This is a genomic window from Aquaticitalea lipolytica (assembly GCF_014641635.1).
In the GTDB taxonomy this organism is placed as follows: domain Bacteria; phylum Bacteroidota; class Bacteroidia; order Flavobacteriales; family Flavobacteriaceae; genus Aquaticitalea; species Aquaticitalea lipolytica.
In genome coordinates this window covers 173,014-230,684 of sequence record NZ_BMIC01000003.1, presented here as the reverse complement: position 1 = coordinate 230,684, position 57,671 = coordinate 173,014, and the positions used below count along the sequence as shown (strand labels likewise).

The 57,671-nt window shown below is 31.5% G+C and carries 62 protein-coding genes and 1 tRNA gene (2 of these 63 only partly in view); 41 read left to right on the top strand and 22 right to left on the bottom strand.

Going from position 1 to position 57,671, the window contains the following annotated elements; genetic code table 11:
- Positions 1–14: the start of a quinone-dependent dihydroorotate dehydrogenase gene (locus tag IEW41_RS10010; protein ID WP_188606216.1), read on the bottom strand. 1,009 nt of this gene lie to the left of the window's left edge; only the first 14 of its 1,023 coding nucleotides appear in the window; it begins with the start codon at positions 12–14; its stop codon lies beyond the left edge, outside the window.
- Positions 15–102: 88 nt separating this feature from the next.
- Positions 103–2,748 (bottom strand): TonB-dependent receptor, encoded by a 2,646-nt coding sequence (locus IEW41_RS10005; protein ID WP_188606215.1) that lies wholly within the window; start codon positions 2,746–2,748, stop codon positions 103–105.
- 100 nt (positions 2,749–2,848) lie between these two features.
- Here IEW41_RS10005 and pepT point away from each other — a divergent pair, with 100 nt between their 5' ends.
- Entirely contained in the window at positions 2,849–4,078 is a 1,230-nt protein-coding gene (gene pepT / locus IEW41_RS10000; RefSeq protein ID WP_373282957.1) for a peptidase T, read from the top strand.
- A 25-nt stretch (positions 4,079–4,103) separates the two neighbouring features.
- On the top strand, positions 4,104–4,700 hold the full coding sequence (locus tag IEW41_RS09995) for a YdeI/OmpD-associated family protein (protein ID WP_188606214.1): 597 nt from the start codon (positions 4,104–4,106) through the stop codon (positions 4,698–4,700).
- Between the two features lie 50 nt (positions 4,701–4,750).
- On the opposite strand, the gene yajC is transcribed toward IEW41_RS09995, so the two are convergent.
- From yajC to IEW41_RS09975, 4 genes are all read right to left on the bottom strand, one after another.
- Positions 4,751–5,038, bottom strand: a complete 288-nt coding sequence (yajC, locus tag IEW41_RS09990; RefSeq protein ID WP_188606213.1) for a preprotein translocase subunit YajC — start codon at positions 5,036–5,038, stop codon at positions 4,751–4,753.
- Between the two features lie 5 nt (positions 5,039–5,043).
- A complete protein-coding gene (locus IEW41_RS09985) occupies positions 5,044–5,625 on the bottom strand; it encodes a DUF1573 domain-containing protein (protein ID WP_188606212.1) in 582 nt (193 codons plus the stop codon).
- Positions 5,626–5,685: 60 nt separating this feature from the next.
- A complete protein-coding gene (gene nusB / locus IEW41_RS09980) occupies positions 5,686–6,630 on the bottom strand; it encodes a transcription antitermination factor NusB (protein ID WP_229660209.1) in 945 nt (314 codons plus the stop codon).
- Between the two features lie 109 nt (positions 6,631–6,739).
- Positions 6,740–7,837 carry a Glu/Leu/Phe/Val family dehydrogenase gene (locus tag IEW41_RS09975; RefSeq protein ID WP_188606211.1) on the bottom strand — a complete coding sequence of 366 codons (1,098 nt, stop codon included), beginning with the start codon at positions 7,835–7,837 and terminating at the stop codon, positions 6,740–6,742.
- A 135-nt stretch (positions 7,838–7,972) separates the two neighbouring features.
- Here IEW41_RS09975 and IEW41_RS09970 point away from each other — a divergent pair, with 135 nt between their 5' ends.
- The 3 genes from IEW41_RS09970 (at position 7,973) to IEW41_RS09960 (ending at position 12,862) form a co-directional block, all read left to right on the top strand.
- A complete protein-coding gene (locus IEW41_RS09970) occupies positions 7,973–9,736 on the top strand; it encodes an ABC transporter ATP-binding protein (protein ID WP_188606210.1) in 1,764 nt (587 codons plus the stop codon).
- 149 nt (positions 9,737–9,885) lie between these two features.
- The gene (locus tag IEW41_RS09965; RefSeq protein WP_188606209.1) at positions 9,886–10,275 is read left to right on the top strand and encodes a PUR family DNA/RNA-binding protein; all 390 of its coding nucleotides are present in this window, start codon (positions 9,886–9,888) and stop codon (positions 10,273–10,275) included.
- A gap of 79 nt (positions 10,276–10,354) precedes the next feature.
- The gene (locus IEW41_RS09960; protein ID WP_188606208.1) at positions 10,355–12,862 is read left to right on the top strand and encodes a M14 family metallopeptidase; all 2,508 of its coding nucleotides are present in this window, start codon (positions 10,355–10,357) and stop codon (positions 12,860–12,862) included.
- Here IEW41_RS09960 and IEW41_RS09955 read toward each other — a convergent pair.
- Genes IEW41_RS09955 through IEW41_RS09945 form a run of 3 tightly spaced genes read right to left on the bottom strand, consistent with a single transcriptional unit; the run spans position 12,857 to position 15,121 of the window.
- Positions 12,857–13,873, bottom strand: coding sequence for a lysophospholipid acyltransferase family protein (locus IEW41_RS09955; protein WP_229660208.1), 1,017 nt, complete (start codon positions 13,871–13,873; stop codon positions 12,857–12,859). The genes IEW41_RS09960 and IEW41_RS09955 overlap by 6 nt on opposite strands.
- A complete protein-coding gene (locus IEW41_RS09950) occupies positions 13,870–14,781 on the bottom strand; it encodes a bile acid:sodium symporter family protein (protein WP_188606207.1) in 912 nt (303 codons plus the stop codon). Before IEW41_RS09950 ends, IEW41_RS09955 begins: the two co-directional genes overlap by 4 nt.
- A gap of 4 nt (positions 14,782–14,785) precedes the next feature.
- Positions 14,786–15,121, bottom strand: coding sequence for a tRNA-binding protein (locus IEW41_RS09945; RefSeq protein ID WP_188606206.1), 336 nt, complete (start codon positions 15,119–15,121; stop codon positions 14,786–14,788).
- Positions 15,122–15,159: 38 nt separating this feature from the next.
- On the opposite strand from IEW41_RS09945, the gene IEW41_RS09940 reads away from it, so the two are divergent.
- From IEW41_RS09940 to IEW41_RS09905, 8 genes are all read left to right on the top strand, one after another.
- Positions 15,160–15,714 (top strand): thioredoxin family protein, encoded by a 555-nt coding sequence (locus tag IEW41_RS09940; protein WP_188606205.1) that lies wholly within the window; start codon positions 15,160–15,162, stop codon positions 15,712–15,714.
- A gap of 156 nt (positions 15,715–15,870) precedes the next feature.
- On the top strand, positions 15,871–16,218 hold the full coding sequence (locus tag IEW41_RS09935) for a hypothetical protein (protein WP_188606204.1): 348 nt from the start codon (positions 15,871–15,873) through the stop codon (positions 16,216–16,218).
- A gap of 113 nt (positions 16,219–16,331) precedes the next feature.
- The gene (locus IEW41_RS09930) at positions 16,332–17,381 is read left to right on the top strand and encodes a ligand-binding sensor domain-containing protein (protein WP_188606203.1); all 1,050 of its coding nucleotides are present in this window, start codon (positions 16,332–16,334) and stop codon (positions 17,379–17,381) included.
- A 122-nt stretch (positions 17,382–17,503) separates the two neighbouring features.
- Entirely contained in the window at positions 17,504–18,565 is a 1,062-nt protein-coding gene (locus IEW41_RS09925; protein ID WP_188606202.1) for a metallophosphoesterase, read from the top strand.
- Positions 18,566–18,608: 43 nt separating this feature from the next.
- Entirely contained in the window at positions 18,609–19,076 is a 468-nt protein-coding gene (locus tag IEW41_RS09920) for an SRPBCC domain-containing protein (RefSeq protein WP_188606201.1), read from the top strand.
- A gap of 149 nt (positions 19,077–19,225) precedes the next feature.
- Positions 19,226–20,221, top strand: coding sequence for a UDP-3-O-(3-hydroxymyristoyl)glucosamine N-acyltransferase (lpxD, locus tag IEW41_RS09915; RefSeq protein WP_188606200.1), 996 nt, complete (start codon positions 19,226–19,228; stop codon positions 20,219–20,221).
- A 43-nt stretch (positions 20,222–20,264) separates the two neighbouring features.
- On the top strand, positions 20,265–20,657 hold the full coding sequence (locus tag IEW41_RS09910) for a DUF1801 domain-containing protein (RefSeq protein ID WP_188606199.1): 393 nt from the start codon (positions 20,265–20,267) through the stop codon (positions 20,655–20,657).
- Positions 20,658–20,687: 30 nt separating this feature from the next.
- Positions 20,688–21,050 carry a DUF2200 domain-containing protein gene (locus tag IEW41_RS09905; protein WP_188606198.1) on the top strand — a complete coding sequence of 121 codons (363 nt, stop codon included), beginning with the start codon at positions 20,688–20,690 and terminating at the stop codon, positions 21,048–21,050.
- 7 nt (positions 21,051–21,057) lie between these two features.
- Here IEW41_RS09905 and IEW41_RS09900 read toward each other — a convergent pair whose 3' ends face one another.
- Positions 21,058–21,807, bottom strand: a complete 750-nt coding sequence (locus IEW41_RS09900) for an energy transducer TonB (protein ID WP_188606197.1) — start codon at positions 21,805–21,807, stop codon at positions 21,058–21,060.
- A 161-nt stretch (positions 21,808–21,968) separates the two neighbouring features.
- On the opposite strand from IEW41_RS09900, the gene IEW41_RS09895 reads away from it, so the two are divergent.
- Positions 21,969–23,033, top strand: coding sequence for a T9SS type A sorting domain-containing protein (locus tag IEW41_RS09895; protein ID WP_188606196.1), 1,065 nt, complete (start codon positions 21,969–21,971; stop codon positions 23,031–23,033).
- A gap of 6 nt (positions 23,034–23,039) precedes the next feature.
- On the opposite strand, the gene IEW41_RS09890 is transcribed toward IEW41_RS09895, so the two are convergent.
- Entirely contained in the window at positions 23,040–25,193 is a 2,154-nt protein-coding gene (locus IEW41_RS09890; RefSeq protein ID WP_188606195.1) for a TonB-dependent receptor, read from the bottom strand.
- Positions 25,194–25,358: 165 nt separating this feature from the next.
- Here IEW41_RS09890 and IEW41_RS09885 point away from each other — a divergent pair, with 165 nt between their 5' ends.
- The 3 genes from IEW41_RS09885 (at position 25,359) to IEW41_RS09875 (ending at position 27,332) form a co-directional block, all read left to right on the top strand.
- The gene (locus IEW41_RS09885) at positions 25,359–26,027 is read left to right on the top strand and encodes a lysoplasmalogenase (RefSeq protein ID WP_188606194.1); all 669 of its coding nucleotides are present in this window, start codon (positions 25,359–25,361) and stop codon (positions 26,025–26,027) included.
- A 161-nt stretch (positions 26,028–26,188) separates the two neighbouring features.
- On the top strand, positions 26,189–26,683 hold the full coding sequence (locus IEW41_RS09880; RefSeq protein ID WP_188606193.1) for an RNA polymerase sigma factor: 495 nt from the start codon (positions 26,189–26,191) through the stop codon (positions 26,681–26,683).
- 4 nt (positions 26,684–26,687) lie between these two features.
- Positions 26,688–27,332, top strand: a complete 645-nt coding sequence (locus IEW41_RS09875; RefSeq protein ID WP_188606192.1) for a DUF8845 family protein — start codon at positions 26,688–26,690, stop codon at positions 27,330–27,332.
- A 4-nt stretch (positions 27,333–27,336) separates the two neighbouring features.
- Here IEW41_RS09875 and IEW41_RS09870 read toward each other — a convergent pair whose 3' ends face one another.
- Complete coding sequence (locus IEW41_RS09870; protein ID WP_188606191.1) at positions 27,337–28,161, bottom strand: lysophospholipid acyltransferase family protein; 825 nt, start codon at positions 28,159–28,161, stop codon at positions 27,337–27,339.
- A 41-nt stretch (positions 28,162–28,202) separates the two neighbouring features.
- On the bottom strand, positions 28,203–28,844 hold the full coding sequence (locus tag IEW41_RS09865) for an NUDIX hydrolase (RefSeq protein ID WP_188606190.1): 642 nt from the start codon (positions 28,842–28,844) through the stop codon (positions 28,203–28,205).
- Between the two features lie 6 nt (positions 28,845–28,850).
- On the opposite strand from IEW41_RS09865, the gene IEW41_RS09860 reads away from it, so the two are divergent.
- Together IEW41_RS09860 and IEW41_RS09855 are read left to right on the top strand one after the other, a co-directional pair.
- Complete coding sequence (locus IEW41_RS09860) at positions 28,851–29,561, top strand: peptidylprolyl isomerase (protein ID WP_188606189.1); 711 nt, start codon at positions 28,851–28,853, stop codon at positions 29,559–29,561.
- Between the two features lie 60 nt (positions 29,562–29,621).
- Positions 29,622–31,766 carry a M3 family metallopeptidase gene (locus tag IEW41_RS09855; RefSeq protein ID WP_188606188.1) on the top strand — a complete coding sequence of 715 codons (2,145 nt, stop codon included), beginning with the start codon at positions 29,622–29,624 and terminating at the stop codon, positions 31,764–31,766.
- A 54-nt stretch (positions 31,767–31,820) separates the two neighbouring features.
- Here the strand turns inward: IEW41_RS09855 and IEW41_RS09850 are convergent, their stop codons facing one another.
- Both IEW41_RS09850 and IEW41_RS09845 read right to left on the bottom strand, forming a co-directional pair.
- On the bottom strand, positions 31,821–32,426 hold the full coding sequence (locus tag IEW41_RS09850) for a trimeric intracellular cation channel family protein (RefSeq protein WP_188606187.1): 606 nt from the start codon (positions 32,424–32,426) through the stop codon (positions 31,821–31,823).
- Positions 32,427–32,454: 28 nt separating this feature from the next.
- Positions 32,455–33,171 carry an RDD family protein gene (locus tag IEW41_RS09845; RefSeq protein ID WP_188606186.1) on the bottom strand — a complete coding sequence of 239 codons (717 nt, stop codon included), beginning with the start codon at positions 33,169–33,171 and terminating at the stop codon, positions 32,455–32,457.
- 24 nt (positions 33,172–33,195) lie between these two features.
- Between IEW41_RS09845 and IEW41_RS09840 the strand changes: the two genes are divergently transcribed.
- The 7 genes from IEW41_RS09840 to IEW41_RS09810 all read left to right on the top strand — a co-directional run bounded on the left by IEW41_RS09840 (position 33,196) and on the right by IEW41_RS09810 (position 39,470).
- Positions 33,196–34,188: a stage II sporulation protein M gene (locus tag IEW41_RS09840; RefSeq protein ID WP_188606185.1), complete on the top strand. Its 993-nt coding sequence runs from the start codon at positions 33,196–33,198 to the stop codon at positions 34,186–34,188.
- Positions 34,185–34,913 (top strand): hypothetical protein, encoded by a 729-nt coding sequence (locus tag IEW41_RS09835; protein WP_188606184.1) that lies wholly within the window; start codon positions 34,185–34,187, stop codon positions 34,911–34,913. The genes IEW41_RS09840 and IEW41_RS09835 overlap by 4 nt, the downstream gene beginning before the upstream one ends.
- The gene (locus IEW41_RS09830; RefSeq protein WP_188606183.1) at positions 34,913–36,136 is read left to right on the top strand and encodes a DUF4350 domain-containing protein; all 1,224 of its coding nucleotides are present in this window, start codon (positions 34,913–34,915) and stop codon (positions 36,134–36,136) included. The genes IEW41_RS09835 and IEW41_RS09830 overlap by 1 nt, the downstream gene beginning before the upstream one ends.
- A gap of 2 nt (positions 36,137–36,138) precedes the next feature.
- Positions 36,139–37,194, top strand: a complete 1,056-nt coding sequence (locus tag IEW41_RS09825) for an AAA family ATPase (RefSeq protein WP_188606182.1) — start codon at positions 36,139–36,141, stop codon at positions 37,192–37,194.
- 23 nt (positions 37,195–37,217) lie between these two features.
- Positions 37,218–37,577, top strand: a complete 360-nt coding sequence (locus tag IEW41_RS09820) for a DUF805 domain-containing protein (protein ID WP_188606181.1) — start codon at positions 37,218–37,220, stop codon at positions 37,575–37,577.
- 5 nt (positions 37,578–37,582) lie between these two features.
- Entirely contained in the window at positions 37,583–38,914 is a 1,332-nt protein-coding gene (locus IEW41_RS09815) for a DUF58 domain-containing protein (RefSeq protein WP_188606180.1), read from the top strand.
- Between the two features lie 133 nt (positions 38,915–39,047).
- Complete coding sequence (locus IEW41_RS09810; protein WP_188606179.1) at positions 39,048–39,470, top strand: DUF2141 domain-containing protein; 423 nt, start codon at positions 39,048–39,050, stop codon at positions 39,468–39,470.
- Between the two features lie 79 nt (positions 39,471–39,549).
- Here the strand turns inward: IEW41_RS09810 and IEW41_RS09805 are convergent, their stop codons facing one another.
- Positions 39,550–40,029 carry a Dps family protein gene (locus IEW41_RS09805; RefSeq protein WP_188606178.1) on the bottom strand — a complete coding sequence of 160 codons (480 nt, stop codon included), beginning with the start codon at positions 40,027–40,029 and terminating at the stop codon, positions 39,550–39,552.
- Between the two features lie 106 nt (positions 40,030–40,135).
- Between IEW41_RS09805 and IEW41_RS09800 the strand changes: the two genes are divergently transcribed.
- The gene (locus IEW41_RS09800; RefSeq protein ID WP_188606177.1) at positions 40,136–41,074 is read left to right on the top strand and encodes a LysR substrate-binding domain-containing protein; all 939 of its coding nucleotides are present in this window, start codon (positions 40,136–40,138) and stop codon (positions 41,072–41,074) included.
- Positions 41,075–41,123: 49 nt separating this feature from the next.
- Here IEW41_RS09800 and IEW41_RS09795 read toward each other — a convergent pair whose 3' ends face one another.
- The 3 genes from IEW41_RS09795 to IEW41_RS09785 form a co-directional block, all read right to left on the bottom strand.
- Complete coding sequence (locus IEW41_RS09795) at positions 41,124–41,321, bottom strand: hypothetical protein (protein WP_188606176.1); 198 nt, start codon at positions 41,319–41,321, stop codon at positions 41,124–41,126.
- A 146-nt stretch (positions 41,322–41,467) separates the two neighbouring features.
- Positions 41,468–42,268, bottom strand: coding sequence for a TIGR00266 family protein (locus tag IEW41_RS09790; RefSeq protein WP_188606175.1), 801 nt, complete (start codon positions 42,266–42,268; stop codon positions 41,468–41,470).
- Positions 42,269–42,334: 66 nt separating this feature from the next.
- Positions 42,335–42,790 (bottom strand): DUF4442 domain-containing protein, encoded by a 456-nt coding sequence (locus IEW41_RS09785; RefSeq protein WP_188606174.1) that lies wholly within the window; start codon positions 42,788–42,790, stop codon positions 42,335–42,337.
- A 144-nt stretch (positions 42,791–42,934) separates the two neighbouring features.
- On the opposite strand from IEW41_RS09785, the gene IEW41_RS09780 reads away from it, so the two are divergent.
- From IEW41_RS09780 to IEW41_RS09750, 7 genes are all read left to right on the top strand, one after another.
- Complete coding sequence (locus IEW41_RS09780; RefSeq protein ID WP_188606173.1) at positions 42,935–43,381, top strand: DUF4870 domain-containing protein; 447 nt, start codon at positions 42,935–42,937, stop codon at positions 43,379–43,381.
- A 55-nt stretch (positions 43,382–43,436) separates the two neighbouring features.
- Positions 43,437–43,781: a PadR family transcriptional regulator gene (locus IEW41_RS09775; protein WP_188606172.1), complete on the top strand. Its 345-nt coding sequence runs from the start codon at positions 43,437–43,439 to the stop codon at positions 43,779–43,781.
- Complete coding sequence (locus IEW41_RS09770; protein ID WP_188606171.1) at positions 43,774–45,546, top strand: PspC domain-containing protein; 1,773 nt, start codon at positions 43,774–43,776, stop codon at positions 45,544–45,546. Before IEW41_RS09775 ends, IEW41_RS09770 begins: the two co-directional genes overlap by 8 nt.
- An 88-nt stretch (positions 45,547–45,634) precedes the next feature.
- Positions 45,635–46,135 carry a DUF4440 domain-containing protein gene (locus IEW41_RS09765; RefSeq protein WP_229660207.1) on the top strand — a complete coding sequence of 167 codons (501 nt, stop codon included), beginning with the start codon at positions 45,635–45,637 and terminating at the stop codon, positions 46,133–46,135.
- 28 nt (positions 46,136–46,163) lie between these two features.
- Positions 46,164–46,886 (top strand): head GIN domain-containing protein, encoded by a 723-nt coding sequence (locus IEW41_RS09760; protein WP_188606170.1) that lies wholly within the window; start codon positions 46,164–46,166, stop codon positions 46,884–46,886.
- Between the two features lie 113 nt (positions 46,887–46,999).
- Positions 47,000–47,836 (top strand): GIN domain-containing protein, encoded by an 837-nt coding sequence (locus IEW41_RS09755; protein WP_188606169.1) that lies wholly within the window; start codon positions 47,000–47,002, stop codon positions 47,834–47,836.
- Positions 47,837–47,860: 24 nt separating this feature from the next.
- The gene (locus IEW41_RS09750) at positions 47,861–49,678 is read left to right on the top strand and encodes a M2 family metallopeptidase (RefSeq protein ID WP_188606168.1); all 1,818 of its coding nucleotides are present in this window, start codon (positions 47,861–47,863) and stop codon (positions 49,676–49,678) included.
- A gap of 76 nt (positions 49,679–49,754) precedes the next feature.
- Here the strand turns inward: IEW41_RS09750 and trxB are convergent, their stop codons facing one another.
- Entirely contained in the window at positions 49,755–50,735 is a 981-nt protein-coding gene (gene trxB, locus IEW41_RS09745) for a thioredoxin-disulfide reductase (RefSeq protein ID WP_188606167.1), read from the bottom strand.
- Positions 50,736–50,900: 165 nt separating this feature from the next.
- Here trxB and IEW41_RS09740 point away from each other — a divergent pair, with 165 nt between their 5' ends.
- Positions 50,901–51,362, top strand: coding sequence for a hypothetical protein (locus IEW41_RS09740; RefSeq protein WP_188606166.1), 462 nt, complete (start codon positions 50,901–50,903; stop codon positions 51,360–51,362).
- Positions 51,363–51,412: 50 nt separating this feature from the next.
- Here IEW41_RS09740 and IEW41_RS09735 read toward each other — a convergent pair whose 3' ends face one another.
- Complete coding sequence (locus IEW41_RS09735; protein WP_188606165.1) at positions 51,413–51,841, bottom strand: FKBP-type peptidyl-prolyl cis-trans isomerase; 429 nt, start codon at positions 51,839–51,841, stop codon at positions 51,413–51,415.
- A 151-nt stretch (positions 51,842–51,992) separates the two neighbouring features.
- A tRNA-Pro gene (locus IEW41_RS09730) sits at positions 51,993–52,067 on the bottom strand.
- 109 nt (positions 52,068–52,176) lie between these two features.
- On the opposite strand from IEW41_RS09730, the gene IEW41_RS09725 reads away from it, so the two are divergent.
- The 6 genes in view from IEW41_RS09725 to scpA are tightly spaced (at most 48 nt apart) and all read left to right on the top strand, a layout consistent with a single transcriptional unit that may run on beyond the window.
- Positions 52,177–53,283, top strand: coding sequence for a PQQ-dependent sugar dehydrogenase (locus tag IEW41_RS09725; RefSeq protein WP_188606164.1), 1,107 nt, complete (start codon positions 52,177–52,179; stop codon positions 53,281–53,283).
- Positions 53,283–53,696, top strand: coding sequence for a c-type cytochrome (locus IEW41_RS09720; protein ID WP_188606163.1), 414 nt, complete (start codon positions 53,283–53,285; stop codon positions 53,694–53,696). The genes IEW41_RS09725 and IEW41_RS09720 overlap by 1 nt, the downstream gene beginning before the upstream one ends.
- Positions 53,697–53,744: 48 nt before the next feature.
- Positions 53,745–54,353: a uridine kinase gene (gene udk, locus IEW41_RS09715; RefSeq protein WP_188606162.1), complete on the top strand. Its 609-nt coding sequence runs from the start codon at positions 53,745–53,747 to the stop codon at positions 54,351–54,353.
- Positions 54,354–54,677: an FtsB family cell division protein gene (locus tag IEW41_RS09710; protein WP_188606161.1), complete on the top strand. Its 324-nt coding sequence runs from the start codon at positions 54,354–54,356 to the stop codon at positions 54,675–54,677.
- On the top strand, positions 54,670–56,028 hold the full coding sequence (locus tag IEW41_RS09705) for a methylmalonyl-CoA mutase subunit beta (protein ID WP_188606160.1): 1,359 nt from the start codon (positions 54,670–54,672) through the stop codon (positions 56,026–56,028). The genes IEW41_RS09710 and IEW41_RS09705 overlap by 8 nt, the downstream gene beginning before the upstream one ends.
- A protein-coding gene (scpA, locus tag IEW41_RS09700; RefSeq protein ID WP_188606159.1) for a methylmalonyl-CoA mutase crosses the window boundary here: on the top strand, positions 56,021–57,671 show its 5' portion. The gene runs 473 nt beyond the window's last position; only the first 1,651 of its 2,124 coding nucleotides appear in the window; its start codon is at positions 56,021–56,023; its stop codon lies off the right edge, out of view. The genes IEW41_RS09705 and scpA overlap by 8 nt, the downstream gene beginning before the upstream one ends.

The window sequence follows — 57,671 nt, the reverse complement described above, 5'->3', positions numbered from 1 at the left end:
ATTAATTTATACATTAGTGATAATTAGATGTGAGCAAAATTAAGCATAATAAAAAAAGGCTACCAAAAAGGTAGCCTTAATTTTAAATAAATTTATTCAGAATTAAAATCTGTAGTTTAATCCAATACTATAATTAGTACCTAACTGACCTAATTGTTGTACTTCTGAAGAGTAAACAAAACGAGAACCAGCTTGTGCTGTATTAGTAGATGCTTTTGTAACATCAGGATAAACATCAAATAAGTTATTTACTATAGCTGTTAAGCTTAACTTGTCAGTAAACTTATAAGAGAAACTTAAATCTGTAGCTAATTTAGAAGACAGCTCTTGGTCAACACCATTAGCAGTTTCTACACCATTAACTGTTCCACCTGAAGGCGCAGTAATAGTTACTTTTCCAAATAAAGTATTGTATAGACCTATATTGAATTTTTCAGCTTCATAATCTAAAGCTAAAATAAACTTAGATTTTGGTCTAGAGTTAGTAATTAACCCTTTTTCTTCACGTGTAAAGATATTATACCCATTTGCTGCTAATGCATCTGGAGTTGTAATTGCATCAATTTTAGTAGTATTAAAGTTAGCAGCTAAACTAGTATGTAATCTAGAATCAGCTCCAATTTCAATATTTCTATAGTTTAACACAAAATCTGCTCCTGTTGTTTTAGTGTCTCCAGCGTTAATAAAGAATTGTACTGCAACAACGTTATTATCTTCAAGTATTTGCTCAACTTGATTTGTTGTTGTATCATCTCCATCTGAACCAATTTGAGATGAGAATAAAACTCGATCATCAACTTTAATTTGATAAAAGTCTAATGATGCAGAGAAGTTTGTATCAAACTTATATGTTAAACCAGCTGAAAAGTTTTTAGATGTTTCAGCAAATAAGTTAGGAACACCTAGTGCTTGTACAGCAGGATTATTATTTGCTAACGTACCTTGTAACAATGGTTCTGATGAACCTGCAACAATAATATACTGGCTATTTGTTAAGTGACGTTGGTGTAATGTAGGCGCTCTAAATCCTGTACTATAAGAAGCTCTAATTGCTCCATCTTCTCCTAACTTATAACGTCCGTTAATTTTCCAAGAAAAGTTATCTCCAAAATCAGAGAAATCTTCATAACGTCCAGCCACACCAATTAATAAATCTTCAGTGATATCAAAATCTAAACCAGCATAAGCAGCAAAGTTATTTCTATCCCACTCGCCAGCTTCAGCAGGCTTGATACCTGCAAATGAATCTGAACCAGAACCATAATATGATAATGGGTCACCTTCTATAGCTTTGAAAGTCTCTTTTTTGTACTCAAGACCAAAAGAACCACTAATCATGTCTGAGAATACTTTAGATACATCTAAGTTTCCTATAACATTATTAAGACTATATCCTCCAGGTTTAAATGTTCTTGGAGATGTTCCATGATCTGCTAAATAGTTTCTATTTACCGAGTTATTTACTGTATAAGAAACACTATTACTACCATAAGTTAAACTTGTATCAAAATTCCATCCATCACCTACTTCAAATTTAATTCCACCTACATTTAAATGATCTTTAATTCTTGCTTCGAAAGTTGGTTGGTATCCTTGAAAATCTTCAGAACGAGTTATAAAATCTGCATCTGCAACATCACGTCTCCAATAAGGAGCTCTGTAATATGCAAAGCTTCGTCCTGTACGTAATGTATATCCATGAAAAGAATAAAACTCAGCGTTTTCTCCCATTGGATGAGATAAATTAACAAATAAATCACCTTTTTCTAAATCAGGCTGACCAACTTTCATTCCTAAATCTGGATTATTTTGTGCCCAAGCAATTTCGTTAGGTCTAGCATCTGAAGGTAAATCTGCAATCCCTGGTGTACCAGCTCTATTTGTAAATTCTTGATTGTAATACCCAAGAGTAAGGTTAATATATCCACCATCTCCAAAAGTTAATCCTGTATTAAAATCTGTAGCGAAATTAAATCCATCGCCTTCTGATGTAATACCTGCTTTTGTACTAAAAACAGAATAATCTACATCTTTTTTAAGTACCATATTTATAACTCCTGCAATAGCATCAGAACCATATTGCGCAGAAGCTCCATCACGTAAAATTTCTACTCTCTCAACAGCAGCTGTAGGAATACTTTTTAAATCGATTCCAACCTCACCTTTACCAGGTGTTCTGTTTAAATATACTTGAGCACTTTGATTTTTACGTTTTCCATTAACCAAAACTAAAGTTCTACTAGGGCCTAATCCTCTCAAATCTGCTGGGTCATAATGTGCAGTTGCATCTGAGATTGCTTGTGGCTGAGCATTAAATGATGGCACTTTAAATGTAAGCATCGCCTCTAATGTAGGCTGACCACCACTTGTTAACTCATTAATACCAATATTGTCAATTGGCACAGGAGAGTCTAAAATAGTTCTCGGTTTTGCTCTGTTACCAATCAAAACCACCTCATCTAAGGCAACTCCAGCTTGCATTGAAACATCCAAAACACTACCATTTACGGTAAGTTCTTGTGAATTGTATCCAACGTAAGAAAATACTAATACATCACCTTGATTGGCATTAATGGAATATTTACCATCAAAATCTGATGTTGTTCCTGTTGATGTTCCTTTAACAACAATAGAAACTCCAGGTAAAGGTTGGCTGTTTTCATCTACAACTGTACCAGAAACCTGAGCATTTACAAATGCTATAGAGCAAAAGTAAATCATTACAATAGTTAAATAATTTTTAATCATTAGTTAATATTTTTTGGTTATCCAATCAATATAATGAAATAATAATTAGTATTTTTGAAAAATTATAAATTTTTGTTAAAAAAAATTGCAAATATCTGATATGCAGAATATTATAGATAGATTCATAAGCTATATTATCATCGACACTGAGTCTGATCCAAAATCAAGCACAACTCCTAGTACTTTAAAACAATGGGATTTAGCAAACAAGTTAGTTGAAGAACTTAAAACAATTGGGATGCAAGACGTCACAATTGATGAAAATGCTTACATTATGGCTACTTTACCTAGTAATGTTAATCATGATGTACCAACTATAGGTTTTATATCTCATTTTGATACAACTCCAGATTTTACTGGAGCAAATGTTAATCCGCAGATAATAAAAAACTATAACGGAAAAGACATCATTCTTAATGAAGAAGAAGGTATAATCCTATCTCCAGATTTATTTGATGATTTGTTACAGTACAAAGGTCAAACATTAATTACAACAGATGGCACGACTCTTTTAGGCGCTGATGATAAAGCTGGAATAACTGAAATTATTACAGCCATGGAGTATCTAATTAATCATCCAGAAATTAAGCATGGTAAAATACGTGTCGGTTTTACACCAGATGAAGAAATTGGCAGAGGAGCTCATAAATTTGATGTTGAAAAATTTGGTGCAGATTGGGCTTATACAATGGATGGAAGCCAAATTGGAGAATTAGAATACGAAAACTTTAATGCTGCAGGAGCAGTTATTAAAGTAAAAGGAAAGATTGTTCACCCTGGTTACGCAAAAGGTAAAATGATTAACTCTATGTACATTGCAACAGAGTTCATTAACTCATTGCCAGAGCTAGAAACACCTGAACATACTGAAAACTATCAAGGCTTTTTTCATTTAAGTAGTATAGAAGGAAAGGTCGAAGAAACTATATTACAGTATATAATTCGTGATCACGATAAGAAGCATTTTGAAGCTCGAAAAGAGATGATACAAAATCTTGCTGACGAAATTAATTCGCAATACGAAAGAGAAGTTATAGTTGTTGAAATAAAAGACCAATATTATAACATGAAAGAAAAAGTTGAGCCTGTAATGCACATTGTTGATATTGCTGAAGAAGCAATGAAGCAATTAGGTATAAAACCCTTAATAAAACCAATTAGAGGTGGCACAGATGGCTCACAATTAAGTTATATGGGTTTACCTTGTCCAAATATTTTTGCAGGAGGACATAACTTCCATGGACGATATGAATATGTTCCAGTAGAAAGTATGGTGAAAGCAACTCAAGTAATTTGTAAGATAGCCGAATTAACTGCTTTAAAGAATTAATTTTTTTAGTAATTTTAAGATTATTATGAAAAAAGTCTATTCAGTTGAAGAGTATATTGAGGTAAATTCACATTTTGGTGAAGAGTTAACACTTTTACGATCTATAATAAATTCTACCGAACTTTCTGAGACATTAAAATGGAGTGCTCCTGTTTATGCCCTAGAAGGTAAAAATGTTGTTGGACTTGGTGCTTTTAAAAATCATTTTGGAATTTGGTTTTTTAATGGTGTCTTTTTAAAAGACGAAAAAAACTTATTAGAGCAAGCTCAAGAAAAAACCAAAGCGTTACGTCAAATGCGATTTACAGGTATGGCAGATATAGATAAAGCTGCAGTACTAGCTTATGTAAAAGAAGCCATACAAAATCAGAAATTAGGCAAAGAGATTAAACCTGAAAGAAAAGGCAAAAAAGTAGATATGCCAGCAGAATTAAAATCTGCTCTAAATAAAAATTCTGTTTTAAACGATGCTTTTAAAATGCTAACTCCTGGTAAGCAAAGAGAGTATGCAGAATACATTCAAACAGCAAAACAAGATGCTACAAAGCAAACTCGTTTAGAAAAAATTACACCTATGATTCTTAAAGGTGTAGGATTAAATGATAAGTATAAAAACTGCTAATAAAAAAGCCACTTATTTTAAGTGGCTTTAATTTTTTTATGTTTTTGCGATTAAGACGCAGTGTCAGAGTTAACTTTTTTACTCATTTCCATTGAAATAGCTGAACGTTCAAATTTAATTTTTCCAGCTAAAGTTTCAATTACACAACTACTATCTTTATCATTAAGTTCGATAACCTTACCATGCATACCGCTTTTAGTAATTACTTTATCTCCCTTTTTTAATTCGCTTGCAAACTTTTTTTCTTGTTTAGCTCGTTTCATCTGTGGTGCTATCATAAAAAAATACACTACAGCAAACATTGCTATAAAAGGTAAAAAACTACTTAATTGCTCCATCTATATTAGTTATGATTGTGACCTTCGTGACCTGGTTGAGTACTCGTTTTAGTTGCCGTATTTTGCATTAATGGCGTTGGTGAGTTTGAAGACCCAACAGGATTAATAGTTGCACTTCCAGCTTTTTGTTTTGGTGCATTAGGATCAACTTCTACAAATGCTTTAATTTCTACTGTTTCAGTACCTTTTTCAGTATTTGTTGTTAATGTAATTGTTTTAGAAACTTGGTTTCCATTACCTTTACCATTAAACTCTACTTTAAACTCACCTGTTTCACCTGGAGCAACTTCTTTTGTCCAATCTGATGGTACAGTACATCCGCAAGTACTTTTAATATTACTTACTACTAAAGGAGATTTACCAACGTTTTTATATGTAAATACTGTAGATACTGGTATTCCGTTAGGAATTGAGCCAAAATCGTGAACTGTTTCATTAAACTCAATTGTTGGGAAATTTCCAGAATTAGCGTCTCTTTGCGCAGCTTCAGCTACATTTTCAGATTTAATTTTACTCTCTGCATTGTCTTTACAAGATGTAAAAGCCACTAAACAAAGTGCACTTAAACCTAATATTACTTTTTTCATGATTTCAATTTTTAAATTATTATTTCAATTTGAGAGGTTAAAAGTAGTAAATATTTCTTATTACATCAATCCTCTACCTATTTTATTTAGTTTTCCTTGCTCAGTATATTCTTTAACAATTTTATCTAAAATACCATTAATAAAGAAACTACTTTTTGGAGTTGAGTATTCTTTTGCTAATTCTAAATACTCATTAATGGTTACTTTTACTGGTATTGAAGGGAATTTTTGAAACTCACAAATAGCCATTTGAAGCATTATTGCGTCTAAATTTGCAATTCTATCAGAATCCCAATTTGTTGTTTTTTGAGCTATTTCTTCGTTAAACTTTGATCGATTTAAAATGGTTTTTTTAAATAATACCACAGCATAGTCCTTATCTTCATCGTCTTTAAAAAGTTCTGGTGTAAAATAAGTATCTAATGAGTCTTTCTTAACTTTTCTTAATAACTTAAGAATACTTGTGTTAATTACAGGTAAATCATCTACCCAAGTTAACTTCTTGTCTTCGATGTATTCATAAAGCTTTTCGTTTGGAGCAATAATTTCTGAAAACACATCAACTAAGAAGTCTTTATCTTCTTTAAATGAAGACTCTTCTGTTTTCATATAATCTGCATAAATATCACTTTCTAAAATAGCTTTATAAATAATATCTACGTATTCAAAATCTAAATACCAGTAATCAATTTTACGCTTTTCTAATTCGTTTTTAACAACTTCGTTATTCTTCAAAAATTGCAGAATACTGTTATTAATAAATTTTTTGTTGGGATTTTTTTCTTCTTTAGTTGCTAAATGCTTTTTTTGAACTTTCTCCAATTGGTCTTCAGCTCTTTTTTGAACTTCAATAAACAAAGACATCATTAACAGATGTAGGTCGTACATATTCTCAAGACTTTGAATAAGAAATCTTTCATCCTTTTTTAAATCGTCACTTTCTGAACCATCAAACGCATATAAGGTTTGCATTACTTTTATACGAATATGTCTTCTATTTAGCATATGTAAAGAACTTTTATAAATTAAAGAGGCGAATAGTTTTTAAACTTTTTCGCCTCGCAAAAATAATATTATTTTGTGATATCAGAACATTATTCTGATAATGTATTTTTTAAGAATTTTCTTTTTTTCGAGCTTCAATTCTTTCTTTAGCCATATTAAGTGCTGCAGTATTAGTAGTTACTCCGTTAGCTTTAGCACGTTCTAAGATTTCAATAGTCGTATTGTAGATATTTTCTGTTTTACGAATAATTTCTTGTCTTCCGTAGTTTTCTAACTCAGCATAAACATTAATAATACCTCCAGCATTAATTAAAAAATCTGGTGCGTAAACAATACCTCTATCTTGAAGCATTTTACCATGTTTATCTTCTGCTAACTGATTGTTTGCAGCTCCTGCTATAATTTTAGCCTTAATTTTATTAATTGTAGCATCATTAATAGTAGCTCCAAGAGCACAAGGCGCATAAATATCCATCTCTTCACTATAGACGTCATTTCCACCATAAATAGTTACGTTGTATTTAGAGCGAACTGTCTCTAATCTTTCTTGGCTAATATCAGAGATAGTTACCTTTGCTCCTTCGTTAACCAAATGCTCAACTAGAGCCTCACCAACGTGACCAATACCTTGCACATGAATGTTTTTATCTTCTAAAACATCAGAGCCAAACTTAAATTTAGCTGCTGCTTTCATTCCCATAAACACACCATAAGCAGTAATTGGAGAAGGGTTACCTGCTCCACCTTTACTTTCAGAAATACCAGTTACATAAGGTGTAACTTCTCTTACTGTATCCATGTCGTCGGTAGTCATACCAACATCTTCAGCAGTAATATATTTTCCACTTAATGAATGAACAAACTCACCAAACTTTCTCATAAGTTCTGGTGTTTTTTGAGTTTTAGCATCACCAATTATCACTGCTTTACCTCCACCAAGATTTAATCCTGTGATAGCAGACTTAAACGTCATACCTCTTGAAAGCCTTAAAGCATCATTTAATGCTTCCCACTCATTATTATATTGCCACATTCTTGTACCTCCAAGAGCTGGTCCTAAAACTGTATTGTGAATACCAATTATTGCTTTTAAACCAGTATCTTTGTCGTTGCAAAACACAATTTGCTCATGATCATCAAAAGACAATTGCCCAAAAACTGGGTCTAACTTTGGAAGGTCTTTAGCATTGATAACGTCTGATATCATATATTAAAATTTGATTTAATGTTTATAGATTCTCTAAAAACAGCGTGCAAAAATAAATCAATATTAGAGTATTAACAAAAATATGGATGTTAAAATGATATATTGTTAAAAACTTAAAAAGCCTCAATACTTTAAATGAAAGAATTACAGCATATTAACAAATATTTTTACAAGTATAGATACAAACTGCTTTCAGGTATAATCATAACCATTATTGCTAGAATTTTTTTACTATTTACGCCAGAATTAATTGGTGAAATAGTTGATACTATTACAAAAAAAATAAATGGTGAAATTACTTTAGAAGTTTATAAAAAAGAATTAACCATAAACTTGCTATACCTGGTTGGAGCAGCTATAGTTGGTGGTATTTTTACTTTTTTAATGAGACAAACATTGATTAATGTTTCTAGATATGTTGAGTACGATTTAAAAAACGAAGTATATCAACAATACCAAAGACTATCGTTAGGCTTTTATAAATCTAATAGAACAGGAGATTTAATGAGTCGAATAAGTGAGGATGTTGGTAAAGTTAGAGAGTATGTTGGTCCAGCTCTTATGTACAGCATTAATACGTTAACCCTTTTTATTATTGCACTATTTTTAATGTTTAGAGAAGCTCCAATGCTTACACTGTACACAATAATTCCTTTACCAATACTCTCGTTTTTCATTTATGTATTAAGTAAAAAAATTCATAAAAAAAGTACGATTGTTCAGGTGTGGCTAGCAAAACTATCAACCTTTACTCAAGAATCGTTTAGTGGTGTAAGTGTTATAAAATCATATAGTATTGAAGACCAAATAAATCGTGACTTTGATATCTTATCAGCTGAGAGTAGACAAAAAAATATCGATTTAGTAAAAGTGCAAGCACTATTTTTTCCTTTAATGATTTTCTTAATAGGATTGAGTAACGTTATTGTTATTTACATAGGTGGTTTACAGTATATCAATGGCGAAATAGATAGTATAGGTGTTATTGCCAAGTTTATTATCTACGTTAACTTACTAACATGGCCTGTTGCCACTGTTGGCTGGGTAACATCTGTTGTACAACAAGCAGAAGCATCTCAAAAACGTATTAATGAGTTTTTAAAGCAAGATCCTGAAATTAAAAACAAAACCATTGAGCCTTCAAAAATTGATGGTGCTATTGAGTTTAAAAACGTATCATTTATATATCCAGACACAAATATTCAAGCATTAAAAGATGTTAGCTTTACAATTGATAAAGGACAAACATTAGCTATATTAGGAAATACAGGTTCAGGAAAATCTACAATTTTAGACTTAATTGGTCGACTTTATGATATTAACAGTGGTCAAATAACTATTGATGGTATTGAAATAGACAAACTAAACCTAAAAAGTCTAAGAAATAGTATTGGCTACGTACCTCAAGATGCATTTTTGTTTTCAGACTCTATAAAAAACAATATTATGTTTGGAAAAGAAGATGCAACAGAAGAGGAAGTAATTAATGCTGCTAAAAATGCAGATGTACACAAAAATATTAAAGGATTTACCAATGGTTACAATACTATACTTGGTGAACGTGGTATTACACTTTCTGGTGGACAAAAGCAGCGTGTTTCTATTGCTAGAGCAATAATTAAAGAACCAAAAATTTTATTATTTGACGATTGCCTATCTGCAGTAGATACAGAAACAGAAGAAAAAATACTTAAAAATTTAAGCAAGCTAATTGTAGGCAAAACAACAATAATAGTAAGTCATAGAGTTTCATCAGCTAAAAATGCTGATAAAATAATTGTTTTAGATGATGGGAGAATCATTCAAACTGGATCTCATGAAAGCTTGATAGATGTAGATGGATATTACAAAAAACTGTACTTAAACCAACTCACAGAAAACAATTCAAACAACTTATAATCAGAATTTTGTATTGCTTTTTAAAACAAAAACCAGAGTATCACTAATCAATTATTATACTATCAACTAAAAGAAATAACATAATTTGTTGGTTACTATTCTTTTTTTTTAGATTTTTGAGACACAAACCGAATTAATTTAAAAAAATTATGAGTGATAATGAAATGATGGAGAAAGAGGAAATTTTCTCTAAAGTATTAAGAGCAGGAAGAAGAACCTATTTTTTTGATGTGAGAGCTACTAAAGCTGGAGATTATTATCTTACTATCACTGAAAGTAAAAAGTTTACTAATGACGATGGTTCTTTTCATTACAAAAAGCATAAAATCTATTTATACAAAGAAGATTTTGCTGAATTTAGTGAGATTTTAAACGAAATGACATCTTATATAGTTGACGAAAAAGGTGATGAAGTTATTAGCGAACGTCATCAAAAAGACTTTAAAAAAGATGATTTTGATACAACAGAAGCTACTGTTGAAGATGAAACTCCAAAATCGACTGGAAGTTTTACTGATATCAATTTTGAAGACATTTAATTTATTCAATGTTAAAATACACACAAACCGTTACTTTAAAGTAGCGGTTTTTTTATATTTATATCCTAACTTATACTATATGAAAAATCTGTTCTTACTTGTTTTTTTAGCTTCCTTTACCCTTTTATCGCAATCGCAAACGCAGCTCGATTACTATTTACCTCAAAACACCAGCTATAATTCTAACATACCAACACCACAATCGGTAATTGGTCATGAGGTTGGAAAATGGCATGTTACTCATGATAAACTAGCACAATACATGTATGCATTAGATGCAGCATCTGATAGAATTACTATTGAAAACAGAGGAACAACATTTGAAGACAGACCTTTACTGTTGCTTACCATAACATCGCCTAAGAATCATCAAAACCTTGAAAGCATTCGTAAAGCACATGTAGATGCTACAAATAACAACAATGCTGTAAATATTTCTGAAATGCCTATTGTAGTATATCAAGGATTTTCAATTCATGGAAATGAACCTAGTGGCTCAAACGCAGCGTTATTAGTTGCTTATTATCTCGCTGCTGCTGAAAGTGATGATGTTAAAAATTTACTTGACAACACTGTTATTTTATTTGACCCTTCATTTAATCCTGATGGCTTACAACGCTTTGCGTATTGGGCAAATACTAATAAAAGTAATAATCTAAATCCAGATCCAAACGACAGAGAATATAACGAGGTTTGGCCTGGTGGACGTACAAATCACTATTGGTTTGATATGAATAGAGATTGGTTACCTGTACAATTACCTGAATCTAGAGTAAGAATACAAACGTTTCATAAATGGTTACCAAATATTTTAACAGACCATCATGAAATGGGAACAAATTCTACTTTCTTTTTTCAACCAGGAATACCAAGTAGAACTCACCCATTAACACCAAAACTAAATCAAGAACTTACAAGACGCATTGGCGATTTTCATGCTAATGCTTTAAATAAAATTGGTTCATTGTACTACACAGAAGAAGATTACGACGATTTCTATTATGGCAAAGGCTCAACGTTTCCTGATATTAATGGAAGTATAGGTATTTTGTTTGAGCAAGCCAGTTCTCGTGGCCATATACAAGAAAGTGATAATGGTATTCTAACATTCCCATTTACGATTAGAAATCAATTTACTGCTGCATTATCTACATTAGAAGCAGCAAAAACAATGCGAGAAGATATTTTAAAATATCAACATGATTTTTACAAAAATGCAAGAGCTGAAGCTTTAAAAGACAACGGAAAAGCAATAGTTTTTGGTAATGAAAAAGATGCTGCTTCAACCTATCATTTGGCAGAAATTCTTAAGCGCCATCAAATAACCATAAATGAAGTAAAGTCTGATTTTACATCAAATGGAAAAAAATTCAAAAAAGGATATAGTTTTATTATTCCTAAAAATCAGAAGAATGCACGTTTAATTCAAGCGATGTTCGAAAAACGCACGTCGTTTCAAGATAGTTTGTTTTATGATATTTCGGCATGGACGTTCCCACTAGCTTTTAATTTAGATTACGATGAAAATGTATCAACAGCAAACATAGGTAACGAAGTGACCGATTTGCAGTTAAAAACAGGAACTGTAACATCAAAAAGCAACTATGGTTATGTAATGCAGTGGCATGAATATTATTCACCAAAAGCATTAAACACCATTTTAAATGCCAATATAAGAGCAAAAGTTGCTATGAGTACATTTAAGCTAAATGGAACTACTTATGATTATGGAACCATTTTAATTCCTGTTCAAAATCAATCAAAATCTGCTGAAGAGTTATATGCGTTCTTAACAGAAGTTGCTAAAGAAAGTCATTTACAAATTGATGCTGTATCAACAGGTTTGACTGATGGTATCGATTTAGGAAGCAGACAGTTTAGAGCACTTACGGCACCAAAAGTAGCTATGATTGTTGGTGAAGGTGTTAGTCCTTACGATGCTGGTGAAGTCTGGCATTTATTTGATCAGCGCTATAATATGACACTCACAAAACTAGACACAGAGTCACTTACACGAACAGATTTAAGCAGGTACAACACTATTATTTTACCTAGTGCAAATTTAAGTGGTTCTGCTGCTGAAAAGCTTAAGGCTTGGGTTGGAGATGGAGGCACTCTAATTGGGTTTGAAAACACTGTACGCTGGTTAAGTAGCAATGAGTTTATGAAGCTAGATATTAAAAAACTAGAGCTAAAAGCAAAGCATATTTCTTTTGAACAAAAAGACGATTTTAGTGGTGCGCAATTAATATCTGGAGCTATTTTTGAAACCAAGCTCGACAGATCGCATCCTATTGCATTTGGTTATAAAAACGAAACATTACCATTATTTAGAGGCAATTCAATTTTTATAAATGCCGATAAACAAAGTTATAACAACCCAATACAGTATACTAAAAACCCATTATTAAGTGGCTATATTTCAAAACGTAATTTAGATAGTTTGGCTAATACTGTACCTTTTCAAGTACAGCGTTTAAAACGCGGAAAAGTAGTAGCGTTTACTGATAACACTAACTTTAGAGCCTTTTGGTATGGCACAAATAAGTTAATGATGAATGCTATATTTTTTAGAGACGAATTATAGTTTAACAGCCAATAGTGTTAACACTAAAACATTTAGCAAATACATAATTGCAAACTTAACACCAATAGTTAAACTTAATAAAACCATTATTAGAACCAAAAATATTGGAACAACAGAAATAGCTATAGCAAACCTAAATGTAGATGTGAATTCTATTTCGTTTATGTTAGGCTGAAAAACTTTTTTCCAAAGTAGATAAGGAAGAAACAAATTAATGATAAGCAACACTTTAAATAGTTTTTTAAATGTGTTGCTTTCTTTTTTTACTGCCTTACACGTTTTAAAATTACTGGCAATACATGTATTTACTGCATCAGGATTTAAAAAATCTATATTAAGATGTTCTAACTTTTTAAGTGTCTCATCGTAATCATCACTATTAATATGTATTGTAAGTTGACATAATTCTTTAAAAATCGTTTCTTTTAATTCGCTAGCACTTTTTGTTGAATTTGCATCAACCACTATTGCGTTACCAAAATTAAGCAATGTACTATCAGCAAAACGCTCGGCATGAACAAAATTAACTCCAACAGGTACAAGCGTTATTTTTGTATCAGGAAAATCGTCTAACGTTTCAAAAATAATACGAGCAAACCCTTTACTTAAAGGTCTAACAGTTCGTTTTAGATTATGACTTCCTTCAGGAAAAATAACAATAGCTTTTTGTTTAGATAACAACTTCGCAGTTGATGAAAATACAGAGTTATTCTTAGTCAGATTTCCCCATCCATCTCTAATTCTATACACAGGAATCATTAATAAACTCCTTAAAATCTTACTTATAAGTTTATTATTAAATACACTAGCTCTAGTAAGAAAATATGAAAATCGGCCACTATTAGTTGCAATTAACAAAGCATCTAGTAAAGCATTTTGATGATTAGACAAAAGCAAAACTGCGCCATCTTTTGGTACTTTGTCTGCATTAACAACTGTTATCTTTTTGAAGTAAAAAAAGAGTCCAATTTTTAAATATAATCTTACGCTATGTAACCACAATTGTTTCAATCTAAAACTATTTTTGAAGATTTACGAGACCAAAACAATGCTAAAAGCAATCCAGAAACTATATGCCAAATGCCCCAAAATGCAGCTAAAATTGCCATACCTCCTAACCCATTAAAAAATGTAAAAATAAGCAGTAGTCCTAATCCAGAATTCTGAATTCCTGTTTCAATAGCTATCGTTTTTCTGTTTACAAACGACAATCCAAATACTGTAGCCAAACCAAATCCTAATGCAATGGCAATAATATTGTGCGTAATGCCAATCCATAAAACGTGCTTAACATAACTATTAAATACCTCAATATTATTTGCTAGTGCGATAATAACAAGTGCTACAAAAAACACAATAGAAAAAGGTTTTAAATACTTAGCTATAGTTAATGCTTGCTCTGGGAATTTCCAACGTACTAACATACCCAAAACTAAAGGAATGCCTAAAATTAGCAACACTACTTTCACCAATTCAAAAGCATCTAATTCAACGGTTCTTAATATCTGAGCCGTTGGCTCGTATAAATTGCCATAAAATTCAAAATTAAAAGGTGTCATTATAATTGCTATAAATGTTGCGAAGGCAGTTAGGCTTACAGACAAAGCTGTATTCCCTTTAGCCAAATGCGTCATAAAATTTGAGATATTTCCACCAGGACAAGCAGCAACCATCATCATACCAAGAGCTATACTAGGTTGTGGTTTTATAATTAGTACCAAAGCATATGTAGCCAAAGGCAAAACCACAAACTGAGACAAAATGCCAACTAATACTAATTTAGGTTGCTTAAGTAAACTTTTAAAATCGTTAGTTGTAATATTTAGCGCAACGCCAAACATAACAATTGCTAAAGCTATATTTAAAACCCAAAGACTTTCGTTATTAAAATTTATAGTGACTTTATCTAGCTGTTGCATAGGCTTAAGCTACCGTAGAGCCGTTTTTAACTTTTTGTTCAGGGTTTAGTAAAATTACATCTTTACCATTTACAGCACCTAACACCAAACATTCGCTCATAAATTTTGCGATTTGCTTTTTTGGGAAATTAACCACAGCAACAATTTGACGATGCAACAATTCATCTTTAGTATATAGAGTTGTAATTTGAGCTGACGATTTTTTAATTCCTAACTCACCAAAATTGATAGTTAATTGATACGCAGGATTTCTTGCTTCAGGAAAGTCATTAACTTCAATAATGGTTCCTACACGTAAATCGACTTTTGTAAAGTCATCAAATGTTATTATATTATCCATGAGATAAAAATACATTATAAAACTAAATAGACAAATAAATGGCTCAAACTCCATCAAATATGTTGCCTTTAGGCACCACAGCACCAGATTTTAAATTATTAGATACTGTAAGCGACACAATGCTCGCCTTACAAGAAGTTAAGGGTTTAAAAGCTACCGTTATTATGTTTATATGCAATCATTGCCCATTTGTAAAGCATGTAAATAAACAGTTAGCACAATTAGCAAAAGACTACAAATCTAAAGGTGTAAATTTTGTAGCTATTTCTAGTAATGATGTAGAAAATTATCCTCAAGATGCTCCTCACTTAATGAAACAAAATGCTATAGAACAAGGTTTTATTTTTCCGTATTTATACGATCAAACTCAAGAAGTTGCTGAGGCTTATGATGCTGCTTGCACACCAGATTTTTATGTGTTTAATGAGGATTTAGCATTGGTGTATAGAGGACAGTTAGACGATTCTAGACCAGGAAATGGATTGCCAGTAACAGGACAAGATATACGTAATACTCTAGAAGCTTTATTGAGCAATAAACCCATAACTGAAATGCAAAAACCTAGTATTGGTTGTAACATAAAGTGGAAGTAACAAGACAATGAAAATGTTTTCTTATCCCGAAATTAAAACCGATAAAACCATATATTTGTTGGTATATAATTAGTTCTACTCAATATGAACAAAACGCTATTCATAATTGGAACAGTCTTTTTTTTAATGCTAATTTTTAGTAGTATTAAAAATAAAATGAACGAGAAAAAGTTGCAGAAACTAAATGAAAGTCGACCAAATCTCACTCGTTCTGAATATATAAACCGACTTAGTAAAAAAGGATTTGATAAAATACACGTCGAAGTTGTTTATGACAAAATTCAAGAATTTATACAAATGGACGACTTCTCAATTTACCCTGAAGATGATTTACATAAAATATATGGAATTGAGGATTTAGATTATATTGATATTATAGATGGAATTTGTGAAAAACTGAATTTAAGAAAAGTTGAACAAAAAGATATTAACGAATTGAATAAAAAAATAAAAACGTTTAATGCGGAATATATTCTGACTCTGATAAATAATATAGTGAAATAAATTCTTACTAGAGCGCTGTTTATAACTAATTGCTTCATTTTATTTACTAAATTAGTTAACCATACAAAACACGCTAACTGTTACTCCATGACAACAGTACAAACTTCAAACAGATGACTATAAAATTGAGCATATTTACATTTTTCAACGCATTGGTTTTATTAACATCTTGTAATGGACAAACCACTAAACAACACGTTAAAACAGACAACATTGTAAAAGGCGATACTGTAACAGAACTTGGAAATAATATTATGGTTATTCATCAAGACAAGAATAATATGTACTGGTTTGGAAGTTGGGATAATGGCGTGTATAAATATGACGGAAAATCATTCACAAATTTTACGACTGAACACGGTTTACCAAGCAACAGAATTGACGAAATTAAAGAAGATAAATTGGGCAACATATATTTTAATAGCTGTTATCCCAATTCAACAATTGTTAAGTTTGATGGACATAATTTTACTACATTAACCGCAATTCCGAGTATTGAATGGCAACTTCAATCAGATGATTTATGGTTTAGACATTCTTATGAATTTGAGAACAAAGTGTATCGTTATGATGGCATTACTTTACATGAATTACAGTTGCCTAAACCACCCAACCTCTCCAATCCTTTTGGAATCTATAGCATTTATAAAGACAAAAAAGGAAACATTTGGTTTGGTACAAATCCATCTGGTGTCTGTCGTTATGACGGAAAATCATTTGAATGGATTACAGAAGAAGATGTAACAGAATTTCGCAACGAAGGTGCAAACGGAGTGCGTTCAATTACTGAAGACAAAAATGGCGACTTTTGGTTCAATACTGAATATCGTTATAGTGTTTACGATAGCACAACATTAAAAAACAAGACACTTTACACAAGACACGAAAGCATAGGTGGTTTAGATGGGAAAAAGGACAGCGATTTGGATGAGTATCTATCAACAGTAACAGACAATAATAACAATTTATGGTTTGTAACCTATCGTAATGGCGTTTGGAAATATGACGGAACAAAAATTACGCATTATCCAGTTCAAAATAATTCAAAAGACATTACTTTATTTAGTATTTACAAAGATAACAATGGCGAACTTTGGCTTGGAACACACGAAAATGGAGTGTTTAAATTCAATGGAACAGCTTTTGTGAAATTTGAAAAATGACAAATAAAAAAAGAGCTACTACTAATAATGGTTATAAGTAATTGCTTGTGTCTCGTAGATTTTATTTACTAAATTAGTACTCAACCATAAATAAATACGTAATAATCAAAAGCAAAAGACAAATGATTAAAAGCTCTTTATATCTAATAATTTTAATCATCTCAACTTCATCAGCCTTTAGCCAAGAAGTTGAAAACAAAAAAGATAGCATTAAAAATGAACAATCGGAGTTTTCTAAATTTTCCGATGGTCCATATATTTTTATTGAAAAAGACAAACTAGTTGAAAAAACAATAATAAATGGTAAAGTTTTCTCAAGGCTTTTAAAAATCAATTCATTCGACACAATATACTCTCCTGAAAAATCCATTTTTAATGACGTACAAAATATCGCTGCATTAAGTGATATTCATGGACAATATGACTTAGCAATTGAGATATTAAAAATCAATAAAGTAATTGACAAGAATCTAAATTGGAATTTTGGAAAAGGTCATTTGGTAATTACTGGAGATATTTTTGACAGAGGCGATAAAGTTAATGAAATGCTTTGGCTGGTTTATAAACTCGAAGCTCAAGCAAAAAGCAAAGGAGGTCATGTACATTTTCTTCTTGGAAATCATGAATATATGATTCTTCATAAAGACCTAAGATACTTAAGTAAAAAATACGAATTAACTTCTAAATTACTGAATTTGGAGTATAATGAATTGTACAGTACAAAAACTATTCTTGGAAGATGGCTACGCTCAAAATCAACAATTATTAAAATAAATGAATATGTTTTTGTTCATGGTGGCATTTCCGAAGATTTTATAGCTGATACTGATTTTAATTTTGAAAAAGTAAACGATATAATGAGAAAATCTATTGATCGAACTAAACAAGAAATGAAGTCGACCAATTTTTATGACACTTATTATGGTAGCAAAAGTTTGATATGGTATCGAGGTTATTTTTATGATAGTTTATTAGATTCAGATATTTCAAAAATATTGAAACTGTTAGATTCAAAACATATTATTGTTGGGCATTGTTCAAATGATGAGATTGTTCAATTATATAATAATAAAATTTTTGGTGTAGATTCTAGTATTAAAAAAGGCGAATACGGAGAGATTCTATTTATTGAAAACAATCAATTCTTTAGAGGTACATTAAGTGGAAATAAAATACAATTATAAAAGCTAGTAATCCCAAAAACGTGTATAATTAAAATCTAAACACATGAAAAAAATAGAATTTAAAGAACAGATAAAAGCCTCACCAAAAATAGTATATGAAACTATGCTTGGATTAAATGATATTACTACTTATGAGCAATGGACTGCTAAATTTAACCCTACTTCTACTTATGAAGGCAGTTGGAAAAAAGGAGAAAAAATGTATTTTACAGGAACAGATGAAAATGGCAAGCGTGGTGGAATGATTTCTGAAATTGCTGAAAACAAACCATATGAATTTGTATCTATAAGACACTACGGAATTCTTGATGGAGACAATGAAATAACCTCTGGAGAGCAAGTTGATAATTGGGCAGGAAGTTTAGAAAACTATTCATTTCAAGAAAGTAATGGTATAACAACCGTAAAAGTTGAAATGGATACAATGGATGACTACATTGACTATTTTAAAGAATCATGGCCTAAAGCATTAAACATACTTAAAAAAATCGCAGAAAATAAAAGCAGCTAAATACCAATACTGTTTGAATAAAAAAAACACTTAGTTATACCATATTTACTCGATTGCGCAAAGTTTTAGTTAAGTAATTAAACAATCTACATAGATTTCCCTTTTTTCACCTTAGATTTACAATTAACTAACTAATACCTAAACTACAAATGGCATCTTACTCAATAAGTGAAATCAACAACATTATAAAAGGCGAATTAATAGGCAATACAACCTTAAGTATTGAAAGTCCTGAAGAAATACAAAAAGCAAATAGTAATCAAATTACATTTATAGGAAGTAATAAATATGTGAAATTTTGGGCTGAATCAAAGGCTTGTGCTGCATTTATAGATTACAATGTAACTATCAGTCCTGGTGATAATCGCGCTTTTATTAAAGTAAAAAATGTTGATTTAGCAATGGCTAAAGTGCTAGATCTTTTTAATTTACCATCACCTGTTTTTGACACCAATATACATCCAACTGCAGTTATACATGAAACTGCAAAAATTGGCACAGACTGCAAAATTGGTGCAAATTGCTATATAGGTAAAGATGTAGAGTTAGGAAATGGAGTTGTTTTATACCCAAATGTTTGTGTGTTTGACGAAACCATAATTGGCAACAATACCATTGTTTGGTCTGGTACTATTATTCGTGAACGTTGTATTATAGGTAGCCATTGTATTTTTCATACTAATGTGAGTATTGGAGCAGATGGGTTTGGTTATAGACCAAGTGAAGATGGTAGGCAACTCGTTAAAATACCACAGATTGGAAATGTAATAATTGGTAACTATGTTGAAATTGGCGCTAACTCTTGTGTTGACAGAGCCAAATTTAGCTCTACAATTATTGGTGATGGTTGTAAGATTGACAATTTAGTACAAATAGCACATAATAGCATTATGGGACGCTCTTGCATAATGGCTGGACATAGCGGACTTGCAGGCTCTGTTACATTAGGTGATGGTGTTATTATTGGAGGAAGCGCATCTATTAAAGACCATACCACAATACATTCTGGCGCAACAGTTGGAGCTGGTTCTGGAGTTATGAATGATGTAGAAGCAGGAAAAACTGTTTTAGGTTATCCTGCACAAGACGCTAGAGATATGCTAAAAGAATGGGTAGCTGTAAGACGATTGGTAAAAAATCAATAAATTTATAATCTAAAACCATATTATAATTAGCTTTTACATTAAAATGAATACTGATATAAAAGCATATAATAACAATTTAGAGTCTTCAGATAAAGACATTTGCAATTTACTAGCTGCTGCTATTGATAATATATTAACTGAAGCTGATAGTAAAATTTGGCATGCTCATCCTGTTTGGTTTTTAAACGATAATCCAACTGTTGGTTACAGCAAGCAAAAAAAGGGTTTACGACTTATGTTTTGGAGTGGAGCTGATTTTGGAGAGACTGATTTAAATGTTAGAGGTGAAAAATTTAAAGATGCATCAATTTTCTTTAAATCTGCCTCAGAAATAGATGTCGAAAAATTGCAACAATGGCTCGAAAAATCGAAAACTATACAATGGGACTATAAAAATATTGTAAAACGAAAAGGTAAATTAGAAAGGCTAAAATAGCTAATGATAATTTTATTAAAATAGCAATTAATGAATACAACACCAGAACACGATGCACGCATTGCAAATATGACTTTTGCTTCAGTATATCCTCATTATGTTACAAAAGTTGAAAAAAAAGGCAGAACAATTGAAGAACTACATCAAGTAATTGAATGGTTAACAGGTTTTAATGAAAAAAAACTAAAAACTCTTATTGAAGAAAAAGCAACCTTCGAAACTTTTTTTAAGCAAGCAAAATTAAACCCTAATGCACAACTTATTAAAGGTGTTATTTGTGGTTATCGTATTGAAGATATTGAAACTCCTTTAACAAAACAGGCACGCTATTTAGATAAGTTAATTGATGAATTAGCCAAAGGTCGTAAGATGGAAAAGATTTTACGAGCTTAATACAAATTTATCGTTCAACATATTTAAAGTTAATAGGCAAACTATAAGTCACTTTTACAGCTTTACCTCTTTGCATTCCAGGAGTCATTTTTGGTAATAAGCTAATAATTCGTACGGCTTCTTTTTCTAAAATTTTATCAGGACCACGAGTTTTAATATTAGTTACAACTCCATTTTTATCTATCGCAAACAAAACATAAACTTTGCCGTGAATACCTAAATCTTGAGCTAATTCAGGGTATATAAAATTGCTTATAACGTGTTCTTTAATTTTATTTTGAAAACATTCTTTAATTTCTTCTTTTGTCCCTTTTTCACAGCCAGGAAAAATTGGAGCACTTTCAATAACAGCAAAAGGAATCTCTATATCTTCCTCTACTTCAACAACTTTTATATCTTCAATTTTAGAAATTGGTCCAGTTGTATTGGTAACCTTACCAATAACATCTAATTGACTGGTTTCACTACTTTCAATAAAAGTCTCATTAACATCTGCTATATTTTCGGCTATTTTAATAGCTCCAGCTTTTATAGCTATTTGAGGTGCTGATGTTGCAGGTGTTTTTATTGATTTAATAGGAATTTCTTCTTCAAAAGAATCCTCAAAAGATATGATCTCAATTGGTTTAACTTTCACTTTATAACTCTTGTATTCTAGCATTTGCCATGAAAATAATAAAGTGAGACAAAGACCAATTGCAAAATAGAGTTTACTATTTCTCTCGACTGCTACTTCTGGATTTTTCTTAACTTCCATAATAACAATATTTTATATTTATGAAGTTAGCGCATTGAAGTGATATTTTCTATGACAATTATCAGAAATATTGAATTGCAAGCCTTTGTAATCAATTTTATCATTTAAAAATATATTTTTCATATATTTGGTAAACCAAACTGGTTAACCAATTTATAATAATGAAAAAAATTATCATTTTAATTTGTGTCTTACAATTTAATATAAGCTACACTCAAGTAACACTCAACGCTGATGGACCAGGAAATACATACGAGTTAATTACTTCAGTTCTTGCGCCTGGATATAATCCAGTAGAAGTTCCAGATTGTAATCATACTAGTTTTGGTCGACATATTGACGAAGTTTATGACAATGAATTAAACACAAATGTGTTTCGCTTTTATATTCATACTTCGCCTGATAATGACAGATGTATAAATGTTGACAGACAGCGAAATGAAATAAAAACTTATGACCAATCGCCTGAAAATTTATTAGGAAGACAAAACGAAATTGTAGTGTATAAATGGAAGTTTAAACTGGAAGCAGGTTTTAAAACCTCATCAAATTTCACACATTTACATCAGTTAAAATCTGTAGGTGGAGCACTTGAAGATATGCCAATGTATACTTTAACGGCAAGAAAATCAAATCCAGATCGATTGGAACTACGTTACGCAGAAACCGATACTCAAGTTACACTGTTACAAACAAGCTTAGCGCCATTTATTGGCACTTGGTTAGATGTTACAGAGACTATTACTTATGGTACATCAGGTACTTATGCCATTGAAATAAAAAGAGTTGATAATGACAATATATTATTAAACTACTCTAATAATTCTATTATAAACTGGAGAACTGGAGCTTCTTTTGTTAGACCTAAATGGGGAATTTACAGAAGTTTGCTAAATGCACAAGATTTGAGAGATGAAACCATTTTATTTGCCAATTTTAGTATTGAAGAATTACCAACTTTATCAATAAATGAAGCTGATGTTGATAATACTACTTTTAGTATCGTTCCTAATCCATCAAGTAACATAATACATCTAAAAAATGTGAACACAAATGCTAGCTTAATACAACTTTACAGTTTAGACGGAAGAAAAGTCTTGGAAAAAGATTCAAATTTTGAAACTAATGTAGATATAGATATTTCTTCAATTTCTAATGGTAGCTATATTATTATTGTTAAAGGCAAACAACTGTATCAATCTAAATTACTTATTATATCTCATTAAATCATTTTACAATTTATCCAACTGATTATCTGTTCCTTTCTCACTAATAGTCCAAAAGAAGCCTACAAAAAAGAACTGATCTGCTGCTGGTTGTAATGAGCGACGTGCAAAATTACCATTCATATCTGGTGTATTACTATACTGATATCCATTTATATTTTTAAAACCTAGCACATTATTTACCGATACATATAAAATTTTTTGCTGCGAAACTAAGTAAGCCCAATTAAGACTTATGCTATTATATGATTTCGTTTTAGCATTTAAAAATCCTTCTTGGTTAGGGTTTGTATATGTGCGTCCAGACGCAAATCCGTAACTCATACCAACTTGACTTTTCCAGTCTTCAATCCAATATTTACCAACTACTGAAATATTATGGGTATTTGCAAAGCTTGGTCTTGCAGAGTTAAGGTAGTTTTTATAATCACGCTCTGTATCTAAATAAGAGTAGCTTAACCAATAGTCTAAATTCTTAAAGGTTTTATTATCTCTCCAAAACAAATCTAATCCTCTTGCAAAACCATCACCTGAATTGTTATAATTACTATCAAAACTCGCAAAATCAGTATCATATTTTATTAGGCTATTATAGTTTTTGTAGTAAGCTTCAGCTCTAAATATCTTACCATCTACATTGTATTGGTAGTTAAGTATATAATGTGAGGTGTTTTGTGCTTTTAAATCTTGCTCAAATTTTAAAATGTCATTACTAGGGTTTTGGTAAAATTGACCATAAGCTAATGATAACTGACTTTTATCTGAAGTTTTATAAGCTAACGACAATCTTGGTGATACTGTTGCATCTTTAAACAAAGCACTATACTCTGCTCTCACTCCAAGTTTCATTGCTACATTTTTAGAGAAAAACACATCAGCTTCAGCAAAGGCTGCTGCAATATTATTATTAAAACCATAATTAACTTGAGGTGTCGCATCATCTTCATAACGCTCATTAAAATCTGTTGCAAAATAATCGGCTCCAAAATAAAGTTTTAGTCTATTACTAAAATGACGTTTAAATTTTAGCTTGGCATGTATAGAGTTTTCTATGTCTTTAATATCACTATCTACAACACCAATTTTTGTGTTTCCATAAGTATAACTCATTCCTCCAGACACTGACCAAACATCATTTAATAAACCTTGATACGATCCGTTAAAGTAAAGGTTTTTGTTATTCAGTTTAAAATGAACTCCTTCAGTTCTATTTATATCTTCCTGTGTAAGCTCAAAATTTGAAGCATCAAAAGCTGTATACAATTTAAGTAAACCTTTATCAAATTTTTGTCTAAAAACAGCTTCGCCTGAAGCGCTTTCAAAAGGCTTTTCCCAATCATTTCTATCGGGAAACAAAGCAATATAAGGCGCTAAGTTAATGTAAGAAGTATTAACACTTAAGGAGCTTCTTTCCCATTTTTTGGTATGACCTACGCCTCCACCTACAGTCATAATAGCAATATCTGTTTTATTCTGATCTGGCTCGTCAATTGTATTTAAAAGCAGTACGCTAGATAAGGCTTGACCATATTCAGCCGAATAACCTCCTGTTGAAAAGGTAATACCATCAAACAAAAAAGGCGAATAGCGTCCTCGTGTTGGCGTGTTATTAGTTGTTGGGCTATAAGGTGTAAACACACGAATACCATCGATAAAAATTTGTGTTTCATCTGCGTCTCCACCACGAACAAACAAACGACCATCTTCGGCTACTGTTGTAGTACCTGGAAGTGTTTGCAATGCACCTACAAAATCACCTAAAGCACTAGCTGTAGTGACAACATCTAAAGCATTTAAAACTGACACTTTACTATTATCTCCTGCAGAAAATGTTCCTGCTGAAATAACTACTGCGTCTAAAGTATTTACATCTTCGCGAAGTTTAATTTGCAATGCCTTCATGTATTTTATATCTCCAGCCATTGTAAACGTTTCATAAGATAAATATGAAACGATTAAGGTTTGTGTTCCTGTTTCGTTAGTTGTAAATGAAAACGCTCCATTTTCATTAGTTGTACCTCCATCATATGTTCCTTCTAAATACACATTAGCACCAATAATAGGTAATCCGTTAGTATCTTTAACCTTACCATCTATTGTACTTTGAGAGAATGTTAGCATTGTGATTAGCAAGCTTAAAATTGTAATTGTTTGTTTCATGATTGAATACTTTTTACTGTTCGTTTTTTTTGATGAAGCAAAGTTGCACTAGTAAACTGGTGATTAAAATTCTATATAACCGAATTGTTGAATAACTAGGATGAATTGAATTTGAGAATTGACAAATCATATAAAAGAGTATATTTAGGCACTAAAAGATTAAATATGCTCAATTCTTCCGAACAAAAGTTCAGTCTTATTTTTAGCCTAATATTAATATCTGAGCTGGTTTGTGGTAGTTTAGAAAGTCTTTCATTTTTACATTACTTTACAAAATCTGCCATAGTTATTGTTCTAATGATTTATTTTTTCAGAAGAAGCAATCATTTAACAAACACACTAAAACAACTAGCACTTTTTGCTTTACTGTTTTCATTAATTGGAGATGTACTACTTATGTTTGTTGATAGAGCTCCAATATATTTTATGTTAGGTTTAGTGTCTTTTTTAATAGCACATATCCTTTATGTTTTTGCTTTTTTGAAACATAGAAATACAAACAAAAACCCAATAGCTTTTATCATCATTTTAGTGACTTATGCTCTAGGATTATTTTATCTGCTAAAAGATGGATTAGGTGATTTATTGCTTCCAGTAATTATTTATATGTTGGCAATTTTGGCTATGGCAACATCGGCATTTTTAAGACAAAATAAAACATCAAAAGCGAGTTATAACTTTGTGTTTTTAGGAGCAATTTTATTTATGATTTCTGATAGCATTTTAGCACTAAATAAATTTTATCAACCAATACCACTATCTAACATAAGTATTATGCTAACCTATGCTCTAGCTCAATTTTTGATTGTAATTGGACTCATAAAACAACGATAGACAAAACCTATAGCTAAATGTTATTAAATTAATATTCAGATAATTAAAATACTATTATTAAATAATTAATTTAATATATATTTTATATTTTAAAATAATTTGAAATTAGTGTAACATAAATGAAAAACAAGCTACTAATTGATTAACTAACCAACTTTGATTTGAACAAAGAACTTGAACATAGTTTTGTAGAATTACTTGAAGAGCATCAAAACATTGTGCATAAAGTATGTCGATTATATACTAATAATCAAGATGCGCATAATGATTTGTTTCAAGAAATTACCATACAATTATGGAAGGCATATCCTAAGTTTAGAGGTGACTCAAAATTTAGCACTTGGATGTACAGAGTTGGCTTAAACACAGCTATTACTTTATACCGAAAATCCAAACGTATAATTAATACGTATGATATAGAGTCGTTTCAGTTTAAGATAAAAGCTGAAGAGTATGACGACACAGAAGAGCAGCAGTTAAAACTATTATATCAAGCAGTACATCAATTGAATGATATTGAAAAAGCATTAGTGTTTTTATATTTAGAGGATAAAGATTATAGAGAAATAAGTGAAACCCTAGGTATTAGCGAAGTAAATGCGAGAGTAAAAATGAACAGGGTAAAAACAAAATTAAAAACAATACTAAATCCGTAAGATTATGGATGAATTAGAGCTATTAAAAAAGGACTGGAAGAAAGACGATACTCTTAAGTATCCTAAACTGTCCTATAACGAAATATATACAATGATTTTGAGGAAATCTTCTTCAATAGTCAAGTGGATATTCATTATCAGTATTCTAGAATTTGTATTCTGGACATTTATTGCCTTTGCTTTTAAAGGTAGTAAAAGCCTTAAAGAGTTTGAAAAATTTGATTCAGACTTCGTAATTATTCCACTAACTATAGCTGGTTACATTGTACTAGCTTATTTCTTCTATTTGTTTTACAGAAACTATAGAAATATTTCTGTAACTGACAATGCAAAGGTGTTAATGGAAAACATCTTAAAAACTCGCCGAACTGTTAGGCAATACGTAGCATTTAACCTGGTATACCTAGTTATTGCAACATTTGCTGGTATATATATTCAATTTGACCAAAACCCAGCGGTAATTAACAGGGCCGAAATGGCTTCTGCAAATGGTGAAGCATTTATGTTTTATGCTAAACTGTTTTTAATGACCTCAGCCGTATTACTAATAATCATCGGAATATTATTACTGTTTTACTGGCTTATTTATGGTATTTTATTAAAGCGTTTAAACAGAAATTACAAAGAATTAAGAAAGTTAGAAGTCTAAACTTTTACACCAAAGGCTTTTTATTATCTGCCTTCCATTTGCGTAATTTATTAAGTTCTTCTTGAGCCATAAGTTCATCTTGCGGAATAACTTTTAAAAAAGAAGGATGCTGCTCTATTGCATATTCTATTTTTTCAACTATTTGAGCAATGCTATCATTTTCGTAATCTATCTCTAAAGGAGCTTTAATCTCCATAGACTGCAGAATATTTTTCTTTTTAACACGTAGTCCTTTTTTATCAAAAGAGCGTCTGAAACCGTCAATTACGATTGGTACAACAATTGGTTTGTATTTCTTAATAATATGAGCTGTTCCTTTTCTAATAGGCTTAAAAGGTGTTGTAGTACCTTGAGGAAAGGTAATTACCCAACCATCATCAAGCGCCTTACCAATCATACTAATATCGCTCATTTTTACTTGCCTGTTCACATCCTTACCTTCTGCTCTCCAAGTACGTTCAATACTAATAGAGCCAACATAAGCTAATATTTTAGGTAACAAGCCTGCCTTCATCGTTTCTTTTGCAGCAACGTAATAGATATTTAATTTCGGATTCCATAAATACCCTACATTTTTAATAGAGTCGTCACGATTACTCAAACTAGCATTAAACACATGAAACATAGCTACTACATCAGCAAAATAAGTTTGATGATTAGATATAAACAACACGTTAGTGTCTGGCAAGCTTCTTATAATTTCAGAACCATCAATTTGCAATTCGTTAAAACCTCTAAATCGCCTGTGAGTTAGGGTTCCTAAAATTCTGATTAACCATTTTTTTATAAAAAGTATATGCCCAAAAGGGTTTCTTTTAAATAATCCCATTATATTTTTCTCTGAAGTACAAAATTACAAAAAATCAAAACTTACAATACAGTTTTTAGCAAGTCTTTTACTTCGTTAAGCATCATTGCTGTAGCTCCCCAAACAATATGTCCATTAAAATGAAAAGCTGGCACCTCAACTTCTTTTTGTAACGATGTCATTATCAACTGTGAAGTCATTAAATTATCATCGATAAAATCTTTAATAGTAACCTCAATCAAATCTTCAACTTCATCTTCTTGTTTTACAAATTTTGGTGTTTTCGTAGTTATTCCCATAAAAGGATGCACTGTAAAGTTGCTTGGCGGAATATAAACCTCAGTCATTGCCTTTATAACTTTAATATCTTTTAGAGGCACTCCTACTTCTTCTTGTGTCTCTCTAACAGCAGTATACTCCAACGATTCGTCTTGCGGCTCAAGTTTTCCTCCAGGAAACCCTACTTGAGCAGAATGAACACCTTTGTAGGTTTTTCTTAAAATTAAAATTAGATTTGTGTTTTGTAAAGTATCTGGGTAAAACAATGCCAAAACTCCTGCTCTCTTTGAGCTTTTCATAGCCTCTGCTTGTTTTTCAATCAAATCCATACGATATGGAGGCGACATTTTAAACTGAGACGCTTGCCCTGGAAGTGGAGCTTGTTCTATCTTAGATATAGAATTTAAAAACAAATCAAAATTCATCTAGTTATGAGAATTTTAGTATTAATATGCTTGTGTTTACTTTTAACGAACTGTGAAGATAAACAATCTCGCCAAAAAAAAAATAACAGTTCTACAATAGATTCAACAAAAACCGAAAAGGAAATTACAAAAAAAGATTCTGTAACTACAGAGACTAATGAAATACCTTTATTAGATGATAAAAATGCTATTCCGTTTTTTCAACAATATGAAAAGGAGAATAAAGAAAACAAAGTAAGGATTTACACAGATTTTGGTAATATAGATATTCTACTTTTTGAAGAAACAAAATACCATAGAGCAAATTTTATATTTTTAACCAAGCAAAACTATTTTAGTTACACGCAGTTTTATAGAGTTATAAATAATTTTGTAATTCAAGGTGGTAATAGTGATGACTACGATATTGCAAGAAAACGAAACGCTATAGGCAAATACCTTCTCCCTACAGACTCTAAAAAGGGTTTTGTACACGACAGAGGTGTTGTTAGTATGCCAAGTGGAGAAATTGAAAACCCATACAAACTCGCCTCTCCTTTTGAATTTTTTATTGTTCAACAAAAAGGTGGTGCGCACCATTTAAATGGCGACTATACCATTTTTGGGAAAGTAATTGCGGGAATGGATGTTGTAGATACTATAGCAGCACAATCTACAGATGAAGGCGATTGGCCTTTAAAAAACATATACATAACCAAAGTAGAAATTATAAAATAATTAAGATAATTCTATACGAAAAAGTAATACCTTGAAACCTTAAAATTTAAAACTAAACCAATGACTAAACAAAACAAGTTAAAACACATAAAAGCCTTTAGTTTATGTGTGATAGTAGCATTTTCCAGCTATGCCCAAAACCCTGATAATATGACTAATAACACATTACTGCAAGAATGGACAGGATCTTATCAAGGCGTGCCAGCTTTTGATAAAATGAAAGTAGAAGATGTAAGCGCTGCAGTTGAAAAAGGAATGGAATTAAGTCTTGCAGACATTGAAAAAATTGCAAATAATCCTGCGGCTCCAACTTTTGAAAACACTATTGTTGCAATGGAAAGCTCTGGCAAAGAATTAGACAGAGTTTTTACATACTACGGAATTTTAAGTAGTAATATGTCGTCTCCAGAATTTAGAGAGATTTCATCTAAACTTGCACCAAAGCTATCAGAATACCAATCTAAAATATCTCAAAACGAAAAACTTTTTCAACGTATAAAAGCAGTTTATGATGCTTCTCAAAAAAAGCCTTTAGCTGCAGACCAACAACGTGTTGTAGATTTAACATATAAAAGTTTTGAAATGAATGGCGCTAATTTAGATGCTGCCAAAAAAGAACGTTATGCAGCCATAAACAAAGAGCTATCATCTATATACAATTCGTTTTCTAATAACGTACTTCATGATGAAGAAAATTATGTTACTTACTTAAACAAAGATCAATTAGGAGGACTATCTGAAGGGTTTATAAAATCAGCAGCTAAAATTGCAAAAGATAAAGGTCGTGATGGCGAGTATGCAATTACTAACACACGCTCTTCGATGGATCCATTTCTTACATATTCAACTGAACGCGAATTACGCAAGCAAGTTTGGACCAACTATTACTCTCGTGGTGATAATGGTGATGAATTTGATAACAACAAATTAATTGCAGAAATTTTAAAACTTCGTAAAGAACGTGTTGCTCTATTAGGTTATGATAATTATGCACAATGGAGATTACAAGATCGTATGGCAAAAACTCCAGAAAATGCAATGGCACTTATGAATGCTGTTTGGCCAGCAGCTATTGCAAGGGTTAGCGAAGAAGTTGCTGATATGCAAACAGTTGCTAATGAAAATGGTGATAATATTACTATCGAACCTTGGGATTACAGATATTATGCTGAAAAAGTGCGTCAGAAAAAATATGATTTAGATAGCGATGAAGTAAAACAATACTTGCAGTTAGATAAATTAACCGAAGCTTTATTTTTTACAGCAGGAGAATTATTTAATTACAAATTTACTCCAGTAGCCGAAGGCTCTGTTCCTGTATTTCATGAAGATGTAAAAGTTTGGGAAGTAACAGATAAAGACACAGGTAAACATATTGGTTTATGGTATTTAGATCCGTTTGCACGTGCTGGAAAACGCTCAGGTGCTTGGGCAACTACCTATAGAAGTTACACCTCTTTTGAAGGCGAAAAGAATGTATTAGCTTCAAACAACTCTAACTTTGTAAAACCAGCGCCAGGCGAAGCTGTATTAGTGTCTTGGGATGATGCAAATACATTTTTTCATGAGTTTGGACACGCATTGCATTTCTTTTCTTCAAATGTAAAATACCCAACTTTAAATGGAGGTGTTAGAGATTATACAGAGTTTCAATCACAATTATTAGAGCGTTGGTTATCTACAGACGAAGTTATCAATAAGTTTTTGGTACATTATAAAACAGGACAACCAATTCCTGCTGAATTAGTTGCGAAAATAAAAAAAGCATCAACTTTTAATCAAGGGTTTTCAACTACTGAGTATTTAGCATCAGCTATTATGGATATGAAATTCCATCTTGCAGACCCAACAAATATTGATATTGATAAATTTGAGCGTGAGACTTTAGCTGAGTTAAAAATGCCAAAAGAATTAGTAATGCGTCATAGAACACCTCACTTTGGTCACGTGTTTTCTGGAGAAGGTTACGCAACAGCTTACTATGGTTATATGTGGGCAGATGTACTAACTAGTGATGCTTCTGAAGCATTTAAAGAGTCTGAAGGTGGATTTTATGATAAAGACGTTGCTGCTAAATTGGTAAAGTTTTTATTCGCACCAAGAAACTCTATGGATCCAGCTGAAGCTTATCGTTTATTTAGAGGTCGTGATGCAAAAATTGAAGCATTAATGAGAGATAGAGGTTTCCCTGTTCCTAAAGAATAAATTCAAAATTATATATAATAAAAAGGCATTAGATAACTAATGCCTTTTTTTGTTTTAATCTTTATATAAACTTGGTAAGCTAATTTTAAATTTTACTGCAATTAATCTAATAGTTATAACAACAGCTCCAGCTATTATAAATACAATATTATTGTCTATTGGTAATTGTCTTAACACAAAATAACTAATACCTCCTGCGATACATGCTGTGGCATAAATTTCTTTTCTGAAAATAACAGGTATTTCATTACATAAAATATCTCTAATAACACCTCCAAAGCAGGCTGTCATTGTTCCTAATGCTATACAAATAATAGGATGTAATCCAATATTTAATCCTTTTTCTACACCTACTACAGTATACAAACCAATTCCGATAGTATCAAAAAGGAATAATGAAATTCTTAAATAATTAATACGCTTTCTAAAAGCAATTGTAAATACTGTAGCTCCAAAAATAACATACACATAGGTCATATTTGTCATCCACGATACAGGAGTTTGCCCAATAAGAATATCTCTAAGTGTTCCTCCTCCTACTGAAGTTACAAATGCTATGATGAGCAGCCCAAAGGCATCCATTTTTTTATTCATAGCAACAGAAACTCCTGAAATAGCAAAAGCGATTGTTCCTAGTATGTCGATAACTTGAAAAAACATATTTTTTTAATTATTCCGTATAAACTATTTACATATTTTGTGTGTAATAGTTGTAATCTTTTAAAATAGTATCTATAAACTGCATATCGTTACCATCTTTGTTTTTCACACCAATAACTTCAACAATTTTAGTTCTTAATTTTATAAGTGTTTGGTAATCGTTTGCCGCTTTGGCATTAGCAAAAGTTTCTTTTATAATTCTGGCATCATTGTCAGACAGCTTTATAACTGTTGGATAAGTTGGCTGATAATCGTCTCTTAAATTTTCTAAAATAGTATGACTGATATTCACTTTGTCTTTAAGCAAAATTACAGCTGTGCCAGCAGCCATATCACCTAATCGCTGAGAGCGCTTATTAAAAAGAATAACAAAAAACCCGAGTCCGAAAATGTATATATCTACAATTCTAAAAAACCATCGCACAACATAATCAGATAATGATGCCTGGTAACCATCAATCTTTACCACTTTAATTTTTAAGGCTTTTTTTCCTAAGGTCTGCCCTTCTAAAATTGATTCTAACACTAGCGTATAAAACACAACAGGCAAACTTAATAATGTATTTAGGCCAATTTGCGACCACTGATCCATATCTTCAAAAGCACCAAAACCATAACTTAAGACTATTAAGTAGCCTATCTTAATAGCGCCATCAATAATAAAAGCTAATAAACGCTCACCCACACCAGCAGCAGTAAAATTTATTTTTACATTTTGGGTGGTGTTAATTTGTAACTCTGACATTTTCTTTTTTAATTTATCAACTATATGAGAGAAGTCGCATTTATTAAGCAAAATAAAGAAAAATGGCTAAGTTTTGAAACTGCTATTTTCAACAACGATTTTAAAGATCCTGATGAATTGGCATCTCAATATATCCATTTAATTAACGACTTATCTTACGCGCAAACTTACTACCCCAAAAGTAAAGTAATTACTTATTTAAATCAATTAGCTGCAAAAGCTTTTCAAAAAATTTATAAAACCAAGCGAGAAGACACTAACAGAATTGTAGAATTCTGGAAAACAGAAGTCCCTCTTATTGTTTACGAGTACCGAAAATATATTTATTTAGCGTTTGCAATTTTTACTTTGTTTACTGCAATTGGAGCTATTTCAGCAGCTAACGATGGTGAGTTTGTTCGTTCTATTTTAGGTGACCAATATGTTGATATGACTTTAGAAAATATTGAGAACGGAAATCCTGTTGCAGTTTATAAAAGCGGAAGCAATTGGGGAAGTTTTATTGGTATTACCATAAATAATCTTCGCGTTGGTATAATTTCGTTTGTTTTAGGAGTTTTTGGCGGACTTGGTACTGTTTGGGTTTTGTTTAAAAACTGCATTATGCTGGGCTCTTTTCAGTATTTCTTTTACGAAAAAGAAGTGTTTTGGGAAAGCGTAAGAGGTATTTGGATACATGGCTCTATGGAAATATTTGCTATTGTGATAGAAGCTGGAGCAGGTTTAATTTTAGGCGCAAGTATATTGTTTCCTGGTACACATTCTAGGTTTACTTCGTTTAAACAAGGTGCAAAAACAGGAGTTAAAATTTTAATTAGCACCTTCCCTTTTACGTTTTTTGCGGGTTTTTTAGAAGGCTTTATTACAAGATACTCACAAGAAATGCCTAAATTCCTTTCTGTCGGAATTATATTAATTACATTAGGAGCAATTAGTTACTATTATCTAATTTATCCTTTTTTGGTTCGTAAAAGAATTCAGAATCAGATGTTAACATTTAGCCCTGTTTTAGCTTGAGACATATTCTACTCTCTTTTTTATTAGTGTTTATTGTTGAGACAAATTACAATAGGTCTTTTGCTACATCTATTGCTCAAGAACCTCAAACAGAACGAGCATTTGATAAAGATTTTAAAGACAAATATTCTGGAAGCAAGTATAACTACGAAGGCAAAAAAGTAGTGAATTCTTCTGGAGAAGGTAATGGCTCTGCTTCTGGATCTGAATATAAAGAAGACTCTCCTTATATTAAAGAAGATAACAACTCAAGCAATATATCAGTTGGATTTAATCCTATAAACACTTTGTTTATAATCATTCTTATATTGGCTGTAGTTTATTTGGCATATACTTTATTAAATGATGGCAGCAGTGGATTATTTAACTCTAGAAGTCATAAAAAACTAAACAAATATGGAGAAATCACTGCCGAGAATATTGAAAATGCTGATATAGCGTCATTAATTAATGATGCTGAAAACCAAAACGATTACAGACTAGCGATTAGATACTATTATTTATTAGTACTAAAAACATTAGCAGTTAAAAACTATATAAAATTTGAAGATGACAAAACAAATGCCGATTATTTAAATGAAATAGAATCGCAAAAATTCAGCAAAGGATTTGCTTACACTTCATACTTGTATAATTACATATGGTATGGTGAGTTTCCTTTAAATACTGAGCAATACAGTACTGCAAAGAGCAATTTTCAGAACTTTTTAAATCAGGTTAAGTAATGAAAAAAGGACTCATAATCATATTTGTTATTATAGCAGCCATAATTGGTTTGTCGTATGTTATTGGTATAAGGACTACTAAAATTGTAGATTGGGAAGAGTCGTACAACGAAAAAAGCAATAAGCCTTATGGTGTTAGCGTGCTTTATAAAGAGTTACCAAAGCTTTTTAAAGACCAAAAATTTAAAACCGTTTATCATACACCTTCAAATTATTTATATGCTAATTCTGAAGATAGTTATGGTGATCATATTGCAGAAGGTGTTTATATGATTATCGGAAATTCTGATTATTTAGAAGATGATGATATTGATGAGTTATTATTATTTGTAGAACGAGGTAACACACTATTTCTTTCAGATTATTATCCGCCTAATAAGTTATTAGACACACTTAATATTGAGGTTGATTATGTTGAATACGAGAAGCAGACAAGTAAAGACAGTATTTCTAAACTATCTTTTAAAGCTAGAAAACTTCAAGATAAAAACAGTGAAATTGATAAGAATATAGAAGACTACTACTTTTCAAAATTTGAAGGCGAAAATTACACATCACTCGGTTATGCAAAAAATGATACTAGCCTAATCAATTTTATTGAAATTCCTTATGAGAGTGGCACAATTTATCTTCATTTACAACCTCGTATATTCACAAATTACAACATATTAAAAGGCGATAGATTTAAATATGTTGAAGGCGTCTTATCATATTTACCAAACAAAACATTGTATTTTGATTCATACACTAAATATTATGACACCTACTATGGCGATGTTGAAGAAAAATCTGATTTAAGTTGGTTTATGCAACAAGTATCATTTAAATGGGCTTGGTATTTGGCTTTAATACTAACCTTATTATTTATAATTTTTAATGCCAAACGTAAACAGCGTATTATAGAAATAATAAAACCTTTAGAGAATACAACTGTTGCGTTTGTTAAAACCATTTCAAATCTATACTTTGAAACCCAAGACCATCGTAATCTTATAGAGAAGAAAATTACTTACTTTTTAGAAAAGATAAGAAGAGATTATAATATAGATACATCTGTTTTAAATGATGAATTTATTGATCGTCTTTCATCAAAATCAGGAAAGAAAAAAGAGACTATAAAAAAGCTAATTAATTATATTAACTGGCTAAGAACCAAAAACGAGTTTTTTGAAGACAATCTTTTAAAACTCAATAAACATATTGAAGAATTTTATTCTAAATAATTATGGAAGAACATAACAACGACTCATCACAGCAAAACACACCTCAACCAGAGTCAAAACCTGCGATTGAGCAATCTGAAACTAACGATTTGCAGTTTACAAATCGCTTAGATTTATCAGAGCTACAACATAATGTACATAACATTAAGCGCGAAATAGGCAAAGTAATTGTAGGTCAAAAAGACATGGTCGATATGCTAATTGCCTCTCTTCTAGCAAAAGGACACTCGTTAATTGAAGGCGTTCCTGGAGTTGCAAAAACCATTACAGCAAAACTATTGGCAAAATCGTTAAGCGTTGGGTTTAGTAGAATACAGTTTACACCAGATTTAATGCCTAGTGATATTTTGGGTACTTCTGTATTTAATTTAAAGTCAACCGAATTCGAATTTAAAAAAGGACCTATTTTCTCTAATATGATTCTTATTGATGAGATTAACAGAGCTCCTGCAAAAACTCAAGCAGCTTTATTTGAAGTAATGGAAGAGCAACAAATAACAATAGATGGTCATCGATATAAATTAGATACGCCTTTTATGGTATTGGCAACGCAAAATCCAATTGAGCAAGAAGGAACTTATCGTTTACCAGAAGCTCAATTAGATCGCTTTTTGTTTAAAATAGATGTTGATTATCCAGACTTAACAGATGAGATAGAAATTTTAACTCGAGAGCATAACTTAAAAGATAAAATTAAGACCGATGCTATTACCTCTTTTTTAACAGCTGAACAAATAGCGAAATACCAAAGCCTTGTTACTCAAGTATTGGTTGAAGAACATTTGTTAAAATATATTGCAGATTTAATAGTAGCAACACGTAGTAATCAATTTTTATATTTGGGTGCTTCACCAAGAGCATCTATAGCAATACTTAAAGCAAGTAAAGCCTTTGCTGCCATGAGTGGTCGCGACTTTGTGACTCCAGAAGACATCAAACGTGCTGCAATACCAGTATTACACCATAGGGTTATTGTAACACCAGAACGCGAAATGGAAGGCATTACAAGCAAAGATGTTATTAAACAAATTATTGAAACCGTAGAAATACCTAGATAATTACTAACCAAATTTTTCAACCTATGTTTAAAAACCCATTTTCATTTAAAGGCCGAATTAGAAGAACTGAGTATGGTTTAAGTTACTTAATGTATATTGCTGGCTACTTCATGTCTGCTATGATAATTGTACCTTTTGAAGAAATAGGAGTCGTCGTATTTTTTATCTTATTCATTGTTTTATTTTGGTTTTTATTGGCTCAAGGAGCAAAACGTTGTCACGACAGAGGTAATAGTGGAATCTTTCAAATTATTCCCTTTTACGGATTATGGATGTTATTTGCCGATAGTGATCCAGGACCAAACCAATATGGACCAAACCCTAAAGGACTTGGCAATAATGACGAAATAAATCAAATCGGAAAACCTGAAGATAGCATTTAATGAAAATGAAATTCTTTAAACCCTTTTATATACAGCCACGCTTTTTTTATTGCGGAATTGCTATTGTAGTACTTTTTATATGTAGCTACTTTTTGCCAATTCTTTTCAATGTGGCACAGCTATCTATACTAGTGGTTTTAACATTTTTCTTTTTAGACTTTCTAATTGTTTTTATTGGTAAAAACCGAATTGAAGCTCAAAGAATTCTTCCTGATAAATTTTCAAATGGAGATGATAATACAGTTCAAATTAACATAACAAACAACTATCCTTTTATAACTCATTGCACAATTATTGATGAAATTCCTGTGCAATTTCAAGTGAGAGATTTTGAGCTCAACTTAAAATTATCACCACGAAAAACAAAGTCAATTACTTACAATTTAAAACCCACACAAAGAGGAGAATATCACTTTGGAAGTTTAAATATCTATGCGTCTTCTGTTTTAGGTTTAGTTGCCAAACGCTTTACGCTAGAGAGTAATGCAATGGTACCAACTTACCCTAGCTTTAAACAATTGCGAAAGTTCGAATTGCTAAATATTAATAATACATTACAAGATTATGGTATAAAAAAAATACGACGTATTGGTCATACTATGGAATTTGAGCAAATTAAAGATTATGTATTAGGTGACGATTTAAGAACCATTAACTGGAAAGCAACTGCAAAGAAAAACAGCTTGATGGTAAATCAGTTTCAAGATGAAAAATCGCAACCCATCTACTCCATCATTGATAAAGGTCGTGTAATGAAAATGCCTTTTGATGGTTTAAGCCTTTTAGATTATGCTATTAATGCTACACTTGTAATGAGTAGTATCGCTCTAAAAAAGCATGATAAAGCAGGTATGATGTCTTTCTCAAAAAAAGTTGAAAATGTAGTTGTTGCTCAACGTCGCACCTCGCAAATGAGAATGATTTTAGAATCGCTTTATAATGTAAAAACCGATTATTTTGAAAGCGACTTTAGTAGATTATATGCCAATATTAAAAGACACATAACACACAGAAGCCTTATTTTGTTATACACCAATTTTGAAACCATGGATGGTTTAAACAGGCAATTACCTTACTTAAAAGCCATTGCTAAAAGCCACTTAATTGTTGTCATTTTCTTTAAAAACACTGAGCTTAATACTGTTATTAATGATAAGGCAGAAACTATTCAGCAAGTGTATGATAAAGTTATTGCCGAAAAATTTGCCTTCGAAAAGCGACTTATTGTCAACGAACTCAAAAACTATGGCATCTACTCTATCCTTACTACTCCAGAAAATTTAACTATTGATACAATTAATAAGTATTTAGAAATAAAATCTAGAGGCCTTTTATAATCTTCAATTTTTATTACTTCTACTCTTTAATAACAACTCATCCAAATAATTCAACAATTCAGTATTTCAAATTGTGAGACTTTATCGCATTGATTGATATTTGATTCATCATTAACCAATAAAATCAATTAATATGAAAACTCTAATATCAATTATCGCAATTACATTATCTTCAATTTTTGGTTATAGCCAAAATGAAGAAGGCTATACAATTACTGTTACAATTGACAATTTTATGAGTGAAAATGGACATGCTCTATTAAGCCTACATACAAAAGACACCTTTATGAAAGGTGATGGATTAATAGATATGAAAAGTGAAATAAAAAACGGTAAAACAACAGTTACTTTTACAAATGTAAAACCAGGAGTTTATGCAATTTTAGCTTTGCACGATGCTAATGACAATGGTCACATGGATTATGAAGAAAATGGAATGCCAATAGAAGTATATGGCATAAGTAGTAATCCTTCAAGCTTTGGACCACCACAATTTAATACTGCAAAATTTGAAGTTTCAAACAATGATATTGAACTAACAATTAAATTAAGATAACAAACTATTTAAAACCACAAAGAGGACTTAAGTTTAAGTCCTCTTTGTGGTTTTTTATGTGTTAAATTGATTTAAAATATTATACTATTTCGCCTAACCAAGCTTTCATCATCCAAACTGTTTTTTCTTGTTCAGTAATAAAGTCGCTCATCATTGAATTGGTACCTTCATCATTTGCTTCTCCAGACTTATTTAAAATTTTTCGCTCAATAGTTAGCAATTGCGTTAAAGAATCTACAATTAATCTAACCGCTTTTTCATCAATCGAAATATTTTTCCCAACAGGCACTTTTGCCAATTTTGTATAATCGTCAAATGTATGTAATGGTGTGTCTCCTAATGTTAATATACGTTCTGCAATCAAATCAACTTTCATATTTGCATCAGTATATAACTCTTCAAACTTAACATGAAGATCAAAAAATCGTTTCCCTTTAATATTCCAGTGTATGCCTCTTAAATTCTGATAATATATCTGAAAATTAGCCAACAAATCATTTAAATCATTAGCTAAATCTTTAGTCTTTTTAGTATCTAAACCTATGCTATTTAATGTCATAATATTTACTATTTTTTTATTCAATACAAATTTAAGGTATAATTAACACGCTCTACTATAGTTTTTATTAATCCTTTTTATAATTTTATAGTTTAAATGAATAACGATGACGATAACACAATTACACTACGTTCTGGCGATAGCTGAACATAAAAATTTTACAAAAGCAGCAGAAAAATGCTTTGTTACACAACCAACTTTAAGCACTCAAATACAAAAACTAGAAGAAGAACTCGATATCATAATTTTTGACAGAGGTAAAAAACCTATTGAATTAACAGATGTAGGACGCAAAATTGTACACCAAGCTAGAAATATAGTAAACGAGTCTGATAGAATACAAGATATTGTAGACCAACAAAAGGGATTTATTGGAGGAGAATTTAGACTAGGTATAATACCTACAGTAATGCCAACTCTTTTACCAATGTTTTTAAAAGCATTTATAAAGAAATACCCAAAAGTGAAGTTGAAAATTGAAGAGTTAACCACCGAAGAAATTATATTCAGAATTAATGAAGGTCATTTAGATGCTGCAATTGCTGCTACACCATTAGAGAATGATAATATTAAAGAACGTGTATTGTATTATGAGCCTTTTGTAGGTTACATACCTGAAACTCACAGATTAGCTGATAAGAAAAAGATTAATGTTTCTGATTTAGAAATTGACGATATGCTATTATTAGAAGATGGTCATTGCTTTAGAGATGGTGTAATTAATTTATGTAAAGCTTTTAAAGACCACAATGATGATAATTTTCAGTTAGAAAGTGGAAGTATTGAAACACTATTAAAACTATCTAACGAAGGCTTAGGCATGACCTTACTGCCTTATTTACATACACTAGAACTAAATGATAAAATGAAAGCTAACCTGCATCATTTTGTTGAGCCATCTCCTGCAAGAGAAGTTAGTGTTATTTATCATAAAAGCGAACTTAAAATGCAAATAGTTGATGCGTTACACAATGTTATTTCAGGTATTATAAGAGGAGCAATAGCATTTCATAATGTTGAAATTATTAGCCCATTACCTAAATAAGTTAAAACTATATAAACTAAAAAGACCTCCAAATTGGAGGTCTTTTTTTTTATGGTTTTAAATAGATTAAACATTGATTTAATTCTGGGTTCTGTTGAATTAAAGATTTTATAAATACCTTTAATTCTTCAATTTCATAAGGTAATAACCTCTGAATTGCTTTTTGAACTTCTCTACAGAACAAGTTAGCGTCAAAACTAACTTTATTAAGCACAGTTTTAGTGTACTCAAACATTGCTCTTGCCATAGTTTCTTTTAGGTTTAGGTTTAGATAGGTAGCTTTGTAATAATAGGCGGTTTCTTTTTAAATTATAATTAAATATACTAAAAAAAAGAATACACTCATTTTTGTAATGAAAACTTTAACAGAAAAATACCATTCATAAAATGGTATTAAAACCTATTATCACCATCCAAAATATTACCTAATCCACCAAGAATACTACCTTCTCCTTTATCTTTTCCTCCTCCTTGTGGTGCACTTGCCAAGACACGACCAGCTAATCTGCTAAAAGGCAATGATTGAATATAAACTGTACCTGGACCTTGAAGTTTTGCATAAAACAAACCTTCGCCACCAAATATGGTGTTTTTTATACCTCCTATAAACTCTATATCATAGTCTATATCTTGAGTAAAACCAATAATACAACCAGTATCTACTCTTAATATCTCACCAGATTTAAGTTCTTTTTTTGCTGTGGTTCCTCCTGCATGTACAAAAGCCATTCCGTCGCCTTCAAGCTTTTGCATTATAAAACCTTCACCACCAAAAAGTCCACGTCCTAAACGTTTAGAAAACTCAATACCAACACTAACGCCTTTAGCTGCGCAAAGAAATGCATCTTTTTGACAAATGAATTTACCTCTAAATTCGGTTAAATCTATTGGTATAATTTTTCCTGGATAAGGTGACGCAAAAGAAACATTTTTCTTGCCTGGAACTGTATTATAAAATGCTGTCATAAACAAGTTTTCACCTGTAAGAATACGTTTTCCAGCTCCTAAAATAGAGCCTAAAAAACCCTTATTCTTTTCAGAGCCATCACCAAAAATAGTTTCCATTTTTATACCATCATCCATCATCATAAAACTTCCTGCTTCTGCAATAACACCTTCTTGAGGGTCGAGTTCAATTTCTACGTATTGCATTTCTTCTCCATAGATTCTGTAGTCAATTTCGTGTGCTGTCATGATTTTTTGTTTTTTTAATTGATTCAAGTATATGTTGATTCAGTTTCAGTTTTGTTACAAATACAATTAGCTTTTTACTTTAATGCTCCATTCAAAATTAAAAGTTGACACCTCAACACCATCAGTATTTGTTCCAACAGATGTCATCCAAATAGTTTGCCCTTCATCAGTTTCAATTGCTTTAGCAATTGCATTATCTATTAAATGTCCATCGTTACATTTAAAAGTAATTCTGCCTGTTGCCTTTTTTGTAAATGTTGCATTGTTATTAGACACAAGCATTGATATATTTTTACCACTTTCTCTAATTTTCATTAGTACTAAAGCTCCTGTTGTAAGCTCTGCAGCCATGCCTTGTACAGCCCAAAACATAGATTTAAATGGATTTTGATTTATCCATCTGTGCTTTACAGAAACTGTACATGATACATCATCAATTGTTTTTACTCTTACTCCTGTAAAAAAAACTGATGGTAGCTTAAACAGATTGAAAGTATTTATTTTACTAGGTGTTAACTTCATTTGTTAGTTTATTTTTCTCAAAATTATCGAAAATAATTCACATTACAATTTGTTAAAATTATGTTAAATTATACTACTATGTTTTGCATAATACCTTTTTTTAGATATATATTTGCATAAGAAACTATTATATGCTTTTACATCATGTTAGATAATCACCAAAAAAATATCGCAACGTTTATACATTTATCAACCTTTTCGAGGTTTATAATTCCGTTTGGAAATTTTATAGGTCCATTAATTCTTTGGATTGCTAATAAAGAAAAATCACCTTTTGTTGATGGTCATGGTAAACAAGCTATTAACTTTCAAATAAGCATTTTGCTTTATGCTGTAATAATTGGAACACTAACGATACCGTTTTTTATATTCAATATTTTTAATGGTATTGATTTTTTAGACTTTAATGGGTTTGATAATTTCAGTATTAATATAGACAAACCTTCTCCTCTACTTTATATTGGAGGTGGACTTGGCTTTTTGGCTATAGTAGGTTTTATTTTAGAACTCTTATTTATAGTTAAAGCAAGTTTAAAAGCTAGAGATGGAGAAGAATACAAATATCCATTAACAATAAATTTCATCAAATAATCATCATCAATCAATCAAAAAATGAACAGTTTAAAAAATTAAAACGAATGACACTATGAAGATAGAAAACACAAAAGCACAAATGCGAAAAGGTGTATTAGAATACTGCATACTTTCGGTCTTAAAAGACGAAGACGCTTATGTTGCAGAAATTTTAGACACACTTAAAGACGCAAAACTGCTCGTGGTAGAAGGCACAATTTACCCTTTACTTACAAGGCTTAAAAATGCAGGTCTTCTTAATTACAGATGGGAAGAGTCTACATCAGGACCTCCTAGAAAATATTATGGATTAACCGAAACAGGAAAATTATTCCTTAACGAGTTAAATACCACTTGGAGCGAATTACAAAACGCAGTAAATTTAGTAACCAGACAAAAAAAATCAAAAAATGAATAAGACAGTCAATATAAATTTAGCAGGTATATTTTTTCATATCGATGAAGATGCATACTTAAAACTTCAACGTTACCTTGAGGCTATAAAACGTTCTTTTACAGATTCTCAAGGTCGTTCTGAAATCATATCAGATATTGAAGCTCGTATTGCCGAATTATTTAGTGAGCGTGTAAAACATGACAAACAAGTAATTGGCAATAAAGAAGTTGACGAGGTTATCACCATTATGGGACAACCAGAAGACTATCTTGTTGACGACGAAATATTTGAAGACGAACCTAGAAAACAAACATCTAGCAACAGCAATTCTAAAAAGCTATTTAGAGATACTGACAACTCATATATTGGTGGTGTAGCCTCTGGACTTGGCCATTATTTAGGCATCGATGCCGTTTGGGTACGTTTACTTTGGATAATATTTGCCTTCGGATCTGGTGGAACTTTTATTCTGATTTACATTTTGTTCTGGGTTTTAGTTCCAGAAGCTAAAACAACTTCAGAAAAGCTAACCATGACTGGAGAGCCAGTAAACATTAGCAACATTGAAAAAAAAATCAAAGACGGATTTGAAAATGTATCTCAAACCGTAAGTGATACAGTAAAAAACATTGATTTACCAAAACAAGGCAATCGCATAAAATCATCCTCAAAATCATTTTTTGATTCTATTGGTGATATTATAATGTTTTTCTTAAAAGTGTTTGCCAAATTTATAGGTATTCTATTAATGATTGTAGGTGCTTCTGTGCTTATAGGATTAATTGTAGCTATGTTTTCAGTTGGTGTAGCAGATGTGATTCATATTCCTGGATTTGACCTTATAGATTCAGCAAATGCAGCTAATGTGCCAATTTGGTTAATATCATTATTATCGCTTTTTGCTGTTGGTATTCCTTTCTTTTTCTTGTTCTATTTAGGGCTGAAAATTCTAGTAAACAACTTAAAATCTATAGGCAACATTGCTAAATTCTCACTCTTTGGTTTATGGTTAATGGCAATTATTGGATTAATCGTTATTGGTGCAAGACAAGCCAGTGAGTATAATTATGACGCTAGCACAATTACAAAAGAACAATTAAACATAACAGCCAATGACACCTTACATTTAAGTATGCTAGAAAATGCAACTTATAGTAAACATTTTGGAAGACACAGAGAGGTTTTTAAAACAGTTTACGATGAAAATGACAACAAACTTATTTATACATCTGATATTAGATTAATTGTAAGATCAACAAAAGACTCTGTAGCATCAATAAATATTGAGAAAAATGCTCATGGCAAAAACTATCAAGAAGCAAAAAAGAGAGCGTTAGATATAAACTATAACTATACCTTAAATGGTAAGTCGTTACTAATAGATTCATACCTAACTACACCTCATAGTAATAAGTTTAGAGCACAACAGGTTGAAGTTACACTATACTTACCTGAAGGCACAGTTTTATATGCTGATGAGAACACATATTCATTTCATAGTAATACTGAACATTATAATGACATATTAGACAATGGTATGGAAGAACATTATCTTAAAATATTAAATAACGAAATTATTTGCCTGGATTGTGATGACGATGATTTTAAAATGAACATTAATATTAATGATGATGGTTCAGAGTTTAAATTAGACGAAAACGGATTGCGAATTAAAAGTGATAGCACATCAGTTGAGATTAATAATAAAGGCGTAAAATCTAATAGCGAAAGTGTGCGAATTAACATCGATAAAAACGGAATTGAAATCACATCAGACGACAATTAACAATTCATCATTAAAAATCAACAGTTCAGATATTTATGTTACTCATCAATAACATTTTAATAGATATTTGAATCAGAAATCAATCAAAATGAAAAAGGATACATTTTTAATCGCTATAACAATGGTGTTTTTCTTGGGAATAATCAACCCAATTAAAGCCCAAGTCTCAGAAGACTCTGAGTTGTTTATTGCTTTAAAAACTAACGACAGCTTACTTTTTAATGTTGGCTTTAACGAATGTGAGTTAAATGAATTTAAAAATTTAATTACAGATGATTTGGAGTTTTATCATGACAAAAATGGAATACTTAAATCAAAAGTAGAATTCATTAGTGTGATGGCCAATGGTATTTGCCATAAAGACAATCTATATAAAGCAAGACGAGAATTAGTAAAAGGGAGCTTAAAAGTGTATCCTCTTTATGAAAACGGTAAAATTTATGGAGCAATCCAAAATGGCGAACATCAATTTTATGAAACCTTTCAAGGAAATGAAAAAGCTGGCAGTGTTGCAAAGTTTTCACATTTATGGATTTTAGAAAACAATCAATGGAAAATTAAACGAATCTTAAGTTTCGACCATCAATAAAAAATTAATCAATCAAAAAACGAATATTATGACAACACTAACAAAAATAATAGTTACAAGCATATTAAGTATGCTAATGTTTTCCTGTAACTTTAATATTGGAACAGGAGTAAGTGGAAATGGCATTGTAAAATCTACCGAAAGAACTCTTGAAGGCGATTTTAATACTATAGAAGTAAGTCGTGGGCTTGATGTATATATTACTCAAAGTGACTCTGAAAGCTTAAAAGTACAAGCTGATGAAAACTTACACGATATAATTAAAACCATAGTTGAAAACAACACACTAAAAATATATGCAGATGAAAACATCAGTTACGCTGCATCTAAAAAGGTTTTTGTGAGCTTTAACTCAATTTCAAAACTATCAGCATCTAGTGGAAGCGATATGTTTTCAACAAACACAATTACAGTAAATGATTTAGAGCTTTCAACAGAAAGCGGCAGTGATATGACTTTAGATATAAACGTACAATCTTTACGTTGCGACAGCAGCAGTGGAAGTGACTTAAAAATAACAGGAAAAACAGAATCATTTTATGCAAATGCATCAAGTGGTAGTGATATAAAAGCTGGAGATTTAGTTTCAACAATAGCAGAAGCAAAAGCATCTAGCGGAAGTGACATCACATTAAATACAACTAAAGAACTAACTGCAAATGCCTCAAGTGGTGGAGATATAAAATACTATGGAAATCCAGAAAAAGTAAATAAATCTGATAATGTTTCTGGTAGTGTAAACAAGCAATAAAACTACAAAAACAACTAATCAACCAACTAGTTTTATAAACCATTTTAAACTCAATTACGAGTTTGGGATGGTTTTTGTTTATATTTGTTTATTACAACTTTTAAACATTATAAATGAATAAAATCATTTTCACATTCTTATTAGCCATTGGTTTTATCTCTTTTGCAAATGCACAAGATGATGAAAAAATTAAAGGCGATAGAAACGTTACAATTAAACAAACCTATATTGAACCTTTTAATAAAATAATTGTAGGTGAAGATTTTACTGTAGAAATTATTTACAACAGCAAACCTTCAATTGAAATTGAAACAGACGACAACTTGCATGAGTATATTAGCTTTGGAGTTGTAGATAGTATATTATCTATAAAAACGACAAAAAAGATAACATCAAGCAAAAAAATGAACATTAAGGTTAATTACACAAATAACCTTGAACATATTGAAACAAAAGATGACGGAGAAATTCGCTCGCTAACTTCTTTAGAGTTAAAAAATGCTACGTTAAGAACCTCTGGCTCTTCAAAAGCATATCTTAATATTAGAACTAATAATTTTACCTATAACAGTCTAGACAAAGCTAAGGTTAAGCTTAACATTAATGCTAATACTTCAAAAATTGTTTTAAGCGATAATTGCAAGGTTGAAGCATTAATAAACTCAAAGTCAATGGTTATGGATTTATATCAACGTGCAACAGCAAATATTGAAGGTACAGCTACAACAACAACGCTCAGACTAGATAATTCGGCTAGTTTTAACGGTAAAGATTTTGCAACAAAAAATTGCGATCTTATTGTTGAAACAAACAGTAACGCATCAATTAGAGTAGACGAAACCATTACTATTGAAGCTTCTGGCAGCAGTGAAGTTTATTTATACAACTTACCTAAAATAGTTTTAAATAAGTTTATTGATACAGCTAAACTTCAGAAAAAAGACAACTAAATTAACTTTTCAATTTATATAACTATGAAAAAAATAACCTTGTTTTTTATCATTCTTATAAGTGTGACAGCTTGTAAAAAAGAAACAAAAACCGAAGACACAAATGCTGCTTTAAAAGCAGAAGTGCAAACCTTTCTTGACGATTACACAACTACATTTAAAAAACTGTATTATGACTCTTCTGAGGCAGAATGGGCTGCAAATACACATATAGTTGTTGGCGACACATTAAATGCTTATAATATTCAAAAAGCAAATGAAGCTTACGCTAAATTTACAGGAAGTAGTGATGTTATTGAAAAAACGCGAAAGTATTTAGAGCAAAAAGACAATCTAGATATTGTACAAGTACGTCAGTTAAAAACCATTTTGTATGCAGCTGCTAATAACCCAGAAACAGTTTCTGATGTTGTTTCTCAACGTATTACAGCAGAAAATGCTCAAAATGAAACATTATTTGGTTACGATTTTAAAATTAAAGGAAAGTCTGTATCAACTGGAGACATCGATAAAATTTTAAGAGAATCTAACGATTTAAACAGCCGATTAGAAACTTGGGAATCTTCAAAAGCAGTTGGTAAAAACCTTAAAGATGGATTAGAAAACTTACGAAACCTACGTAATCAAACTGTAAACGCATTAGGTTATGATGATTATTTCTCATATCAAGTATCTGATTACGGAATGACTCGTCAAGAAATGCGTTACGAAATGAATAAAATGGTTAAAGAAGTTTGGCCTTTATATAGAGAATTACACACTTGGGCTCGTTATGAGTTAGCAAAAAAATATAATGCAAAAGTTCCAGATTATTTACCTGCTCACTGGTTACCAAATCGTTGGGGACAAGACTGGAGTGCATTAGTAAATGTAGAAGGTTTAGATATTGATGCTGCACTAAAAGATAAAGAACCAGAATGGATTGTTAAAGAAGGTGAAAAATTTTATGTAAGTATTGGGTTTAATCCTCTACCAGCTAGTTTTTATGAAAAATCGAGTATGTATCCTCTTCCTGCTGATGCTACGTATAAAAAGAACAACCATGCTTCTGCTTGGCATATGGATTTAGAAAACGATTTACGTTGCCTAATGAGTGTTGAAGCTAATGCCGATTATTATGAGACAATTCATCATGAGTTAGGACATATTTATTACTATCAGGCATATACAAATCCTAATGTTCCACCATTATTACGTGGAGGCGCTAATAGAGGTTATCATGAAGCAATAGGTAGCTTACTTGGTCTTGCAGCAATGCAAAAACCTTTTCTAGCTGAAAAAGGATTAGTTGATGCTAATGTTCAAATAGATGAAACTCAAAATTTATTAAAAGAAGCTTTAAACTATGTTGTGTTTTTACCATTTTCAGCTGGTGTAATGACTGAGTTTGAAAATTCTTTATATGCTGAGAATTTACCAAAAGATCAATTTAATCAAAAATGGTGGGAATTAGCTAAAAAGTATCAAGGTATGGTTCCTCCATCAGATCGTGGTGAAGAGTTTTGCGATGCGGCTTCAAAAACACATATAAACAATGATGCTGCTCAGTATTATGACTATGCAGTATCTTATATTTTATTATTCCAATTCCATGACCATATTGCTAAAAACATCTTAAAACAAGATCCACATGCAACCAACTATTATGGAAGCAAAGAGGTTGGAAATTTTTTAAAAGGTGTTTTAGAAACTGGTGCAAACAATGATTGGAGACAATTATTAAAAGAAAGTGTTGGTAGCGAAATGAGTGCTAAACCAATGTTAGACTATTTTGCACCTTTAATGGCTTACTTAAAAGAACAAAATAAAGGAAGAACTTATACGCTTCCTGAAACGTTTTAAAAGTTTAATAATTATAAAAAATAAAAGCGCCTAAAGTAAAATTACTTTAGGCGCTTTTTATATAAATAAGTTTTTTTTAATTATATGTTGATGTACTCACTTCAAATGTCGAATCTTTTGCAGCTAAATAACGCTCGGCATCTAAAGCAGCCATACAACCAGTTCCAGCAGCTGTAACAGCTTGTCTGTAAACATGGTCAGCAGCATCACCAGAAACAAAAACACCATCTATATTAGTTTTTGAAGTTCCTGGAACATTAATAATGTAACCTGTTTTATCTAAGTTTAAAAAATCTTTAAAAATATCGGTATTTGGTTTATGACCAATAGCAACAAAAAACCCAGTAGCAGGTATTTCATGAACCTTTCCTGTAATATTATGCTTTACTCTAACTCCAGTAACAACTTGTCCATCACCAAGAACTTCTTCAGTTTCAGTATTGAATAAAATCTCAATATTTTCAGTGTTTTTAACTCTGGCAGCCATAATTTTAGAAGCTCTAAACTCATCCTTTCTTACCAACATAGTTACTTTCTTGCACAATTTTGATAAATAGTGAGCTTCTTCACATGCACTATCTCCTGCTCCAACTATCACTACCTCTTGGTTTCTATAAAAGAAACCATCGCAAACAGCACAAGCTGATACTCCTCCACCAAGTTTTAAATACTTCTGTTCTGAGTCTAATCCTAAATATTTTGCAGATGCTCCAGTAGATATGATTACTGTTTGACAATGAATCTCTTTAGTTTCATTAACCCAAACTTTATGTACATCTCCTGAAAAATCTACCTTAGTTATCCAACCATCTCTAACATCAGTTTCAAAACGTTCGGCTTGTTTTCTCAACTCTATCATCATTTCTGGACCTGTAATCCCATCTGGATATCCTGGAAAATTCTCAACCTCATTAGTTGTTGTTAACTGTCCACCAGGTTGAGTTCCTTGGTATAAAACAGGTTTCATATTAGCTCTAGCAGCATAGATTGCAGCTGTATATCCTGCTGGACCAGAACCTATAATTAGGCATTTTACTTTTTCAATTGTATCTGACATTCTGTGAATCTTAAATTATAACACAAAAGTAGAATTTTTGATACAATACTTACAGCATAGTTATTAAAAGTTATTATAGTTCTATAAATACTTTTAATTACAGACAAATCTCACTCTTTTTTTGTAAATTAGTAGTAACTCACCTATTAAACAAATATTAAAATTATGAAGACATTATTTATTAATTTATTTGTTGCAATGCTTCTGGTATCTTGTAAAAACGAAACTAATTCAATGACAGACAAAGCAGAAGAAACTACTAACTTATCTCTTCAAGGCACTTGGGAATTAGTTGGTTTTTATAATTATGTAGATAACAAAGTTGTAGATTCATTTGACACAAATGAAGGTTACCGACAAGTAAAAATGTATACACCAACGAAGGTAATGTGGAGTAAACATGTTCCTACAGACTCAACTGAATGGTTTGGTTATGGAAGTTATAATATAAAAGATAAACACCTTATTGAAGTTTTAGATTATGGTTCTAAAATGATGAAAAAAATCATACAAGAGAAAAAAGAGTTTATTTACGAGTTAGATTTAGAAAAAAATAGATTTAGTCAGATTGAATTAGATGAAGATGGAAACAGAATCTATTCCGAAAACTATAAACGAATAGAGTAAACAAAAAAAAGCTGAACAAATGTTCAGCTTTTTTGTTTAAAGTATAATAATTATTTTATCTCAACCACTTCCAAATCAAAAACTAAATTCTGACCTGCTAACGGATGATTTCCATCAATAATAATGTGATCTTCTTTTACATCAACAACTCTAAATTGATGTTCACTCCCATCTTGTCCTTTAGAAGCCAATCCCATTCCAATTTCAGGCTTTACATCAGGTGGCAACTGTTCAATCTTTACCTCATGAAATAATTCCTTTTGAATATCACCATATGCCTCATCTTTTGAAATTTCAATGATTTTTTTCTCATTCACTTTCATATCAATGATTGCATTCTCAAATCCAGGAATCAACATCCCTTTACCAATAGTGACTTCTATAGGTTCGCGCTCTAGCGAACTGTCAAAAATTCGACCATCGATTAATTTTCCTGTGTAATGCACTTTCACTGTGTCATTTTCTTTTACTTGACTCATAATTTGTATTTTGTTTTTAATAAAGTGCAAAACTACCATTAATATAAAGAACGCCAAGATTATAAGCGTTTAAAAGCACAAATTAAGAAAAGCTTAACGTAGTAGATTAGAAACAAAAAAGCTGAACAAATGTTCAGCTTTTTTTATTAAGTCGGGGTGGCAGGATTCGAACCTGCGACCTCCGCGTCCCAAACGCGGCGCGATAACCGGGCTACGCTACACCCCGAATTGGTTATCTAAATTTTCTATCGTGAAAATCGAGGTGCAAATATATGGCTTTTCTTTAAAAACTAACAAGATTTATTTTTAAATTTAAAGATTAAAGCAATTATCTTATGACACTAAAATATCAATATCTATTACTCCTTGTTTTTTTTAGTTTATTCACTTGTGCTCAAGACAAAAATCCTGTAAACACAAATCATGATTATGAAGTAGTTGTGTCAGATTTATCTATTCCTTGGGGATTTGTTTTTTTACCTGACAACTCAATGCTTATCAATGAAAAAGAAGGTAAAATGATACACTATAAAGATGGTAAAAAAATTACCATAGAAGATGTACCAAAAGTTTACAACAGAGGTCAAGGTGGTTTATTAGATATTGCTCTTCATCCTAACTACAAAGAAAATGGCTGGATTTATATTACCTATGCTTCCTCTGAAGGTGAAGGCGAAGGAGGAAACACAGCGTTAATGAGAGCAAAACTAAAAGACAATAAACTCATTGACAAACAACTTCTATATAAAGCAACTCCAAACACAACTAGAGGTCAACATTTTGGATCGCGCATTGTATTTGATAATCAAGGTTACTTGTATTTTACAATTGGCGAGCGAGGTGAAGAGTTTGTAAATCCGCAAGATATTACTCGCGATGGCGGAAAAGTATATCGATTACACGATGATGGTACAATACCAAAAGACAACCCATTTGTAAATGAACCTAATGCTAAAAAGGCTATTTACACATTTGGTAATCGCAATCCGCAAGGTATGGTTTTGCATCCTGAAACTGGAGAGGTTTGGACACATGAACATGGACCACGTGGAGGTGATGAAATAAACATCATTAAAGCTGGTGCCAATTATGGATGGCCTGTAATTACATATGGTATTAACTATATAGGCACAAAAATAACAGACGAAACTGCTCGTCCTGGAATGGAACAGCCGCTACATTATTGGGACCCTTCTATTGCACCTAGTGGTATGGCGTTTATCTCTAGTGATAAATATCCTGGATGGAAAGGCGATTTACTTGTTGGCTCTTTAAAATTTCAATATGTAGATAAATGTGTGTTAAAAGATGGAAAAGTAATTAAAGAAGAACGCCTTTTAGACGGATTAGGTAGAGTAAGAACAATAATCCAAGGACCTGATGGCTTTATTTATGTTGGTATAGAAAATTTAGGCATCGTAAAATTATTACCAAAAAAATAATGAAGCTATCTATGATTTCTATTCTTATTATTCTCTTGTCACTTTTATCGTGCAACGATTCAAACCCTAAACAAAATCAGCAATTGCAAGCAAGTATACAACGAGGTGCTATTGTTTATGAAGACTTCTGTATGCAATGCCATATGCCTGATGGAAAAGGAGTTGAAAAGGCTTTTCCTCCTTTAGCAAATTCAGATTATTTGATGAATAAGCGTAAAGAGAGTATTAAGGCCATTAAATATGGACTTACAGGAGAAATTACTGTAAATGGAAAAAAGTATAAAACAGCGATGGCTCCTTTAGGATTAACTAACAAAGAAGTAGCAGATGTAATGAATTACATAACAAACTCTTGGGATAACAAAAATGATAAAATGATAACTGAAGACGAAGTTTCAAAAATTCAGCAATAAAAATCTTTTATAATTGGTTAAATTTGCGGCAACATCTAAACAAAAAGTATGCTTATTATAGGAATTGCTGGTGGAACTGGCTGCGGAAAGACAACAGTAGTCAATCAAATACTAAATGAACTACCTGAAGGCGAAGTTGGAGTTATCTCACAAGACTCTTATTATAAAGACACATCACACTTAAGTTATGAAGAGCGTGTAAAGATTAATTTTGACCATCCACGTTCTATAGATTTTGAATTGTTAGAAGAGCATCTTAAAGAACTCCGAAAAGGCAACGATATAAACCAGCCTGTGTATTCTTTTATAAAGCACAACCGAACAGGAGATACTATTTTAACGCATCCTCGAAAAGTAATGATTGTGGAAGGTATTTTAATATTAACCAATCCTGAGCTTAGAGATATGTTTGATATAAAAATATTTGTACATGCTGATAGTGACGAACGTTTAATTCGTCGTTTAAAACGCGATATTACAGAGCGTGGCAGAGATATAGACGAAGTGTTATCTCGTTATCAAAACACATTAAAACCTATGCATCAGCAGTTTATTGAGCCAATGAAAGAGTATGCTGATATTATTATACCTAACAATAAATACAATACAGTAGCTGTTGATATTGTAAAGACAATTATTAATCAACGTTTAGTATAAATGAATTTTAAATCTAAATATCTAAAACCATTCAAAAACCTATATATCCTAATTTTTTCAGGGTTTGTAGTTTGGATGCTTTTTTTTGATACCAATTCGTGGTTAACACATCGTGGATTAAATAGTGATATTGACGATTTAGAAAATGAAAAAGAATACTACAAAAACGAGATTGATAAAGACAAAAAAGCAATAAAAGAATTAAGTACTGAAGAAGGTATTGAAAAACTGGCTCGCGAAAAATATTATATGAAAAAAGAGAATGAAGATATTTATATAATTGAATATGAGGACAGTTTAAAAAACCAGAAAAAAGATGAGTAAACAATTATTCAAAGCATTTCCTGAAGTCTCCTCAAAACAGTGGAAACAACTTATACAAGCTGACCTAAAAGGTGAAGATTATAACGAAACATTAATCTGGAAAACCAACGAAGGCATTAATGTAAAGCCTTTTTATCACGCTGATGAATTTGCAGCACTTCCAGATATTACAGCTTCAAAAGCGACTCAGTGGAATATTTGCCAAACCATATTTGTAGCCAATGTAAGCAAATCGAATGCTAAAGCAGTTGATGCAATTGAACGAGGTGCAGAACGCATTAAATTTATTATTCCTACTGAAGATATTTCATTAAAAGATTTACTGGTAAATATCAATCTTTCAGAAACTGCTATCTATTTCGAATTACAATTTTTAAACTCCGAATTCGTAAAAGAGCTAAGCTCTATTCCTTCAAAAGCTGGTATTTATATTCAATCAGATATTATTGGTCATCTTGCCAGAACAGGTAACTGGTTTACAAACCTTAAAGACGACCATCAACAATTTGAAGCTATAGTCAATACAACGTCTAGTTTTAGTGTTGATGTATCACTATATCAAAATGCAGGAGCTACAATGGTTCAGCAACTAGCCTATGCCATGGCGCATGCTAATGAGTATTTAAATCATTTTAACACTAACGAAAAGCAAGACATTAAAGTCATTTTTAATGTTGCTGTTGGTACCAATTACTTCTTTGAAATTGCTAAACTCAGAGCCTTACGAATGCTTTGGGAAGCCTTAGCAAATGAGTATCAAATACCTATCTATTGCTACATTTTTGCAACACCAACAAAGCGTAACAAAACACTATACGATTACAACACCAACATGCTTCGTACAACAACCGAATGTATGAGTGCTGTACTTGGTGGAGCAGATACCATTTGTAATTTGGCTTACGATGCCATTTATCATAAAGACAATGAGTTTGGCGAACGTATTTCTCGCAATCAGTTATTAGTTTTAAAACACGAAAGCTATTTCGATAAGGTTAATAATCCTTCAGATGGTGCATATTATATAGAGAGCATTACAACGCAATTAGCAGAAAAAGCACTAACACTTTTTAAAGAGATTGAAGCAAATGGTGGCTTTTTACACCAACTAAAAGAAGGGCTTATCCAACGAAAAATAAAAGAAAGCGCAGCTAAAGAGCAAGAGCAATTTAATTCTGGTGAAGATATTTTATTAGGAACCAATAAACATCCAAATCCTAAAGATAAAATGAAGCATGAATTAGAGTTATATCCTTTTGTAAAAACCAATCCTGTAAAAACGTTGATTGAGCCAATTATAGAAAAAAGGCTTGCTGAAACTATGGAACAAAAACGTTTAGAAGATGAGTAGAAAAAGCCTTCAACATATCGCATTAAATACTAAATCTGAAAGCCAAAAACCAAAGGCTAATAGCATATTTAAAACAGCTGAAGATATTGATGTTAAATCTACCTATTCTAAAGACGATTTAAAAAATGTAGAACATATCAACTTTATAGCTGGCATTGCTCCTAACCTTCGTGGTCCATACTCAACCATGTATGTTCGCAGACCTTGGACTATTCGTCAGTATGCTGGTTTTAGTACTGCAGAAGAAAGTAACGCTTTTTACAGACGTAATCTTGCAGCAGGACAAAAAGGACTCTCTGTAGCTTTCGATTTGGCAACACATAGAGGTTACGATAGCGATCATGAACGTGTGGTTGGCGATGTTGGTAAAGCAGGAGTTGCTATCGATTCGGTTGAGGATATGAAAATACTTTTCGACCAGATTCCTTTAGATAAAATGTCTGTTTCAATGACTATGAATGGTGCTGTGTTACCAATTATGGCATTTTATATTGTTGCTGCAGAAGAGCAAGGCGTAAAACCAGAACAACTAGCAGGAACCATACAAAACGATATTTTAAAGGAGTTTATGGTACGTAATACCTACATCTATCCTCCTACACCATCGATGAAAATTATCTCTGATATTTTTGAATACACGAGCAAAAACATGCCAAAATTCAATAGTATTAGTATTTCTGGATACCATATGCAAGAAGCTGGTGCAACTTGCGATATTGAATTGGCTTACACACTTGCCGACGGATTAGAGTACATTAAAAAAGGGCTTGCAGCAGGAATGGATATCGATACCTTTGCGCCTCGTTTATCGTTTTTCTGGGCTATAGGTATGAATCATTTTATGGAGATTGCCAAAATGCGTGCAGCACGTATGTTATGGGCAAAACTCGTAAAACAATTCAACCCAAAAGATGATAAATCGTTAGCTTTACGTACACATTGCCAAACCAGTGGATGGAGTTTAACAGAACAAGACCCATTTAATAATGTGGCTCGCACCACTATTGAAGCAGCAGCAGCAGCTTTTGGTGGCACACAGAGTTTACATACCAATGCATTAGACGAAGCCATAGCTTTACCAACCGATTTTTCGGCTCGTATTGCACGTAATACACAAATATTTTTACAGCAAGAAACACATATTACTAAAACTGTCGACCCTTGGGCTGGTAGTTACTATGTTGAAAAGCTAACCCACGATATTGCTCAAAAAGCATGGCAACTTATTGAAGAAGTTGAAGAACTTGGCGGAATGACCAAAGCTATTGAAGCTGGCATCCCAAAACTACGTATTGAAGAAGCTGCAGCGCGCAAACAAGCACGTATCGATTCTGGGCAAGATATAATTGTTGGTGTTAACAAATACCGATTAGACCAAGAAGATCCAATCTCAACTCTAGAAGTCGATAACCAAACAGTTAGAAACTCACAAATTGAGCGTTTAAATAGCATAAAAGCATCTCGTAATAGCGAAAAAACAACAGTAGCTTTATCAAAATTAACTGAAGCAGCACGATTAGGAAATCAAAATTTATTAGCTTTAGCTGTCGAAGCTGCTCGAGAGCGAGCAACATTAGGCGAAATAAGTGATGCTTTAGAAACTGCTTTCGGACGTTATAAAGCACAAATAAAATCATTTTCTG

Coding starts and splice junctions, on each gene's coding strand:
- IEW41_RS09785 (WP_188606174.1), bottom strand. CDS start 42,790: ATGAAGTTAACACCTAGTAAAATAAATACTTTCAATCTGTTTAAGCTA.
- IEW41_RS09800 (WP_188606177.1), top strand. CDS start 40,136: ATGACGATAACACAATTACACTACGTTCTGGCGATAGCTGAACATAAA.
- IEW41_RS09840 (WP_188606185.1), top strand. CDS start 33,196: ATGAGAGAAGTCGCATTTATTAAGCAAAATAAAGAAAAATGGCTAAGT.
- trxB (WP_188606167.1), bottom strand. CDS start 50,735: ATGTCAGATACAATTGAAAAAGTAAAATGCCTAATTATAGGTTCTGGT.
- IEW41_RS09815 (WP_188606180.1), top strand. CDS start 37,583: ATGAAATTCTTTAAACCCTTTTATATACAGCCACGCTTTTTTTATTGC.
- IEW41_RS09750 (WP_188606168.1), top strand. CDS start 47,861: ATGAAAAAAATAACCTTGTTTTTTATCATTCTTATAAGTGTGACAGCT.
- IEW41_RS09875 (WP_188606192.1), top strand. CDS start 26,688: ATGGATGAATTAGAGCTATTAAAAAAGGACTGGAAGAAAGACGATACT.
- IEW41_RS09890 (WP_188606195.1), bottom strand. CDS start 25,193: ATGAAACAAACAATTACAATTTTAAGCTTGCTAATCACAATGCTAACA.
- IEW41_RS09965 (WP_188606209.1), top strand. CDS start 9,886: ATGAGTGATAATGAAATGATGGAGAAAGAGGAAATTTTCTCTAAAGTA.
- IEW41_RS10005 (WP_188606215.1), bottom strand. CDS start 2,748: ATGATTAAAAATTATTTAACTATTGTAATGATTTACTTTTGCTCTATA.
- IEW41_RS09755 (WP_188606169.1), top strand. CDS start 47,000: ATGAATAAAATCATTTTCACATTCTTATTAGCCATTGGTTTTATCTCT.
- IEW41_RS09845 (WP_188606186.1), bottom strand. CDS start 33,171: ATGTCAGAGTTACAAATTAACACCACCCAAAATGTAAAAATAAATTTT.
- IEW41_RS09975 (WP_188606211.1), bottom strand. CDS start 7,837: ATGATATCAGACGTTATCAATGCTAAAGACCTTCCAAAGTTAGACCCA.
- IEW41_RS09710 (WP_188606161.1), top strand. CDS start 54,354: ATGAATTTTAAATCTAAATATCTAAAACCATTCAAAAACCTATATATC.
- pepT (WP_373282957.1), top strand. CDS start 2,849: ATGCAGAATATTATAGATAGATTCATAAGCTATATTATCATCGACACT.
- IEW41_RS09945 (WP_188606206.1), bottom strand. CDS start 15,121: ATGGATAATATAATAACATTTGATGACTTTACAAAAGTCGATTTACGT.
- IEW41_RS09720 (WP_188606163.1), top strand. CDS start 53,283: ATGAAGCTATCTATGATTTCTATTCTTATTATTCTCTTGTCACTTTTA.
- IEW41_RS09740 (WP_188606166.1), top strand. CDS start 50,901: ATGAAGACATTATTTATTAATTTATTTGTTGCAATGCTTCTGGTATCT.
- IEW41_RS09725 (WP_188606164.1), top strand. CDS start 52,177: ATGACACTAAAATATCAATATCTATTACTCCTTGTTTTTTTTAGTTTA.
- IEW41_RS09810 (WP_188606179.1), top strand. CDS start 39,048: ATGAAAACTCTAATATCAATTATCGCAATTACATTATCTTCAATTTTT.
- IEW41_RS09770 (WP_188606171.1), top strand. CDS start 43,774: ATGAATAAGACAGTCAATATAAATTTAGCAGGTATATTTTTTCATATC.
- IEW41_RS09895 (WP_188606196.1), top strand. CDS start 21,969: ATGAAAAAAATTATCATTTTAATTTGTGTCTTACAATTTAATATAAGC.
- IEW41_RS09940 (WP_188606205.1), top strand. CDS start 15,160: ATGGCTCAAACTCCATCAAATATGTTGCCTTTAGGCACCACAGCACCA.
- IEW41_RS09910 (WP_188606199.1), top strand. CDS start 20,265: ATGAATACTGATATAAAAGCATATAATAACAATTTAGAGTCTTCAGAT.
- IEW41_RS09820 (WP_188606181.1), top strand. CDS start 37,218: ATGTTTAAAAACCCATTTTCATTTAAAGGCCGAATTAGAAGAACTGAG.
- IEW41_RS09950 (WP_188606207.1), bottom strand. CDS start 14,781: ATGCAACAGCTAGATAAAGTCACTATAAATTTTAATAACGAAAGTCTT.
- IEW41_RS09930 (WP_188606203.1), top strand. CDS start 16,332: ATGACTATAAAATTGAGCATATTTACATTTTTCAACGCATTGGTTTTA.
- IEW41_RS09850 (WP_188606187.1), bottom strand. CDS start 32,426: ATGTTTTTTCAAGTTATCGACATACTAGGAACAATCGCTTTTGCTATT.
- IEW41_RS09775 (WP_188606172.1), top strand. CDS start 43,437: ATGAAGATAGAAAACACAAAAGCACAAATGCGAAAAGGTGTATTAGAA.
- IEW41_RS09905 (WP_188606198.1), top strand. CDS start 20,688: ATGAATACAACACCAGAACACGATGCACGCATTGCAAATATGACTTTT.
- IEW41_RS09885 (WP_188606194.1), top strand. CDS start 25,359: ATGCTCAATTCTTCCGAACAAAAGTTCAGTCTTATTTTTAGCCTAATA.
- IEW41_RS09935 (WP_188606204.1), top strand. CDS start 15,871: ATGAACGAGAAAAAGTTGCAGAAACTAAATGAAAGTCGACCAAATCTC.
- IEW41_RS09970 (WP_188606210.1), top strand. CDS start 7,973: ATGAAAGAATTACAGCATATTAACAAATATTTTTACAAGTATAGATAC.
- IEW41_RS09855 (WP_188606188.1), top strand. CDS start 29,622: ATGACTAAACAAAACAAGTTAAAACACATAAAAGCCTTTAGTTTATGT.
- IEW41_RS09925 (WP_188606202.1), top strand. CDS start 17,504: ATGATTAAAAGCTCTTTATATCTAATAATTTTAATCATCTCAACTTCA.
- IEW41_RS09795 (WP_188606176.1), bottom strand. CDS start 41,321: ATGGCAAGAGCAATGTTTGAGTACACTAAAACTGTGCTTAATAAAGTT.
- IEW41_RS09870 (WP_188606191.1), bottom strand. CDS start 28,161: ATGGGATTATTTAAAAGAAACCCTTTTGGGCATATACTTTTTATAAAA.
- lpxD (WP_188606200.1), top strand. CDS start 19,226: ATGGCATCTTACTCAATAAGTGAAATCAACAACATTATAAAAGGCGAA.
- IEW41_RS09995 (WP_188606214.1), top strand. CDS start 4,104: ATGAAAAAAGTCTATTCAGTTGAAGAGTATATTGAGGTAAATTCACAT.
- IEW41_RS09780 (WP_188606173.1), top strand. CDS start 42,935: ATGTTAGATAATCACCAAAAAAATATCGCAACGTTTATACATTTATCA.
- IEW41_RS09830 (WP_188606183.1), top strand. CDS start 34,913: ATGAAAAAAGGACTCATAATCATATTTGTTATTATAGCAGCCATAATT.
- yajC (WP_188606213.1), bottom strand. CDS start 5,038: ATGGAGCAATTAAGTAGTTTTTTACCTTTTATAGCAATGTTTGCTGTA.
- IEW41_RS09790 (WP_188606175.1), bottom strand. CDS start 42,268: ATGACAGCACACGAAATTGACTACAGAATCTATGGAGAAGAAATGCAA.
- IEW41_RS09865 (WP_188606190.1), bottom strand. CDS start 28,844: ATGAATTTTGATTTGTTTTTAAATTCTATATCTAAGATAGAACAAGCT.
- IEW41_RS09735 (WP_188606165.1), bottom strand. CDS start 51,841: ATGAGTCAAGTAAAAGAAAATGACACAGTGAAAGTGCATTACACAGGA.
- udk (WP_188606162.1), top strand. CDS start 53,745: ATGCTTATTATAGGAATTGCTGGTGGAACTGGCTGCGGAAAGACAACA.
- IEW41_RS09985 (WP_188606212.1), bottom strand. CDS start 5,625: ATGAAAAAAGTAATATTAGGTTTAAGTGCACTTTGTTTAGTGGCTTTT.
- IEW41_RS09960 (WP_188606208.1), top strand. CDS start 10,355: ATGAAAAATCTGTTCTTACTTGTTTTTTTAGCTTCCTTTACCCTTTTA.
- IEW41_RS09805 (WP_188606178.1), bottom strand. CDS start 40,029: ATGACATTAAATAGCATAGGTTTAGATACTAAAAAGACTAAAGATTTA.
- nusB (WP_229660209.1), bottom strand. CDS start 6,630: ATGCTAAATAGAAGACATATTCGTATAAAAGTAATGCAAACCTTATAT.
- IEW41_RS09860 (WP_188606189.1), top strand. CDS start 28,851: ATGAGAATTTTAGTATTAATATGCTTGTGTTTACTTTTAACGAACTGT.
- IEW41_RS09825 (WP_188606182.1), top strand. CDS start 36,139: ATGGAAGAACATAACAACGACTCATCACAGCAAAACACACCTCAACCA.
- IEW41_RS09705 (WP_188606160.1), top strand. CDS start 54,670: ATGAGTAAACAATTATTCAAAGCATTTCCTGAAGTCTCCTCAAAACAG.
- IEW41_RS09900 (WP_188606197.1), bottom strand. CDS start 21,807: ATGGAAGTTAAGAAAAATCCAGAAGTAGCAGTCGAGAGAAATAGTAAA.
- IEW41_RS09760 (WP_188606170.1), top strand. CDS start 46,164: ATGACAACACTAACAAAAATAATAGTTACAAGCATATTAAGTATGCTA.
- IEW41_RS09920 (WP_188606201.1), top strand. CDS start 18,609: ATGAAAAAAATAGAATTTAAAGAACAGATAAAAGCCTCACCAAAAATA.
- IEW41_RS09765 (WP_229660207.1), top strand. CDS start 45,635: ATGAAAAAGGATACATTTTTAATCGCTATAACAATGGTGTTTTTCTTG.